Annotated in this window: 51 protein-coding genes (1 of these 51 only partly in view); 35 read left to right on the top strand and 16 right to left on the bottom strand. The window is 46.4% G+C overall.

The annotated features are described in order from the left end of the window. Positions 1-386 precede the first annotated feature (386 nt). The 7 genes from HGT73_RS07215 to HGT73_RS07185 all read left to right on the top strand — a co-directional run bounded on the left by HGT73_RS07215 (position 387) and on the right by HGT73_RS07185 (position 6,005). Positions 387-620, top strand: a complete 234-nt coding sequence (locus HGT73_RS07215) for a hypothetical protein (protein ID WP_214213133.1) — start codon at positions 387-389, stop codon at positions 618-620. Positions 621-622: 2 nt separating this feature from the next. Beyond that, positions 623-937 (top strand): DUF1493 family protein, encoded by a 315-nt coding sequence (locus HGT73_RS07210; RefSeq protein ID WP_214213131.1) that lies wholly within the window; start codon positions 623-625, stop codon positions 935-937. Positions 938-1,194: 257 nt separating this feature from the next. Continuing rightward, positions 1,195-1,632, top strand: coding sequence for a hypothetical protein (locus HGT73_RS07205; RefSeq protein ID WP_214213129.1), 438 nt, complete (start codon positions 1,195-1,197; stop codon positions 1,630-1,632). Between the two features lie 130 nt (positions 1,633-1,762). Next, positions 1,763-2,275, top strand: coding sequence for a hypothetical protein (locus HGT73_RS07200; protein ID WP_244968488.1), 513 nt, complete (start codon positions 1,763-1,765; stop codon positions 2,273-2,275). After that, positions 2,272-2,670 (top strand): putative T6SS immunity periplasmic lipoprotein, encoded by a 399-nt coding sequence (locus tag HGT73_RS07195; RefSeq protein ID WP_214213127.1) that lies wholly within the window; start codon positions 2,272-2,274, stop codon positions 2,668-2,670. Before HGT73_RS07200 ends, HGT73_RS07195 begins: the two co-directional genes overlap by 4 nt. A gap of 816 nt (positions 2,671-3,486) precedes the next feature. Next, positions 3,487-4,839: an MFS transporter gene (locus HGT73_RS07190; protein ID WP_214213125.1), complete on the top strand. Its 1,353-nt coding sequence runs from the start codon at positions 3,487-3,489 to the stop codon at positions 4,837-4,839. A 149-nt stretch (positions 4,840-4,988) separates the two neighbouring features. Further along, positions 4,989-6,005, top strand: coding sequence for a nucleoside hydrolase (locus HGT73_RS07185; RefSeq protein ID WP_214213123.1), 1,017 nt, complete (start codon positions 4,989-4,991; stop codon positions 6,003-6,005). A 192-nt stretch (positions 6,006-6,197) separates the two neighbouring features. Here HGT73_RS07185 and HGT73_RS07180 read toward each other — a convergent pair whose 3' ends face one another. Continuing rightward, positions 6,198-7,706: an L-lactate permease gene (locus tag HGT73_RS07180; protein ID WP_214213273.1), complete on the bottom strand. Its 1,509-nt coding sequence runs from the start codon at positions 7,704-7,706 to the stop codon at positions 6,198-6,200. 276 nt (positions 7,707-7,982) lie between these two features. On the opposite strand from HGT73_RS07180, the gene HGT73_RS07175 reads away from it, so the two are divergent. The 7 genes from HGT73_RS07175 to HGT73_RS07145 all read left to right on the top strand — a co-directional run bounded on the left by HGT73_RS07175 (position 7,983) and on the right by HGT73_RS07145 (position 15,774). Next, on the top strand, positions 7,983-9,302 hold the full coding sequence (locus HGT73_RS07175; protein WP_214213121.1) for an MFS transporter: 1,320 nt from the start codon (positions 7,983-7,985) through the stop codon (positions 9,300-9,302). 48 nt (positions 9,303-9,350) lie between these two features. Next, positions 9,351-9,908: a YtfJ family protein gene (locus tag HGT73_RS07170; protein WP_214213119.1), complete on the top strand. Its 558-nt coding sequence runs from the start codon at positions 9,351-9,353 to the stop codon at positions 9,906-9,908. Positions 9,909-10,022: 114 nt separating this feature from the next. Beyond that, positions 10,023-10,931 (top strand): polyprenyl synthetase family protein, encoded by a 909-nt coding sequence (locus HGT73_RS07165; protein WP_214213117.1) that lies wholly within the window; start codon positions 10,023-10,025, stop codon positions 10,929-10,931. Between the two features lie 9 nt (positions 10,932-10,940). Then, complete coding sequence (locus HGT73_RS07160) at positions 10,941-12,221, top strand: glycosyltransferase (RefSeq protein ID WP_214213115.1); 1,281 nt, start codon at positions 10,941-10,943, stop codon at positions 12,219-12,221. Next, positions 12,214-13,362 carry a lycopene beta-cyclase CrtY gene (gene crtY, locus HGT73_RS07155; protein ID WP_214213113.1) on the top strand — a complete coding sequence of 383 codons (1,149 nt, stop codon included), beginning with the start codon at positions 12,214-12,216 and terminating at the stop codon, positions 13,360-13,362. The genes HGT73_RS07160 and crtY overlap by 8 nt, the downstream gene beginning before the upstream one ends. 8 nt (positions 13,363-13,370) lie before the next feature. Continuing rightward, on the top strand, positions 13,371-14,852 hold the full coding sequence (locus HGT73_RS07150; protein ID WP_214213111.1) for a phytoene desaturase: 1,482 nt from the start codon (positions 13,371-13,373) through the stop codon (positions 14,850-14,852). Then, positions 14,845-15,774 carry a phytoene/squalene synthase family protein gene (locus tag HGT73_RS07145; protein WP_214213108.1) on the top strand — a complete coding sequence of 310 codons (930 nt, stop codon included), beginning with the start codon at positions 14,845-14,847 and terminating at the stop codon, positions 15,772-15,774. The genes HGT73_RS07150 and HGT73_RS07145 overlap by 8 nt, the downstream gene beginning before the upstream one ends. 186 nt (positions 15,775-15,960) lie before the next feature. Here HGT73_RS07145 and HGT73_RS07140 read toward each other — a convergent pair whose 3' ends face one another. After that, positions 15,961-16,461: a sterol desaturase family protein gene (locus tag HGT73_RS07140; protein WP_214213106.1), complete on the bottom strand. Its 501-nt coding sequence runs from the start codon at positions 16,459-16,461 to the stop codon at positions 15,961-15,963. Between the two features lie 211 nt (positions 16,462-16,672). Between HGT73_RS07140 and HGT73_RS07135 the strand changes: the two genes are divergently transcribed. Continuing rightward, positions 16,673-17,050 (top strand): VOC family protein, encoded by a 378-nt coding sequence (locus HGT73_RS07135; RefSeq protein ID WP_244968487.1) that lies wholly within the window; start codon positions 16,673-16,675, stop codon positions 17,048-17,050. A 42-nt stretch (positions 17,051-17,092) separates the two neighbouring features. Here HGT73_RS07135 and HGT73_RS07130 read toward each other — a convergent pair whose 3' ends face one another. Beyond that, complete coding sequence (locus HGT73_RS07130; RefSeq protein WP_214213104.1) at positions 17,093-17,506, bottom strand: DoxX family protein; 414 nt, start codon at positions 17,504-17,506, stop codon at positions 17,093-17,095. A gap of 113 nt (positions 17,507-17,619) precedes the next feature. On the opposite strand from HGT73_RS07130, the gene HGT73_RS07125 reads away from it, so the two are divergent. The 7 genes from HGT73_RS07125 (at position 17,620) to HGT73_RS07095 (ending at position 25,223) form a co-directional block, all read left to right on the top strand. Then, on the top strand, positions 17,620-18,510 hold the full coding sequence (locus HGT73_RS07125; RefSeq protein WP_214213102.1) for a LysR family transcriptional regulator: 891 nt from the start codon (positions 17,620-17,622) through the stop codon (positions 18,508-18,510). Between the two features lie 202 nt (positions 18,511-18,712). Next, positions 18,713-19,384 carry an amino acid ABC transporter permease gene (locus HGT73_RS07120; protein WP_241608783.1) on the top strand — a complete coding sequence of 224 codons (672 nt, stop codon included), beginning with the start codon at positions 18,713-18,715 and terminating at the stop codon, positions 19,382-19,384. Positions 19,385-19,388: 4 nt separating this feature from the next. Further along, entirely contained in the window at positions 19,389-20,153 is a 765-nt protein-coding gene (locus HGT73_RS07115; RefSeq protein ID WP_214213100.1) for an amino acid ABC transporter ATP-binding protein, read from the top strand. 17 nt (positions 20,154-20,170) lie between these two features. Next, positions 20,171-20,941 (top strand): amino acid ABC transporter substrate-binding protein, encoded by a 771-nt coding sequence (locus tag HGT73_RS07110; protein ID WP_214213098.1) that lies wholly within the window; start codon positions 20,171-20,173, stop codon positions 20,939-20,941. A 393-nt stretch (positions 20,942-21,334) separates the two neighbouring features. Next, entirely contained in the window at positions 21,335-22,606 is a 1,272-nt protein-coding gene (locus HGT73_RS07105) for an OprD family outer membrane porin (RefSeq protein ID WP_214213096.1), read from the top strand. A gap of 190 nt (positions 22,607-22,796) precedes the next feature. Further along, positions 22,797-24,047, top strand: a complete 1,251-nt coding sequence (locus HGT73_RS07100; RefSeq protein ID WP_214213093.1) for an amidohydrolase — start codon at positions 22,797-22,799, stop codon at positions 24,045-24,047. A gap of 249 nt (positions 24,048-24,296) precedes the next feature. Beyond that, positions 24,297-25,223: a fimbrial protein gene (locus HGT73_RS07095; RefSeq protein ID WP_214213091.1), complete on the top strand. Its 927-nt coding sequence runs from the start codon at positions 24,297-24,299 to the stop codon at positions 25,221-25,223. 146 nt (positions 25,224-25,369) lie between these two features. Here HGT73_RS07095 and HGT73_RS07090 read toward each other — a convergent pair whose 3' ends face one another. From HGT73_RS07090 to HGT73_RS07075, 4 genes are all read right to left on the bottom strand, one after another. Then, positions 25,370-27,001: a GMC family oxidoreductase gene (locus HGT73_RS07090; RefSeq protein WP_214213089.1), complete on the bottom strand. Its 1,632-nt coding sequence runs from the start codon at positions 26,999-27,001 to the stop codon at positions 25,370-25,372. Between the two features lie 29 nt (positions 27,002-27,030). Then, positions 27,031-28,500, bottom strand: coding sequence for a c-type cytochrome (locus tag HGT73_RS07085; RefSeq protein WP_214213087.1), 1,470 nt, complete (start codon positions 28,498-28,500; stop codon positions 27,031-27,033). Positions 28,501-28,580: 80 nt separating this feature from the next. Next, on the bottom strand, positions 28,581-29,165 hold the full coding sequence (locus tag HGT73_RS07080) for a sorbitol dehydrogenase family protein (RefSeq protein WP_241608795.1): 585 nt from the start codon (positions 29,163-29,165) through the stop codon (positions 28,581-28,583). A 203-nt stretch (positions 29,166-29,368) separates the two neighbouring features. Continuing rightward, complete coding sequence (locus HGT73_RS07075) at positions 29,369-31,648, bottom strand: FdhF/YdeP family oxidoreductase (protein ID WP_214213085.1); 2,280 nt, start codon at positions 31,646-31,648, stop codon at positions 29,369-29,371. Between the two features lie 463 nt (positions 31,649-32,111). On the opposite strand from HGT73_RS07075, the gene HGT73_RS07070 reads away from it, so the two are divergent. Next, entirely contained in the window at positions 32,112-32,876 is a 765-nt protein-coding gene (locus tag HGT73_RS07070; RefSeq protein WP_214213083.1) for a tyrosine-protein phosphatase, read from the top strand. Here the strand turns inward: HGT73_RS07070 and HGT73_RS07065 are convergent. The 4 genes from HGT73_RS07065 to HGT73_RS07050 form a co-directional block, all read right to left on the bottom strand. Then, the gene (locus tag HGT73_RS07065) at positions 32,873-33,517 is read right to left on the bottom strand and encodes a ZinT family metal-binding protein (protein ID WP_214213081.1); all 645 of its coding nucleotides are present in this window, start codon (positions 33,515-33,517) and stop codon (positions 32,873-32,875) included. The two genes, HGT73_RS07070 and HGT73_RS07065, sit on opposite strands and share 4 nt — an antisense overlap. 258 nt (positions 33,518-33,775) lie before the next feature. Beyond that, complete coding sequence (gene proP / locus HGT73_RS07060) at positions 33,776-35,284, bottom strand: glycine betaine/L-proline transporter ProP (protein WP_214213080.1); 1,509 nt, start codon at positions 35,282-35,284, stop codon at positions 33,776-33,778. A 99-nt stretch (positions 35,285-35,383) separates the two neighbouring features. After that, positions 35,384-37,111, bottom strand: coding sequence for a thiamine pyrophosphate-dependent enzyme (locus HGT73_RS07055; RefSeq protein WP_214213077.1), 1,728 nt, complete (start codon positions 37,109-37,111; stop codon positions 35,384-35,386). Positions 37,112-37,184: 73 nt separating this feature from the next. After that, on the bottom strand, positions 37,185-38,429 hold the full coding sequence (locus HGT73_RS07050) for an aromatic amino acid transporter (RefSeq protein WP_214213075.1): 1,245 nt from the start codon (positions 38,427-38,429) through the stop codon (positions 37,185-37,187). 336 nt (positions 38,430-38,765) lie between these two features. Here HGT73_RS07050 and HGT73_RS07045 point away from each other — a divergent pair, with 336 nt between their 5' ends. The 9 genes from HGT73_RS07045 (at position 38,766) to HGT73_RS07005 (ending at position 49,483) form a co-directional block, all read left to right on the top strand. Beyond that, on the top strand, positions 38,766-39,446 hold the full coding sequence (locus tag HGT73_RS07045; protein ID WP_214213073.1) for an OmpA family protein: 681 nt from the start codon (positions 38,766-38,768) through the stop codon (positions 39,444-39,446). A gap of 20 nt (positions 39,447-39,466) precedes the next feature. Next, the gene (locus HGT73_RS07040) at positions 39,467-39,886 is read left to right on the top strand and encodes a DUF2382 domain-containing protein (RefSeq protein WP_214213071.1); all 420 of its coding nucleotides are present in this window, start codon (positions 39,467-39,469) and stop codon (positions 39,884-39,886) included. 8 nt (positions 39,887-39,894) lie between these two features. Then, complete coding sequence (locus HGT73_RS07035) at positions 39,895-40,680, top strand: YsnF/AvaK domain-containing protein (protein ID WP_214213069.1); 786 nt, start codon at positions 39,895-39,897, stop codon at positions 40,678-40,680. Positions 40,681-40,830: 150 nt separating this feature from the next. Next, positions 40,831-41,961, top strand: coding sequence for an efflux RND transporter periplasmic adaptor subunit (locus HGT73_RS07030; protein ID WP_214213067.1), 1,131 nt, complete (start codon positions 40,831-40,833; stop codon positions 41,959-41,961). 15 nt (positions 41,962-41,976) lie between these two features. After that, positions 41,977-45,111 (top strand): efflux RND transporter permease subunit, encoded by a 3,135-nt coding sequence (locus HGT73_RS07025; protein ID WP_214213065.1) that lies wholly within the window; start codon positions 41,977-41,979, stop codon positions 45,109-45,111. Beyond that, positions 45,104-46,501, top strand: coding sequence for an efflux transporter outer membrane subunit (locus HGT73_RS07020; RefSeq protein ID WP_214213063.1), 1,398 nt, complete (start codon positions 45,104-45,106; stop codon positions 46,499-46,501). Before HGT73_RS07025 ends, HGT73_RS07020 begins: the two co-directional genes overlap by 8 nt. 30 nt (positions 46,502-46,531) lie before the next feature. Beyond that, a complete protein-coding gene (locus HGT73_RS07015) occupies positions 46,532-47,128 on the top strand; it encodes a TetR/AcrR family transcriptional regulator (RefSeq protein ID WP_214213061.1) in 597 nt (198 codons plus the stop codon). A 207-nt stretch (positions 47,129-47,335) separates the two neighbouring features. Continuing rightward, complete coding sequence (locus tag HGT73_RS07010) at positions 47,336-48,718, top strand: uracil-xanthine permease family protein (protein ID WP_214213059.1); 1,383 nt, start codon at positions 47,336-47,338, stop codon at positions 48,716-48,718. A 102-nt stretch (positions 48,719-48,820) separates the two neighbouring features. Next, positions 48,821-49,483 (top strand): YecA/YgfB family protein, encoded by a 663-nt coding sequence (locus HGT73_RS07005; RefSeq protein ID WP_214213057.1) that lies wholly within the window; start codon positions 48,821-48,823, stop codon positions 49,481-49,483. Positions 49,484-49,566: 83 nt separating this feature from the next. Here the strand turns inward: HGT73_RS07005 and rpoD are convergent, their stop codons facing one another. The 3 genes from rpoD to rpsU form a co-directional block, all read right to left on the bottom strand. Beyond that, entirely contained in the window at positions 49,567-51,411 is a 1,845-nt protein-coding gene (rpoD, locus tag HGT73_RS07000) for an RNA polymerase sigma factor RpoD (RefSeq protein ID WP_214213054.1), read from the bottom strand. Between the two features lie 228 nt (positions 51,412-51,639). Then, entirely contained in the window at positions 51,640-53,385 is a 1,746-nt protein-coding gene (dnaG, locus tag HGT73_RS06995) for a DNA primase (protein ID WP_214213053.1), read from the bottom strand. Between the two features lie 121 nt (positions 53,386-53,506). Then, positions 53,507-53,722, bottom strand: a complete 216-nt coding sequence (gene rpsU / locus HGT73_RS06990; RefSeq protein WP_001144069.1) for a 30S ribosomal protein S21 — start codon at positions 53,720-53,722, stop codon at positions 53,507-53,509. A gap of 283 nt (positions 53,723-54,005) precedes the next feature. Here rpsU and tsaD point away from each other — a divergent pair, with 283 nt between their 5' ends. Next, entirely contained in the window at positions 54,006-55,019 is a 1,014-nt protein-coding gene (tsaD, locus tag HGT73_RS06985) for a tRNA (adenosine(37)-N6)-threonylcarbamoyltransferase complex transferase subunit TsaD (RefSeq protein WP_214213051.1), read from the top strand. A gap of 23 nt (positions 55,020-55,042) precedes the next feature. Here tsaD and plsY read toward each other — a convergent pair whose 3' ends face one another. After that, positions 55,043-55,654, bottom strand: coding sequence for a glycerol-3-phosphate 1-O-acyltransferase PlsY (gene plsY / locus HGT73_RS06980; RefSeq protein WP_214213049.1), 612 nt, complete (start codon positions 55,652-55,654; stop codon positions 55,043-55,045). Between the two features lie 108 nt (positions 55,655-55,762). Here plsY and folB point away from each other — a divergent pair, with 108 nt between their 5' ends. Further along, entirely contained in the window at positions 55,763-56,128 is a 366-nt protein-coding gene (gene folB / locus HGT73_RS06975; protein WP_214213047.1) for a bifunctional dihydroneopterin aldolase/7,8-dihydroneopterin epimerase, read from the top strand. Between the two features lie 112 nt (positions 56,129-56,240). Continuing rightward, entirely contained in the window at positions 56,241-57,059 is an 819-nt protein-coding gene (gene bacA, locus HGT73_RS06970; protein WP_214213045.1) for an undecaprenyl-diphosphate phosphatase, read from the top strand. Between the two features lie 142 nt (positions 57,060-57,201). On the opposite strand, the gene HGT73_RS06965 is transcribed toward bacA, so the two are convergent. Beyond that, positions 57,202-57,671: the end of a multifunctional CCA addition/repair protein gene (locus HGT73_RS06965; RefSeq protein WP_214213043.1), read on the bottom strand. The gene runs 754 nt beyond the window's last position; the window shows 470 of its 1,224 coding nt (coding positions 755-1,224); its start codon lies beyond the right edge, outside the window; it ends in the stop codon at positions 57,202-57,204.

Genomic DNA, 57,671 nt, shown 5'->3' with positions numbered 1-57,671 from the left:
GGTCCCCAGTTCAAGTCTGGGAGGGGCTACCAGGTTTTTTCTTTTAAATCAGAACATTAAGCCACTCAACTGAGTGGCTTTTTTGTTTTGTATTTTTTATTGGCTGTAGAAATTTTGCGCTATGCTACCGGATGTATAAAAAAGATGGTGAGTAGCTAGCGCGATAACGGTCAGTGTGATCGTACTCAGTGAGTAAAGTTTATCATCCAGATAGGCCTAGGGAACGGCTGTTTGCCGCAATCGGCGGAACTAGATCGTTGACATAGACTTATGCTAAGAGATTCGGGCGATTATCTTATTTATTCGATTAGTCAGTAACTGTCATAGATAAATCAAATTAGTATAGATAACATGGAAATAGACAATTAACACAGGGAGGTGTGATTATGGATACCGTCGAACAACTTATTGGAAAATTTTTCTTTATTATCGATTTGTTGGCCAGTCGTTCATTAATTCGGCACCGGTTTAAAACAAGACAGCGCACGATTACATGGCAACAACTCTTCGAGGGGCAGTGGGTACCGTGGTTAGGGGCAGTATTAACAGCAGGGGATATCAGCGTAATTACAAAAAATATCCTATATCGATATAAACTCATTACAGGTATAGGCGTTTAATAATGAGCAGTCAGGCCCTGTTAGTAAAAGAGTTGGTTAAAAAACATTTTTGGGATATGGCGGAAGGGAAATCTTTGAGCACCGGTAATACACCTGTTTTGCCCGAGGATGCCGCGGATTTTTTTGAAGAGTATTTCAATACGCTTGGTATCGATCCTGTCGGATTCAACTTCCGTAAATACTTTCCTAAAACGGGCATTCGTTTTTTGCCGAATATAATTCTTCCTGATTACCTTAAAATCGACCATCATATTCCACAAGATTTGACTATAGATATGCTAATTGCCTCGGCAGAAGCTGGACGTTGGTTATATTAAGTAGATAGTTTCATACCCGAGAGTATAATTGTCTTTTTTTCCTATTTAATATCTGTTGGGCCTATCGTCTGTATCCTATCTAAAGAGCGAGCATCTTGCTAAAATTCGGATTAGATACTCTAACATTGATAAGTTTAATGTTAATAAAGAACGGACTACTGCTTGGATACCCGAAACAGGGTAGTTGGGGAGAAAGTTAAACCCGCCCTATGGCAATGATTATAATAACCAACGTTATATCAAAGAAGGAATTATTGATGCACGTCAAAAAAACGATTACAAGGACGTATAGTTTTTATGTGTTTTTATTAGTAATAGCGGTTATTAGTGTATTTTTCATTAGTTATGCTCGCCATGCCGATTCTGGTGATGAATTACAACACCGTTATCAAATCAACAATCACTTGTGGCTATATATCACCGAAAACCGAGAAGGTGATGCTACAGTACCCTTTATTAATCGATACTATTTGACGGCGGAAATAATAGGCACGGCTAAAGAGGTTATGAGTCAGTTACGGCAAGAAGTTCCCTTCCTAGTCGGTGGTGGTTCACTGAGTAAGATCGAAGCGGTGGATAGTCATAAAATAAAAGTTTTCTACAGTGGGAAAATCTATTCTCTAAGCAATGCGATCACCTATTCTTTAAATGATCAGCATGTGAATGCTCAGCTCTCATATCAAATAAACGAATAGTTATTACTACTATTATTCGTTGATGGCGATAAGTAAAGATAGATATAGTTTATAATTTAGCCAGTTAAGTAAAAACACTCGGATTAGCAAGGAGGCTATTATCAGTGAATCAACAAGTAATAACCGAAAATTGACTTCAGGTGAAATAATCCTTGCTACTTCTGTCTTTGGAAATGCCATCGATTACACGAGGGTTTCTGTAGACAGAGGTAGTTATTTTCCCTTCTCTCTACAAAACGAAAATACAGCGGTGACGCCTAATGGCAATAGTTACTTTATGCCTCGGCACTATCAGGATGATTTTTTACGTGCGGCACCCGCCTACCAACATTGGTTTATTTATGAAATGGCTCATGTCTGGCAGCATCAATTAGGACTTAATGTAAAATTTCGTGGGGCGCTGAGTTGGGCGGCTTCTTATCGATATCGGCTTGCTGATCATAAACTCCTCTCAGATTATGGTATGGAGGCACAAGCCAGTATGATCGCTGACTATTTCTGGTTGGTCAGGTTTGGATTTTCAGGCTTTGATTTTGTCTCTAATCTTGAAGGAGAGGAGAGGGATACGAGATTAATAAAACGTTACCAGTGGGTGATGCGCGGGTTTATTAGCCATCCCTCCTCAAGGATAAACTTACCATGAGGAGATCTCTTCTACTGCTCGCTTTAACGTTATTATTGGTGAGTTGTCACCTCCCAAGGCAATATTTACTCCCGCTAAAGGTTGTTGTCGAAAATAATAGCCTCTGCTTTAGTCTACCCCCAGAAGTGATGAACCATCATGGGGCGTTATATTACGCAGGAGCATCGATCAGTCTGCGAGAAGAAGAGGGATGGCGAGTGCTTTGGCAATCGTCATTGCAGCCCCCCCTCTCAGTCATCCCACAGAAAAAATGTTTTGATGATGCACCGATCAATTGGCGGGCGGGGACTTACTCTCTGTTAGTCGTAAGCTCAACTGCGGAGGGGAAAGTGCGCCACCGTTTTGAAAAAACATTTACACTCACTCAAGATCGAACGGGGCATCTGGCACTTTAGTTCGCTTAGTTAATAACTGAACCTCGTGTAGGCTGGGAATTCAACCATTGCGTTAGTCGCTGGATGCATCTGATGCGTTAACGCCATCCCATCACCTCGCTTAAATAGCTGCGCGAATAGTCAATCAATTAAAAGGGATTCAGCCCGGATTGTGTGATCTAATCAATCGCTAAACATCCCAAACCACCAACTAGACTAAGCTATACCGATCATGGTGCAAATTTCTCGGCGGTAAACATGGGCTGGCAAAAGTGTATCGGTAATAGGTGTAGTAACTACTAGTCAGATCATGAAAAATACTTTGCTATATTAAAAAATAAACCACCCTATATTTAATTATTTTTCATTTTAACTCTTTATATTTTTTTAAAAAATAAAAATTAATTGAATATTATTAATCATATATTTAATTAATAATTATAGCCTTGTCATATTCATGAAATATACCTGCTTTATTCTAGGTGGTGGATGCTGGTTTTATATGATCAGTGAGTCGTATTTAATCCGTCATTAGGTTGATTAATTAATCTAGGGGAAGTAAGAGGTATTAATAGTCTAGCTAAAAATAAACTTATTTTTACACGAATATATAGGCTGAGTTAACCACTAATAAAATACTGCTATTGCACGAGGTAAGTGGTTAGGTTTCTGCTATCAGTATTTATACCATTTTATTGTCGCATTTGGTCGACATTTTATACACCAATATAAAAAATACAATGGCTGATAAATAGGCATACTGAGGCGATAATTCTGCTGTCGAATCTCTGGCTGGAATAGCGGTACCTAAAACTCTTTATAGAAAGCGATTTTATAATGATTAAACATAAACAGGGTTACCCCCATTCATCGTCTGCCCTTGACCGTACTGATCATAAAAGAAATTTTTGGCGAGCCACCTTCTCATGTTGGCTGGGTACAGCAATGGAATACGCTGATTTTGCGTTATATGGATTGGCGGCTGGGATCATTTTTGGTGATGTTTTTTTTCCAGAAGTTACTCCAGCGCTCGCATTATTATCCAGTTTTGCGGTGTGGTCTGTCGGCTTTATCGCTCGGCCGATTGGGGCACTCTTTTTTGGTTGGCTTGGCGATCGGCGGGGTCGTAAGTATGTGATGGTAATAACCATTATTATAATGGGGTTATCAACGACATTAATTGGAATGATCCCTGACTACCATACTATCGGTATTTGGGCCCCAATTTGTTTGGTTGTACTGCGTTTTACTCAAGGTTTTGGCGCTGGAGCTGAGTTATCCGGCGGTACCGTGATGTTGGGAGAATATGCTTCACCAAAACATCGAGGGTTAGTCTCTTCAGTCATTGCATTGGGTTCTAATAGTGGCACCTTACTGGCCTCGTTGGTGTGGTTACTTGTGGTGCAATTGGATCATCAAAATTTACTGAGTTGGGGCTGGCGGCTACCTTTTCTCTCTAGTGTATTAATAGCCTTCGCTGCACTTTGGATACGTCGTTCGATACGTGAGACACCGGTGTTTGAACAAAGGATGAAACAATTGCGTGTAGCCACTACCCGTGGAGAAACGAGTGAGGGCTCTTTGGGGCGTCCGGGGAAAGCATTTTGGATCATGGTCGGGTTAAGAATTGGCGAAAATGGTCCCTCTTATCTGGCCCAGGGTTTTATGGTCGGCTATGTCGCAAAAGTCTTAATGATGGATAAGTCGGTACCGACAACAGCCGTATTAATCGCATCAATATTAGGTTTTCTCATTATCCCCCTCGCGGGCTGGTTATCCGACCGCTATGGTCGACGTAAGGTCTATCGCCTATTTTGCCTGTTATTAATGGTTTATGCATGGCCAGCCTTTACACTTTTAGATAGCCATGAGCCTTGGATAGTGATTGCCACGATCGTTACCGGTATGGGGTTGGCCTCGCTCGGTATTTTCGGTGTACAGGCTGCTTGGGGAGTCGAATTATTCGGCGTCCGGCATCGCTACACAAATATGGCCGTTGCCAAAGAGCTAGGGGCTATTCTTTCTGGCGGAACAGCACCGTTAATCGCGGCAGCATTACTCTCTTATTACGGTAATTGGTGGGCTATCGCACTGTATTTTACCGTGATGGCTTCGATTGGCTTTTTAACCACCTTTCTTGCTCCAGAAACACGTGGTAGAGATCTCAATTCGGTCGATGATGCAATCTAATGTTTCTCCAGTGACTGCCGCTCTTTGTAAACACTGTCGATAGCGGTTAAAAAATCAAGGAGATGCTACAGCAGGCATAGGCTGAACACGTAGGGATGGTTTATCTGTTAATCGTTATCCAGTAAATGAAGGGAATGGTCAGTCATAACATGTTAACGAAACGTATTATTATCGATTGCGATCCTGGCAATGGCATTCCAGGGGCGAATACTGATGACGGGCTAGCCCTCGCGCTCGCGCTTGGCTCTCCATCGCTCTCAATTGAGATGATCACTACGGTCAGTGGCAACACCCCGTGCGAAACGGGTGCGCAAGTTGTTAATGATTTATTAGCTCGATGTCGTCTCGATATCCCTGTTTTTCAGGGCGCTAAAGCGGCTTTATATGAACCGATGGCGGCGTGGCGAGAACAGCTTGATCATCGTGTCCATGAGTTATCACTTGAATACTTATGGAAGGATACCCAGACACCGACGTTAATGGCTAGCTGTGAAGGAAATGCCGCACAAAAAATTGCTGAGCGGGTTTGTGCTAATCCCGGCAGTATTACGCTTCTCTGTCTTGGACCTCTTACCAATATTGCTGAGGCGTTACTGCGTTATCCGCAAATGGCTGACGCAGTGGCCGAGATAGTCGTCATGGGGGGGGCATTTTGTCTTGATGATTATATAAAAGATACAAACTTTGGTTTTGATCCCGAGGCGGCGGCTGTAGTCCTCCACAGCAAGGCAAAGGTGACATTAGTACCGATGGATGTCACAGTGAATACCTTATTAACGCCCACAGACCTGAATAAAATGACGGCAAGTGGTACATCTTTGGCTCTTTTTATCCGTGAAACGATGACTCCTTGGATAACGTACTCGATGTTATCGCGCGGACTGACGGGATGTTGGATCCATGATGCGTTAGTCGTGGCTTGGTTACTCGATCCAAACGTCGCTACCGTTGACGATTTCCGGGTAGGTATTGAATTGCGTCCAGGCATTACCCGCGGTATGAGCTGGCGCTATCGACCTCCTTTACGTGTTTCGGTGGGTATTGTAGAAAATGCCGGCACATCAGTATCGATACTGACATCGGTTAATAATCAACGTTTACTGGAGCTTTTGGCACAGGCATTGAACCGCGGTGTAATAGGGGAGGTCATCAGTAAAAACTCATAATAGAACTAAGGTCTTTGTGACTGCACCTGCGACATAACAGTCGCCTGTTTTGTCCAAGGCGAAAACAGGTATTGTTAAGTCAGCGATGTCATATTCTATTTCTATTGCAGAGAATAGTCGTAAGATTATCGACTACTCTCTTTTTTGATCACAGCATGCTAATCAGCATGGCGTAGTCCGTTGTTACTCAGATTACAACGTATAAAACAGTCCAATCCCTAACCCCAGCATTGTAATATATAACAAGCAGTACTTCAGCGTTGTGGACATAATATCGCCACTCAGGTGGTCAAGTTTACTGGCGGATACCGCGATAGCAATGCTTTGTGGAGAGATCATTTTACCCCCGGTGGCGCCAGCTGTATTGGCAGCAGACAGCGCATAGGGATCTATTCCTAGTTGATGCGCAGCGGTTGCTTGAAGTTTACCGAATAGCACATTGGCATTGGTATCGCTGCCGGTCACAAAGGTCCCGAGTGCGCCAATTACCGGCGAGATAAAGACATAACCAATACCGGTCACTGACACTAACGTCGTGGCAATAATGGTAATCATCCCGCTTTTATCCATCACTGTCGCCATCGCGACTATCGCTAAAATAGCGACAATAGATTTTCTTAGCTGGAACAACGTGGAAAAAAATAATTCTACCATCTGTTTCGGTTGGCTACCTTGAATGCGAGCACCGATTAACGCAGCGAGAAGAATCAATACCCCTGGAGTGGTTAGCCATTCAATATGAAGTTGTAGTGTGTCTGTGGCGCTGAAAGGAAAATCGATCACACTCATTACCGATCCTAAGCGCTGTTTAATGGCTGGAAAAAGCGGCGAGCAGAGGATGATAAAGACAAAAGTGAAGAGATAAACAATACTGGCTTTGAGCAACTGAGGTAACGCAACCCCATCGCTTATCGCACCTTTTTTCTGACGTCGAGCAAGGAATATGGTGGTAATCAGTCCTCCAAGACTGCCGGCAAACGCGGGTAACTCCGCGCCAAGATAATGGGCGACTAAGTATTGTGGCACCAATGAAGCCACACCACACAGCAATGTAATCATAAATACACCGCGGATAGCGCCAATACCGCCTCCAATAATTGCGACCAACACAAACGGCAACAGAATATTAAACGCGGCCAGTTGTAGAATAATATGGGTGCTTAATTGCTGTACCTCTAAACCGGTTTGTTCTGCCAACATAATGACAGGAATACCCACGGCCCCGAAGGCTGTGGGCACCGAATTGGCAATTAGCGACACAACAGCAGCCTTAAGTGGTGCAATACCGAGTGCAATCAGAATACCTACCGGAATTGCGACAGCAGTACCATAACCCGCGACCGCTTCGAGAAAACCACCGAAGCCCCATGCAATAATCAACACTTGAATACGCTTATCATCGCTAATTGCGGCTAAGGCCTGCTTGATAACTGCCATACTGCCGTTTTGTAGCATAAGGTTGTAGCCATAAATGGCTGCAAAAATCACGATCACAATCGGCCATAAACCTTTGGTTGCCCCATAAAGTGACGCTGCGGTTAAGGCTGTTAGCGATAAACCAAAGTAATAACTGGCAATAAACCCTGTCATCACTAAGGTGATCAGCACTGAATAGTGAACGGCTAATTTCAGGCCGAGGATAAAGAAAATTAAAAGTGCGAGTGGCGTTATCGCAAGTAAAAAGAGGTGTAAATCCGTCATCATTTCAATTCCTTAAGGAAAACGAGTAACGATCGATAGCGCAAAAACTATACGGTAGTTTTGGCTCAACGATATTGATTTATGGCATGATTCCGGTGCGTAGTAATCGAATTAATTAATAAAATTTAAGTCATTAACGCTGTGCTACAAAACATAACAGCTATCATTTTCCGGTCACGAGAGGGCAATCGTCTTCTCTGAGAGTAATGAAGCGATTTTTTTATTGGCATACCCTTTGCTTAATATAATTCCTTACTACCTCAGGGGGAATTTACTATGTCGACTGTTCGTTACCGTATTTTTGCTTTAATGCTACTGGTGGCGCTGGTTAATTATATTGACCGCGGTGCACTCTCTTTTGCCGCGACAGCGATCGGCGAGCATTACCACTTTAACCGTATGCAGCTGGGTACACTACTTGGCTACTTTGGGATAGGTTATCTTTTGGGATCACTCTGTGGAGGATTCCTTGCCGACCGTTACGGTACGCGAAAAGTATGGTTAATTGCAGGGGTTGCGTGGTCTTGCTTGGAAGTGATGACCGCTTGGGCCGGCGATCTAGGGATGTCGTTATTCGGCGGCTCCGCCTTATTAGGGTTTGCGGTACTTCGTATACTGTTTGGATTTACTGAAGGCCCTGCTTATGCCTTGATGAACAAAACTATCGCCTATTGGGCGCCGGATCATGAACGGGGTACGGCACTATCTGTGGGATTACTCAGTACCCAAATAGGCGCTATGTTTACCGCACCCATTGCGGTCGGCTTACTTTTGTTGACTGGACATTGGCAGACCATGTTTATCGTATTGGGCGGCGGCTCGCTACTGGTAATGGTTATTTTTGCGCGTTACTTTCATAATACGCCAGCAGTTCACCCTCAAGTTAATCAGCAAGAAAGGCGCTATATTGCTGACAATCAGCATAATATCGACGAAGATGAACAGCCATTACCCTGGTGGACTTTTTTTACCTCGCGAACGCTGGTCTGTAATGCTATCGGCTATTTTAGCTTTTTATACATTACCTTCACGTTAGTGACATGGATGCCCAAGTATTTACAAGACACCTTCCATTACGATCTCCACGCCTTATGGTATGTGGCGATGATCCCCTGGAGTGGGGCAGCCATCACGGTGCTATGTGGTGGGCGGATCACGGATTTTTTATTAAAACGTTTTCAACGTTTACGTGTTGCGCGTAATGCCTTTGCCGCGGTCAGTTTAGCGGGGGCAGCGGCATGTTTTATCGCTATTCCATTTGCGGGCTCAGCGGCGGCGGTTATCGCGCTAATGACCTTGGGTAATGCCTGCAATGCACTGATAAATAATATTTATTGGTCAGTGGTGATTGATGTGACGCCAAAATCATCCGTTGGAGCATTTAGCGGTATGACGTTAGCCATCGCAAACAGTTCGGCCATCATCTCTCCAATACTGTGTGGTTGGTTAGCTCAATATTATGGCTATAACGCAATGTTCCTGATCACGGGCAGCTTTGCGCTAGTGAGCATGGGGGCGATGACTCTTTTACAGCCAGAAAAACGGCTACAAAGACAAAGCAAAGATAACGCCTCATCGCTTATTTCAACCCTTTAGGAATAACCCGCTATGATTAAGGCAACCGGGAATGAGAGATAGTCTTACATGGCACGGATAAAAAAGGGTAAGGGCTTACTACTCAGTCTGTTATTTCTTGCATCAAATATATACGCACAATCGATACAGCTCGGTTCACCGTTACCAGAGGTAGCGATTGAAAATGGTGGAGAGGTGCATAGTGATGGAGCGGTAACGACATTACAGCCTTGGCACAGCGCCCTGCGGCAAGCCGGTACGAGACAATTAATCATTCATGTGGCCGGGCGATTATCGGCCAAACAACAATTGAGTGGGCTTATTGCTTTATTGCCGCAGGCACAGCTCTCTCTTTATCACGTACATACGACAACTATCGTAAACCTTGATGACAGTATTTGGGGCAGTGGCCCTTTTGTTGAGCAAAGTATTATGAGCAGCAAAAAACACCAACCTGAAAACAGCTTCGTGATCGATAAAAGTGGTATTGCAGCCCATCGATGGCAGTTACTGGCACAGAGTGCTGCGATTATTGCCACTGACCCACAAGGAAAGGTCATTTTCTTCCATCAGGGCGAATGCTTAGCGTGGTGTAGGCAGCAGCTTTTCGGTATGCTTGAACAATAAGTAAATGATTAATTAATTTCACTTTTTTTCTAACATTTTACGATAGGTCGGCTACGCTTAATCTAATGATAAAAAATCTAGTTTTCCAAGCGATGTTTGGATGTGGGGTAGGCTATGTCGGTAGGTATTGATGAAAGCAAAAGGGTCGCGCCGGAATCGATCACCTTGACCCTTAAAGCCATCGAGCAGCGTTTAGACTACTGGTTGCCCCTTTCCTCAGAGCGAGAAAAAGTGAGCATGGCTATGCGTCAAGGGACTCTGGCTCCCGGTAAACGCATCCGACCGCTACTGCTATTATTGATGGCTCAAGATCTCGGCGGTGGCTCATCGACGACCGGTATGCTCGACTTTGCTTGTGCAGTTGAAATTATTCATGCCGCATCGCTAATCTTGGATGATATGCCTTGTATGGACAACGCACTGTTGCGTCGTAATCAGCCGACTATTCACTGTCAGTTTGGCGAGCCGGTGGCGTTATTAGCGGTTATTGCGTTGGTCAGCAAAGCCTTTCAAATCATTAGCCAAGCAGAAGGCATTGACGAAAAAGCGAAAAATAGCGCAGTCAGTGAGCTTGCCCAAGCCATCGGGCTACAAGGGTTAGTACAAGGGCAATATCAAGATATTAACGAGGGTCACCAACCGCGCAGCCAAGAAGCTATCGCATTAACTAATCACTATAAAACCAGTACGTTATTCTGCGCGGCATTGCAGATGGCCGCGATTGCCACGGGAGCGACGATGACCGTTCGTGAACACCTGCGACACTGTTCATTTAATCTCGGCCAAGCGTTTCAACTATTGGATGATCTTTCTGATGGATCGAATGAGACAGGTAAAGATCCTCATCAGGATGCCGGAAAGTCGACATGGGTTAATGTCTTTGGCACGCGTAAAAGTGAAAAGCAGCTACGTGAGCACTTAGACGTTGCCTATCATTATTTTGCTCAAGCATGCCGACACCGCCAGTCCACTCAGTATTTTGTTCAACAGTGGTTTGAGCAAAAATTAGCGATGATCATCTAGGCCTAATCGATGAGTCACTATGCAGTTATAGCCCCGCCTTTCTATAGTCATATTTATGCGCTTGAACAGCTCGCTTTAGCATTAATAGAGGCAGGGCACCGAGTTACCTTTTTTCATCAAATTGATGTAAAGCCCTTATTACGTTCAGAGCGTATTGGCTTTTATGCCCTTGGTTACAAAACGCATCCGCTGGGCAGTTTAAAGAAAACCTTAGCGTTAGCGGCCAATCCCCTCGGTCCTGCAATGTTTAGGTTGATCGGCGAAATGGCAAAAAGCACGTTACTCTTTTGTCGAGAATTACCGGCCGCTTGCCGACAATTAGCGATAGATGGACTTATTGTCGATCAGATGGAACCAGGAGGCGCCTTAGTTGCCCAGAAATTAGGTCTTCCTTATGTTTCAATTGCCTGTGCACTTCCGCTTAATCGTGAACCGGGGCTTCCCCTTGCAGTCATGCCGTTTCGTTATCAGCAGAACGAGCAGGCGCGTCAATACTATGCAAGCAGTGAGCGTGTCTATGATTGGATGATGCGTAAACATGACAATGTTATTTCAGAACAGGCGCAACGTTTTGGTTTAACCGGTATCACGCAGCTTCATCACTGCTTCTCACCCTTGGCACAGATTAGCCAGTTGATCCCAGAGTTAGACTTCCCGCGCCGGAACTTGCCTGCCCACTTTCATGCGACCGGGCCATTGCGCTCGTCCTCAGCCGTCTTGAATACCTCGCCGAGTCGAAAAAGGCATGGGCTCAAGGTGTATGCTTCACTGGGCACTTTACAGGGCCATCGCTACGCTTTATTTAAGAAATTGGCCACAGCGTGCCACGCTGTGGGTGCCGAATTATTACTGACCCATTGTGGTGGCCTAAATGCCTCGCAAGCACAACAATTAGCGAAAACACCCGGCATTGAGGTTGTGGATTTTGTTAACCAATCCGATGCCATTGCCGCCGCCGATATCACGGTCACCCACGGCGGTATGAACACAGTATTAGACAGTATCCAGCAGGGTAAACCGATGTTAGTCATTCCTCTGGCTTTCGACCAACCCGGTATCGCGGCACGGGTTGTTCACCACGGTGTTGGCCAGCGTCTTTCGCGTTTTGCCAGCCGTAAAGCCTGTTCAACACAGCTTATGCAGTTAACCCGTCAGCCGCAGACCGATCATAATCTCTCTCGCTTACAGCACGCATTACAACGCGCGGGGGGAACGCAACAGGCGGCAAATATAGTGATTGCGGCGCTCAGTCAAGGGCAGCCAGTATTAGCACGGGGTTATCATGGCTGAATACGATTTAATATTGGTGGGAGCCGGACTCGCAAACGCACTGATTGCCTTACGGTTAAAACAAAAGCAGCCACAGCTTAGGTTGTTAATTATCGAAGGATCAGAACAGGTTCTGGGTAATCATACCTGGTCTTTTCATGGTAGCGATTTGACCTCTGAACAACGGGAGTGGGTGTTACCTTGGGTCGACTATTGCTGGCCGGGTTATGATGTGCGTTTTCCTGAGTTAAAACGCCATCTGGTTGGAGAGTATTTTTCGATCACCTCCGAACAATTGGCAAAACAGCTGACTACGCAGTTTGCGGGACAGATCCTTACCGGTTGTCGGGTGAAGCATCTTTCCGCTAATCAGGTAAAGCTGGACGATGGAAGGCTGTTATATGCCCAAGCGGTGATTGATGGGCGGGGGTTTTCGCACAGCCCATCGATGGCGATAGGCATACAGGCTTTCGTTGGGCAAGTTTGGCAATTGGCCAAGCCACATGGACTGCGGCAACCTATTTTGATGGATGCGACCGTTGACCAACAGCAAGGGTATCGTTTTGTCTACACGTTACCGCTATCCGCTACCCAATTGTTAATTGAAGACACACACTATATTGACCAAGCCCAGCTTGATGTTGAACAAGGCCGACGCAATATTCGCGACTACGCCGCCGGACAAGGCTGGGAATTAGCGCAGCAGCTTCGTGAAGAACAAGGTCATTTACCCATCACCTTAGCGGGAAAATTTTCACGTTTTTCCTCCGAGCATCCTCACCCTTGCAGCGGCTTAAGGGCGGGATTATACCATGCGACAACAGGCTACTCGCTTCCTCATGCGGTAGCGTTGGCCGATCAGATAGCGGAACTCAGTTGTATTGCGAGCCCTTGTCTACAAGCGATCACCGATCAATTCGCGCGACAATCTTGGGTGAAACAGCGTTTTTTTCGTATGTTGAACCGTATGCTTTTTCTTGCCGGTCCCCCAACAGCGCGCAGAGGTGTGATGCAGCGTTTTTACCGTCTAAATGAAGCATTGATTGCACGTTTCTACGCTGGCCAACTTACATTTTGGGATAAATTACGCATCGTGAGTGGAAAACCGCCTGTACCGATCATCGCTGCACTGCGAGCGATAATGAAACCGCTTATTAAATGAGTCTAAAAATGAAAAAAACAATCGTCATCGGTGCTGGATTTGGTGGCTTAGCCTTAGCCATTCGTTTACAAGCCGCAGGGATACCAACACTGCTTTTAGAACAACGTGATAAGCCAGGAGGCCGCGCTTATGTTTATCAAGATCAAGGTTTTACCTTCGATGCCGGCCCAACGGTAATTACCGATCCTACCGCACTATTGGAATTGTTTAGCTTAGCCGGTAAGCGAATGGAAGACTACGTTGAACTGCTACCCGTCAAACCTTTCTACCGCTTATGTTGGGAAGATGGCAAAACATTTGATTATGACAACGATCAAGCGGGATTAAATCGACAAATTTTAGCGTTTAATCCGGCAGATGTGCAGGGCTATCAGCGCTTCCTCGCCTATTCACAGGCGGTATTTAAAGAGGGATATTTGAAACTTGGGAGCATCCCTTTTTTATCCTTTAACGATATGCTGAAAGTTGCGCCACAACTTGGCCGTCTTCAGGCTTGGCGAAGCGTTTATAGCAAAGTGGCAAGCTATATCGAAGATGAGCATTTACGACAAGCCTTCTCTTTTCACTCGCTATTAGTCGGGGGAAATCCATTTGCCACCTCATCCATCTACACCTTGATTCATGCTTTAGAGCGGGAGTGGGGGGTCTGGTTCCCGCGGGGAGGAACCGGGGCATTAGTGCAAGCACTGGTAAAACTTTTTGAAGAGTTAGGTGGCGAGTTATTACTGAATGCACAGGTTGATCACATCCACTGCGAATCACAGCATATCAATGGATTAACCTTAACCGATGGCCGTTATTTCAGTGTTAAAGCGGTGGCCTCTAACGCAGACGTGGTGCATACCTACCGCCACTTTTTGCGGGATAATCCGGCTTCGGTGGATTATGCACAGCGCTTAGTGAAAAAACGCATGAGTAACTCGTTGTTTGTGCTGTATTTCGGTCTTAATCATCATCACGATCAGTTGGCGCATCATACCGTTTGTTTTGGGCCACGTTATCGCGAATTAATTGACGAAATCTTTAACCAGAATGGTTTGGCGGAAGATTTCTCGCTCTACTTACACGCGCCCTGTGTCACCGATCCCTCCCTCGCACCTGCAGGATGTGGCAGCTACTATGTTCTAGCTCCCGTTCCGCATTTGGGAACGGCGGATCTTGACTGGGATATTGAAGGGCCTCGTTTACGAGATAGGATCTTCGCTTACTTAGAAGAACACTATATGCCAGGGTTACGCAGTCAACTGGTGACAGAGCGTATGTTCACGCCATTTGATTTTCGCGATCAACTGAATGCGTGGCAGGGATCGGCATTCTCCCTCGAACCGATTTTAACGCAGAGTGCGTGGTTTCGTCCGCATAACCGCGATAGTCACGTCAAAAACCTCTATTTGGTCGGTGCTGGTACTCATCCCGGTGCCGGAGTGCCGGGTGTGATTGGTTCAGCGAAGGCGACGGCAAGTTTAATGATCGAGGATCTGTATGAATAATCCTTCCCTTGATGATCATGTTAAGCAGACGATACAAGTCGGCTCAAAAAGTTTCGCTGCGGCCTCGGCACTCTTCGACCCGCCCACGCGGCGTAGCGTGCTGATGCTCTATGCTTGGTGCCGCCATTGTGACGATACGATTGATGATCAAGTGTTGGGTTTTCAGGCCAAACAGCCACAGAGCACGATGATTGAGCAGCGTTTAGCTGATTTACGAAAGCAAACCACGGCGGCTTTTATAGGCGAAACGCCGCTGACGCCTGCTTTTTCCGCACTGCGGCAGGTGATTGTCACACATCAACTCAGTCAGCAATTTGCTTTTGAGCATCTCGACGGTTATGCGATGGATGTGGCACAGGCACGCTATCAGACTATTGAGCAAACCCTTTGCTACTGCTATCACGTTGCGGGAGTGGTCGGCCTTATGATGGCGCAAATCATGGGCGCTAAAAGTCACGACGTGTTAGATCGCGCCTGCGATCTGGGGATCGCGTTTCAGCTTACGAACATTGCGCGAGATATTATTGATGATGCCGACATGGACCGCTGCTATCTTCCTGAACAGTGGCTTGCCGAGGAGGGATTAACCCGTGAGAACTATGCTCAGCCACAGCATCGATCAGCGTTAAGTCGAGTCGCGGCAAAATTGGTTGATCATGCGGAGCCTTACTACCACTCCTCCTACCAAGGGCTGCGTGCTCTACCTTTCCGTTCTGCGTGGGCTGTGGCAACGGCACGGCGTGTTTACCGTAAAATTGGTCAACGGGTTAAACAGGCAGGGGCCGGGGCTTGGCAGCAACGGCTTTCAACCTCGCGTGGTGAAAAGCTAGTATTGCTGGTTGCGGCAGTCGGTGACGTCCTTCTCTCTCGGATCATGCCGATAACTCGGCGTGACGCGTCGTTATGGCAGCGCCCGCAATAGTTAGGGCGGCTATTGCCGCTTACCGCTCGTGCTCGGGGCAGAATGGAGGATTATCGGGATGAAGGATCACGACGCCGTCGAGTAATGTCTCGCACGATAGAGGCATTCACCAGAAAAAATCAAAGGTTTTCAATAACCGAAAACGGGGAGCTTTGCGATCTCAACTAGCAGAGGCCCCGCCATCCCTTAACGCTTCTGTTTACTGGCAACGACTCTTTGACGTTTTTTTATCGCTTTAAGCTGTGTTTGAATTTTCGCGACCGGCGGGGCGTAGATAAAACCAAACGATACACAATCTTCTTTACCCCTTACGGCGTGGTGGAAATGGTGGGCGAGATAAAGCCGACGTAAATAGCCGTGACGCGGCACGAAACGAAACGGCCAGCGTTGGTGAACTAATCCATCATGCAGAATAAAATAGATCAGGCCATAAAGTGTCATACCCGCGCCAATCCATTGCAGCGGCCATATACCGCGTGTTCCGGCAAAAATAAGCCCTATGGCTAAACCGGCAAAGACCAACGCATATAAATCATTGACTTCAAATAGGCCGTGCCGTGTCTCGTGATGCGAGCGGTGCCATCCCCACCCCCAACGATGCATGACATACTTATGTAAGCAGGTAGCGACAATCTCCATAACAAGAACGACGACTAATGTAATGAGTAAATTAACAAACCAAGGCATGCAATAAGTCCTCGATGAAGCCACCGGCTTCATATCGCTATCAATAGTGAGTTAACACCTTTCGCTCTTTAGTGTAAGAGTGAAGGTGGGTCGCTGCAGGTAGAAACTAGCATAGTTGAGGAATGACGCCGTGGCGAGCGGTGCGATGAATACTTGCCAGCCTATTAATCGTTCAGTTAATGTGAAGTAAGAAAATCTTAATGAGGAGTCGATGATGTTTAGTCATGTGGTTGTAGGTGCTCTAGATGTAGACGTTGCAAAGCAATTTTATGATGCGATTTTTCAACAGATGCCAGTCGATGAACAGGGATACGATGTGCAAAATCGTCCATTTTATCGTCAGGGAAAGCAACGTTTTATCGTGACCTTACCGATAAACGGTCAGCCTGCGACGCATGCGAACGGTGGAACAATTGGCTTTGAACTCACCAGTTGTGAGGCAGTTTATGCGTGGCATAAAGCCGGTGTGGAAAATGGCGGTCAGTCCGCTGAGTCACCGCCACATATTCGTCCTGACGGGAAGTGTGTGGCGTACTTGCGTGATCCTTCGGGTAACAAGTTATGTGCGTTTTATCAAAGCAACTCTTAGTGGGAAAGCACGCTCCTTCTAGGCAGGAGCGTGCTTGAATGCTTAGTGTTTATCAAGTGAATAGCGACCTGCACCGGTCACCGATAGCAGCAGTAGCCCACCGATAATACTGATATTTTTATAGAAGTTAATCTCAGCCGCCATTTGATCAGCCCCGGATAGTGACCAGAAAGGGTGGCCGATAATGGCTGTTCCTAAAGTATAAATGGCCACAATAAGCGCGATAGGACGGGTAAAATAGCCGACCACGATCGCCAGTCCGGCAAAAAACTCAAGGACAACGGCAATCAGTGCGGCAACTGTCGGTAGCGGTGTACCGAGCGACGCCATATAGCCAATGGTTCCACTGAAATGAATCAGTTTTTGATAACCAAACAACACGAACAATAGCATCAATAACACGCGTGCAATCAGCAGCATTGATGACTGCGGTTTTGAAAAAGTAAAATCTTGCATAAAAGTTCCTAATTAATTCTTCGTTAATCAATCGATGGTGCAGACTTTAACGCTCGATACTGATGAAATAAATGTCTAAAATGAATTAAATAATTTCATATATGGGATAATCAATGCGTCTCGATGCTAATGATTTACTGCTTTTCAACCGGGTCGCCGAGGAAGCCAGTTTCACTAAGGCGGCGGATCGTCTTGATCTCCCCACCTCTACGCTGTCACGGCGTATTGCTGCGCTTGAAGAGCAGCTGGGTGAGCGTCTCTTTATTCGTACCACCCGCAAAATGACCATCACTCCTTTTGGGCAAGCCATACTGCGTCACACTCAGCAGATGGCCTCCGAGTTGACGGCCATCGATGCACTGATCGAGCACCGCAACGTCTTACCCAGTGGCAAATTACGTGTATCGTTACCCAGTGATTTTACGCAAGAACTTATCAGCCAGTTTCTCGCTGAATTTATTGCTACCTACCCACAGATCCATTTAGACATTGATGTGTCACAACGACGGGTCGATTTAATTACGGAGGGATTTGACTTGGCATTGCGTATCGGTGTGTTAGCCGACGATGCCACCCTCGCGGCACGTTTGCTCGGCTATTTTGAGCTTGGGTTATATGCAGCGCCGGGATATTTACGGGAAACAGCAGTGATTAGTACCCCAGACGATCTCTTATCACACCACTTGTTACGCTTACACAGCGATCGCGGACCGGTCGAATTATTCCACGGTCAGCACTCATGGCAAGGGGAATTAGCGACCAAGACAGTGGCGAATTCGCCGAACATTTTAGTGAATCTTGCGCTACGTGGTGCGGGTATTACTCGGATTGCCGCACACTCAGCTCGCAGCTACGTGGAAAGCGGGCAACTGATACGAATATTACCGGAATGGCAGAGTAAAAAGCGTCCGGTATGGATCGTATTTCCGGGAACACGGTTAATGCCTTCACGCACACGATTATTTATCGACAGTTTGGTGCGTAGCTTTGAGTCGTTGACTTAATGAGGGCGATCCGTAGCGGGATAGTTATCCTGTATTGAGTAATTTTTCACCCAATTATCGAAAAAAAGCATAGACGGTTAACTTCGGTTCTAAATCAATATCTAAATGATATTTCGCTCTTTCTATTTCCTGCCTAAAATAGAGGGAGTGATCATCGCTGATGTCATCAATTTTACTTAACGTATTCTATGGAAGGTGGACTGTGCCAGATTGGCTGAATCTCGTCGTGGAATCATTTTGGCCGATGCTGCATGCCGGACTGACTTTCACCATACCCTTGACCTTGGTCTCTTTTGTACTGGGTTTAACGCTCGGTTTCTTAATCGCGCTTGCCCGTCTTTATGGGCCAAAGCCATTACAATATATTGTGCGTTTCTACGTGTGGCTATTCCGTGGTACCCCTCTATTAGTTCAACTGTTTTTGATTTTTTACGCACTGCCGAGTGTTGGGGTGACCATTTCTGCATTTCCTGCCGCAGTCATTGGTTTTACGCTAAATATTGGGGCTTACTCTTCAGAAATCATTCGCGCCACCATCAAATCGGTGCCGGTCAGTCAGTGGGAAGCCGCACATTCCATCGGAATGAGTTCGCGTCAAGCACTGATACGTATCATTCTGCCGCAAGCGGCAAGAATTGCCGTTCCTCCATTATCGAATACCTTTATTTCTTTAGTAAAGGATACTTCTTTAGCCTCGGTGATCACCGTTCCTGAGATGTTTTTGCAAGCGCAGCGGATTGCAGCGGTCACTTATCAACCGATGATCCTTTATATTGAAGCCGCGCTAATTTATCTGTTTTTCAACACTATTTTGTCGGCCTTACAAAATAAGCTAGAAAAGCATTTCTCACGTGAAACCGTGACAGGAGTATAGCGAGATGATTTCTCTACAAGGGATCAACAAATACTTTCACGACCATCATGTCCTGAAAGAGATTAGCCTAACGCTACCTCGAGGCTCAGTCACCGCATTGATTGGCCCTTCGGGGAGTGGAAAAAGCACCCTATTGCGTTGCGTAAATTTACTGGAAATTCCGCAATCGGGGCAGATGCAATTAGATCAAGAACAATTGGTATTTGGTCAAAAGCCGCCACGTACTCGGGACATAATGAAGATTAGCCGTCAAACCGGAATGGTCTTCCAAAATTTCTCCTTATTTCCACATAAGACCGTACTGGAAAATATCACCGAAGGATTGCTAATTGTCCACCGTATGCCGAAGGCTGAGGCCATCGCGCGCGCGGAGCAATTACTGGAAAAGGTCGGACTTGCCCATAAGCGGAATGTTTTACCGGCAACGTTATCAGGGGGGCAGCAGCAGCGTGTTGCCATCGCACGGGCATTGGCACCTTCGCCAAAAGTCCTGTTGTGTGATGAACCGACATCGGCGCTTGACCCTGAGCTTGCCGCAGAAGTGGTTGCGGTATTACGCCAGCTTGCTGATGAAGGCACAACTATGTTGATGGCGACACACGATCTTCGTTTAGCCGCTTCGGTTGCGAACCAAACGATTTTTCTCGAAGCTGGAGAAATTGTGGAAACCGGTGATTCGGCGACCCTCTTTCACTCGCCACAAAAAGCACGTACGGCGAAGTATATCGCCACCTTAACGGCTGGGCTACCTACCGTGAACCCCCTTTAACTTGACCAGGAAATCCCATGAAAAAAAATTATTTGGCGTTACTCGCAATGTTACTCCCTCTCGGTTTTGCGGGTTCCGCAATGGCCGATACTCTGGCTAACGTGAAGGCTTCTGGCCAACTGAAAATTGGTACTGAAGGGACCTATGCACCATTCACCTACCATACTATTTCGGGCGATTTAACCGGCTTTGATGTCGAGATAGGCGAAGCAATTGCTAAGCAGCTCAAGGTGAAACCGGTGTTTGTTGAAGGGAAGTGGGATGGTCTGATTGCCGGATTAGATGCAAAACGTTATGACGTGGTGATGAACGAAGTTGGGATCAGCCCTGAGCGTCAGAAAAAATATATATTCTCTTCACCCTATATTGTTTCTAAGGCCGTATTAATCGTGAAGAGTGATAACAACACCATTCATCAATTTGACGATTTGAAAGGCAAAACCACCGCACAATCACTGACCAGTAATTATGCACAAATCGCTCGTCATTATGGTGGACAGCTCGTCAATACTGACGGCTTCAGTCAATCTGTAGACTTAGTTGTGCAGGGACGCGCAGATGCAACCGTTAATGATAGCCTCTCTTACCTTGATTTTAAAAAGCATCGCCCTGATGCTCCGGTGAAAGTTGTCGCGTCAGACAGTGATGCGAACAGCTCTGCGGTATTGATTAGAAAAGAAGATACTTCATTACAAAGTGCTATCAATACAGCGTTGGCACAGTTGAAGAAAGATGGCACCTATCAGAAAATTTCTGAAAAATACTTCGGTGCTGATGTTTCACACTAAAAGCGTAATCAGCCCCCGTTGGGGGCTGATTTATCTGACTAACGCTTATTAGTGGCTCCCCGCCAAGCTATCACAGAACGCCACGTCACTTACCGAGTCAGTAGCCCTCTGTTAGCCATTCAACATCGACGATCTGTTTCGCCTGCTCTCTAAGCTCTTTCAATGCTGTTATTCCTATGTCATTCCCTAGACTCACTTAACCGGTTCACTGTTGACGGCGGATATGCTCATCGTCCCTCTGTCTTTGGGTTAGCTCACACCGGGCATATCCACGTAGCGTAAAAATAATTGAACGTAATAATTTTAAAAAAACAACTAACAATGGTAGATTGTCAAGGTAAGTAACAAGTTATGTATAAAAATTCATATAAATTTACATTATAGGCAGACACAGTGAATAAGGTTTTTTCTTTCTCATTTTTAGCGTTGTTGGTTGCCCAGCCCGCTTTTGCAGCATCTCAACAGGAAAGTAACGGTTTTATCGAAGATAGCCACCTGGATCTTCTTATCAAGAATGCGATGTTTAACCGTAACTATAAAGATGACGGCGTTCGCACGCGTCGCGAGTGGGGCCAGGCTTTTATCGGTACCTATAGTTCAGGTTTTACACAAGGTGTTGTCGGCTTTGGCGTTGATGCGATAGGGCAATATGCCGTGCGCCTAGATGGTGGCCGCGGACGCAGTGGCGCGGGCGGGATCGACTTCTTCGCGCAAGATAGCGACGGTCGTGCTAAATCAGATTTAGTGAAATTCGGTGCGACGGCAAAAATGCGCGTCTCGAATACCGTATTGAGCTATGGCACACAACGGCCCACACTCCCTATTTTAACCTCTGATAGCTCACGTCTGCTCGCCGAAACCTATACCGGTGTGATGCTAGACTCACAAGAGATTGATGGTCTGGATATTAGCGGTGGTTATTTCACTGCAGAGCAGCGCAAAAGTGCTGAAAGCCACAATACCGGGCTAGATTCCATTACTTTTGGTGGCGCGAAATACGTCTTCAATGACCAGTTTACAGCTTCAGCCTATGCGTCGCATAACCAAGATGTCGACAATAAGCAATATTTAGGCTTTACCTACACCCAGCCTTTTACTGAAAAGCAAAAGATGATTTGGGATTTCAACGGCTATAATACGCGTTTAGACAAAACCTATGCAGAAAAACTGAATAGTGGACGCAGTAATACTATTTGGAGTTTAGCGGCCAGTTACGTCTACGATATTCATACCTTTAAAATTGCTTATCAGCAGAACAGTGGCAGCACTGGCTATATGTATGGCGGTTATCGTAATCGCGGTGGACTGGGTGACGGTGGTAACACGATTTGGGTCGCTAACTCCTATTGGTCAGACTTCAACGGTCAAGATGAGCGTTCATGGCAAGCGGCGTACTCCTTGGATCTGTCTGGTTTAGGTGTTGAAGGTCTGCGTTATGACGTGGCTTATGTCCGCGGTGATAATATTAAAACCTCAGCATCGAGCAACGGTCACGAGCATGAATTCTTTAACCAAGTTCAGTATAAAGTGCCTGCTGGTTTCGCCAAAAACCTTCGTATAGGGTTACGTTATTCCGTCTTACGTGTCTCTTCAGATGCCTCTGGTTATAACTTAGGGGGTAATGAGTTCCGGATCATCGCGCAATACCCACTGTCTATTTTCTAATTGGATCGGGTCATCGTTTTTACGGTGGCCCAGCTTGCAGCCCACCCCTTCGCTTTATTCTCCCCATTGCTTAAGTATTACGTGCTAAAACACGGATAAATTATCCCACAGCAATATACTTGCGCAAAAATTGTCACACTCTAGTGCCTCGATCGCAGTAAAACGGATTATCTATTATCGAGAGGCCATTATGACAACGACACTTAAGCAGTTAGGTCCGGAAATTGACGCCCTGTTACCTAAACTCGCCGCAATTTATAAGGATCTGCATCAGCATCCTGAACTTTCCATGCAAGAATTTCGTACGGCCAGCATCGCGGCTGATCATCTTAAGACCCTCGGTTATGAAGTGAGTGAAGGCTTAGGCACCACGGGGGTCGTTGGGATATTGAAGAATGGTTCAGGGCCAGTGGTTATGCTGCGCGCAGATATGGATGCGTTACCTATGGCGGAAAAAACGGGCTTACCCTATGCCAGCCAAGCCATCGGTGAAATGCCAGATGGGTCGAAAACACCGGTTTCTCATATGTGTGGCCATGACTTGCATGTCGCGTGGTTAATGGGGGCGGCCGAATTATTGGCTGATCACCGTTCGTTATGGCATGGAACGCTGATGGTCGTTTTTCAGCCGGGCGAGGAGATTGGTCAGGGGGCTTTGGCGATGATTGCGGATATGAAAGACGATTTTCCTAAACCGGATATTATCCTCGGTCAGCACGTTATGGTGGGGAAGGCCGGTACGGTGGGGTATCGGGCTGGCGCTATTCTTTCCGCTGGAGACAGTGTGCATATTAAGTTTCACGGGAAGGGGGCTCATGGTTCGATGCCGCAAAATGCGATCGATCCCGTTATGATTGCAGCCTATTCGGCCGTACGATTACAAACCATTGTGTCGCGTGAAACGGCTCCGTTGGATAGCGCAGTACTCACTATTGGTTCTATCCAAGCCGGAACGAAAGAAAATATCATTCCTGACGATGCGATTTTGAAACTGAATATGCGTAGTTATAAAGATACGGTGCGTGACAAGATGATCCGTTCAGTGAAACGGATCTGTTGTTGCGAAAGCCATGCTTCGGGAGCGGGCGATCCGGAGATTGAATTTATTGATAGCTATCCGGTGACCGTTAACGATCAGCAAGCCACTGAACGTTTGAGTGAACAATTTATCGCCCATTTTGGTGAGCGCTGTTTTGAGACACAACCGGCCACTGCCAGTGAGGATTTTAGCCAGTTTGGTCGCCATTGGCAGGTACCTTATGTATTTTGGTTTATCGGTGGAACCGACCCGCAAGTCTGGCTAAAAGCGGAAAAAGCCGGGGCCATTGAAACGATCCCTGCTAACCACTCTTCACAATTTACGCTTCATTTGGAAGAGACGATACAAGCGGGGTTAGAGGCGATGGTTGTCGCAGCATTAACCTGGTCAGCTGTCCGCTAATCAGCTAATCAGCTATACGGCATAAATATTGCTCAATTTTCCCCTCGATAATAAAATAAATGGTTTCAAATAATTAATTTGAAAACCATTTATTTTTATAAGGAAAATAATTTTTACTCAATAACCGTGGTGCAAGATATATTGGTAATAAAATAAATAGTAATTTTATAAATGATTGGCTAAAATCCTTGATAATAGTGCTAATTTTTTATCGTAAAATACTTAGCCTGTCATAAATCGAGGTGCGACATGAACGGCCGAATAAAAATTTTTCTTCTTCCATTGCTCTTCTTATGGACACCCTTCAGTTTTGCTTTTACCTGTGTAACAACAAGTGGGCAAACCCTTTCGTGGAGCGGAGGTACTGCCTCTGTCTATATAACGTTACCCTCATCTATTTATAGTAATACTATTTTAAGTATTGATTTATCACAGTATGTGACTTGTAAAAATGATTCAGGAGATTCCAATTGGACCGATCAATTAAGATTAGTACAAGGAACTACATTCAATGGTGCATTAAATGGATTTACAGGAACAATAAATTTTAATGGTAATAGTTACCCTATTCCGTTCAGTTCTACATCATCAAATAAAATTGATTTACCCTCGTTAAAGAATATAGCTATACCGATTCAACTATCACTCACACCGATACAAAGTTCTTCAACTAACACGGTGATAACTTACCGTTCAAAAATAGCCTCAATTGTGATGAATCAGCAAAATAATAGAAATAGTGATTCTGTTAATTTCACATGGAATATTTACTCTTTATCTCTCATCAATTTTATTGTGCCATCATGTTCGGTAGACAACACGACGATTTCAGCACAACTCCCTAATTATCCAGGAACGCAATCGATTCCTTTAAAAGTGACGTGTTCCTCAAATCAACGATTGGGTTTTTATATATATGGGACTACGGGAACGGATGGATCAACATTTGTTAATACATTGGAGAGTAATAACGATTCTGGCGCCGCTCATGGTGTCGGGGTTCAATTGCTCAGAAATGGAAGCGTTTTGCCGGTCAATACCCAACAAACTATAGGTACTGTGGGTACATCAGGTACTGATTTAGGTTTGAGCGCAAGGTATAATCAACTGGGAACGACGAGAATAACAGCCGGAAATGTACGTTCTATCGTTAATCTTAATTTCGTTTATTTATGAAAAATATAAATATACTTAGCAGTGGGTTTTTATTGAACGATTTAAATAAGGCATCATCGACTCCCATATTGGCAATCAAATAAATATTCTCTAACCTAAGATTATACTTCAGATAAAAACCGGCCGTTATTGGCCGGTTTATCGTTTTAGCTATGCAGCATCTCTTGTTTAATGCTATCGCATGCCCGTAAAGAAAGGGCAACCATACTCAATGTTGAGTTAACGGTACCGGCTGCGGCCATAGCCCCACCCGATGCGATATAAAGATTTTTATGATCGTGAGTACGCATCCACTTATCCACGACTGAGTCCTTTGGATCATGGCCCATAATGGTGCCTCCCATAATATGGTTATTAGGGTTAAACCAAGGTGTCATTTCAATTTCGGTCGCACCAAATAATTTTGCGATATTCATTAAATGCTGGCGTGAGAAAACCGCGGACCGACGCACATAATCACCAACATCATAAGTGACATGCGGATAAGGAATGCCGAGTTTATCTTTTCGTTCGGTACTGAGAGTAAGGCGATTATCTGGATTAGCCAGTACGTCGTGGTTAACGTAAATATCCATACCACAAGCGGCACGACGACGGATCTCTGCATCCAATTTTTTGCCCACTAAGCCCATTTGTAAGGCTTTCACCCCTGCTTTATGGTTTTGTGAAGTGTTGTTCATACCAATTTGAATAGCGGAATGGTCGCGGCGGAAATCACCATCTCGGAAGTTAGTGATCGAACTCATTTGCACGGATCCTCCCCCTGTCCAGATCGGCTCGGCCGATTGGAAGCTCATTAAGATCCCCGGGTGATCCATCATATTACGACCTACTTGACCGGAACTATTCGCGATCCCATTAGGATTATTGTCGTTGGCAGCTAGCAGTAATAGTTTGGGAGTTTCAATTCCATTACCGGCTAAAACAAAGGTTTTTGCCGTTACGGTATGGGAAATTTTATCCGGGTCGTAATAGTGCATGGCGGTGATCGTGTTATCTTTATCAGTATCAATACGATAAACCACAGCATTGGCAATAAATTTTGCACCGGCATTCTCAGCTTTAATAACGCTGTGTATCCCATTATACATTGCACCGATTGGACAAATCGGCATACAGTTATTGTTACCACAGCACTGTGGGCGACCGTCGTAAGGGCGGCTGTTCCGTCCTTGTGGCACAGGCGTATTACAATAACCTGCTTGGGCCACAACTTCGGTAAAGCGGCGATCGGCGGGGCCATAAGGCATCGGCTCCATCGGAAAGGGTTTTTTACGAGGAGCGACATATTTTAGAGAGGTATCGTTGGGACCATTAACGCCAATCAGGACTTCCGCACGATAATAGTAATCTTCCAGCTCATCGTAAGTTACGGCCCAATCACGGCCAACACCGTAGGTACTTTTTAATTGCATATCTGCGGGAAGAAAACGCCAGCAGGACGCTGCCCAGTGCCAGGTTGTCCCGCCGATTCCTTTAATCATTCCTTGACGAAAAGCACTGGCATCCGGGCCGGAGACTTCGGGATAATTATTATAAGGATTAAGCTGTGGATGCACCGACCAAGGTTGGTCCGGATAGGGCGTTGCATAGTCTGATTCTGACTTATTGACAGGCGGCATATTGCGCCAGTTTTCCACCACTTCGCCGCGTTCCCAACGCGGGCCTGCATCAAGCACTAATACCGATAACCCGGCTTCAGCTAACTCTTTGGCAACGGTGCCTCCGCAGATCCCTGCGCCAACAACGACAACATCTGCACTATATTGTTCTGACATATTATCCTCACCCTACAAATACGGTTGGTTTATCCACGTGACTTTTGACGAGCGCGGCGGATCACCACAATTAAGACGATCAATACCACGAGTACGATACCGCCAATACTAGCCGGACCGGCGATCCGTGCGAGCAGAGGTTGTTTTCCTCCTTGGCGCAATACAGTCACTTGTTCTGGCGTGACATGCAGATCGGGATTGCCATATTGTTGGAAAATATAATTACTGAGGCTCGCAATTTGCTGATCACTCAGGGCTTGTACTTGTGAATCGGGCCCGAAATTGGGCATAAAGATGGCTTTACCTTTTACTTCACGTTGCACACCAAACAGAATGGCGGAAATCAGGTTATTCGGCGTATTGCCGCCAGTTGCCGTGTTATGGCTCAGTGAAGGATAAAAGTGATCGGCTGTACCTTGTCCATCCGGTTGGTGGCAGCTGGCACATGCACTGTCATAGAGTGCTTTACCGCTCATCTCTTGCGATAAACCGATTCCCATCGGAGCCGTTCCTCGCACATCAGTATCGACATTAGAGGCTTGTCCAAAATCACCAGTGGGTTTTGACTGTTGTGGGTGAGCCACTGCCGGGAGGCTTTGTAGATAAGTAATAATCGCTTCAATATCGTCATCATGCAGATGCTGCAAACTATTGGTCACGGCTTCTGCCATTGGACCAGCGGCTTGAGCTTTACCCGGCACATCGCCGGTTTGCAAATATTGTGCTAACTGTTCGCGTGACCAGCTCCCCAGACCGCTGAGTTTATCGGAGGTCAGATTCGGAGCATACCAACTTCCCAATGCGGCACCACTTAACGCATCATTCCCCTGTTTTTGCGCCATCATCATGTTACGCGGTGAGTGGCATTCGCCACAGTGCTCAAGGTTATCGACCAGATACTTACCGCGATTCCATTCTGCACTTTGTGAAGGATCATTCTGGTAACTCCCCGATTTTAAGAAGAGTAAATTCCATCCCCACATCATCTGACGGATATTAAAGGGAAAACTTAGTGCAGTGGTTTTGTTATGGGTATCCACCGGAGTCACGTTTTGCATAAAGTAGCTATACAGTGCGTGAACATCATCATCAGTTAAACCGGCATAAGAAGCATAAGGCATTGCCGGATAGAGATGGCTGCCATCTGCACGGATACCATGACGCACCGCTTGTTCAAATTGCTGTTCACTATAGGTACCGATACCAAATTGTTTTGATGGTGTAATGTTTGTGGAGTAAATGACCCCCATCGGTGAGTGAATGGCATAGCCCCCGGCAAAAGGTTGCTGAGTACCTGGGTCGGTATGACAGGCGGCACAGTCTGCAGCTATCGCGAGGTATTGCCCGCGAGCGATCAGGTTTTGTTGGGTATCTTGTACGGAGGGGGCTTGCACAGGCACTTGTTTTGCTGCGTAGGAAAGGGGAAGAAGACCACCTAGACCTAAGCAAATGGCAGAGATTTGCAGGGTGAGCTTGCGCACGACGCGGCGATTTGACATAAAATTCCTCACAATAACTCCAAAAAAGTGGAATCAGTCGTTAGTAACGTTCAATAGGGAGATAACAACGCAGCCCGCTATTAAAATGTTAATAAACGATCAACCGGCGGGGGCTCAGCCGTCCAATAGTCAGGCCCATTATGGGCATAGGTGGGGATGACCATACCGTCGCGAGGAACCTGATACATCAAGGCATTTTGATAAGAGAGCACCTGTGTATGAGGGCTATTATCCACCACACCAAGATACCAACCACGGATGATAGACATCATGACATCATGCAGGGGTTGGCCTTGAAGCTGCTGGTCTAGCGCCTCAACGTCTGTCGGCTGGTGTTCGCTGATCCATTGGCTCAACGCTGTGTACTGAGCAGAAAACGACGCTGAATGCTGATTGAGTGCTTGCCATAGACGCTGGCCTAATGTGGTATCCAGATTTTGATGGCCGGTGAGTAGACGAGAAATTTTTAGAAATTGATTAAGGGTTTGTGAATCGGCTTGTGGAGCTTGGGATGTCGTGGGGGTGGCGGCGATAGCTTGTCCGGTGAGCACGCTGCCAATAGCAAAACTGGCGACTAGCCCCCCCGATTGACCAAAAAGCCGACGACGGGCGGCCCCCTCTTTACTCAGACTTTGCTCAGAAAAGTGTTTTTCGTTTTTCATCATATTTATTCTTAGAATTAGCCATTGATAAACGCTGTACGTAACAAAATAGTAACGTAATTTTTTGTAAAAAAACGGCAAATAAAAATTTAGATCACAAAAAAAACATTTTTAAACAATTTTTATAAACTTTCTTTATGGATGAAAGAATGTTGCGATAGGAAAAGGGGCTAGGTAAGTATTTCTCTGTACCTAGCCACAATGGATTATGCGGGCTCTTGAACCTTTGATAATAGTTTTACGGGAACTGATTTATACGCAGGGGTGCCACTTTGTTGGTCGCGATAGCTTAATGGAATTAAAATATTCGCTTCAGGATAATAAGCCCCGACCGATCCTCGCGCGATGGCGTATTCAATAACAGTGATATTTTTCATCGTCGAATCGCTATCTGGGAGGGCCGTTACAATATCCACCACGTCTCCGTGCTCCAGTCCTTGTGCGCGCATATCATCGGGATTCATAAACAGAACATCTCGTCGTCCAAAGACACCACGGTAGCGATCATCTAAACCATACAGGGTGGTATTGTACTGGTCATGGCTACGTAGAGTAATCAGTCGTAATGCCCCTTGTGCGGTCAGCGCATCATCTTCATTCAATCCTTGGTAGACAAGAAAGTGAGCTCGGCCTGAAGGTGTTGGCCATTGTCGTTGAGTCGGAGGTAACGGCATACGGAATCCACCAGGATGCTGGATTCGTTCGTTGTAGTCGTTGAAGCCTGGAAGGGTTGCTTCGATCGCATCACGAATGCGTCCATAATCCTCAACATAATGCAGGTAGTCGATGGGGGAATTCGGTAATGTTGCCTGTGCAATCCCGGCGACAATCGCAATTTCTGAGCGCAGTGAAGGGGACGCGGGTTTGAGTTTCCCCGCAGAGGCATGCACCATCGACATACTGTCTTCTACCGTGATGGACTGTTTCCCTGTGGATTGCTGGTCGATTTCAGTACGTCCCAAGCAAGGTAGAATCAGCGTCTCTTTAGCGATGAGTAAATGACTTCGATTCAGTTTTGTTGCAATGTGAACACTTAATTCCAGTTCCTTAAGCGCAGGGAAGCAGCGCTCAGGATCTGGGAGCGCGACGGCAAAGTTACCGCCTAAACAAATTAGCGCTTTTGATTCCCCCCGGATGATCGCCTCCATAGCGGCTCCCGCATCATGTCCGTGTTCACGAGGCGAATTGATACCAAAATGTTGATCGAGTGCTTGCAGAAAACGCTCGGCGGGCTTTTCGCTGATCCCGACGGTTCGGTTTCCTTGGACATTGGAATGACCACGCAGTGGGCAGATGCCTGCACCCGCCTTACCGAAATTACCCCGCATCAACAACAAGCTCGCGATCAGTTGAACATTCTCAGTACCATGCTGATGCTGCGTTATGCCCATTCCATAAGTGATGATTGTCGCTTGTGAATTTGCATAGTGTTCAGCCACGCGAGTGAGTGACTCTCGTGGTAATCCGCTCGCCTGTTCGATGGCTTCCCATGAGGTAGCACGCAAATCATCGGCAAATTCAGCAAACCCGAGGGTATGATCCTCGATAAATTGATGATCGAGGACATCTTGGCTTTTCTCATCGGCCTCTAGAACGGCCTTCGCAATCCCCTTCAAGGCGGCAGCATCGCCACCCGCTTTTACTTGATAGTAAGACGATGCAATATCGGTCGACTGATAGGTAGCCATTTCGATAGGGTTCTGTGGATCGGCAAATCGTTCAAGCGCGCGCTCTTTCATCGGATTTAGCACGATAATTGGCACATTACGGCGGGCCGCTTCATGGAGTGTACCCATCATTCGCGGATGGTTGGTACCCGGATTATGGCCAATAGAGATGATAAGCTCGGTTTTATCGAAATCATCTAAAGAAACCGTCCCTTTACCGATCCCAATCGATTGAGGTAAGCCAACGCTGGTGGCTTCATGGCACATATTTGAGCAGTCAGGGAAATTATTACATCCATACTCTCTGACCATAAGTTGATAGAGATAGGCCGCTTCATTAGACGTCCGGCCTGAAGTATAAAACTCAACGGCTTTTGGGGGCAGGCGCTGTAATGTCTGTCCAATGATGCCGAATGCCTCTTCCCAACTCAGTGGTTGGAGAGTATCGGTCGCAGCATGATAACGAAGAGGTTGTGTCAGTCGGCCATAGCCCTCTAACTCATAATCACTGCGAGTGAGTAAGGTACTGACCGGCGTTTTGCTCAAAAAATCTGCGGTTACACGTCGTGAGGTCGCTTCCCAAGTAACGGCTTTTGCTCCGTTCTCACAAAACTGAAAGGTGGAGTGATGGTCTTTATCAGGCCAAGCACATCCCGGACAGTCAAAGCCATCGGGCTGGTTGGTATTCAGTAGGGCTTTTGGCGCGACCAAAGTATCCATTTGGTTTTTCACGGCAATTGCCGTGGCCTTCAATGCCCCCCAACCGCCAGCAGGGCCATTGTAAGGATGGATACCAGGAACATGACGCTTATTCGACATAACTCACTCCGTTAGGATAGGCGGGATTCATTTAATTATAGGCGCCTAATGGTGGCAATCAAGCGTTAGACTTAGATGCCCATGAGGCTAATAACGCTCGTATATTTAGGAATTTTTCATGTAAATTTCTCGTTATTATCGCTTTTTTAAGGAGTTTTTAACGAGATCGGAACATAAAAATAAGAAACTGTTCTCTGCTTGCACACAATTATTTACCGAAGAGTGGAAAGCGACGATGACTGAACACCTCGATCAGCCACGCTGAGAGGCTATGTAAGCCCGTCATTTATCGCTGTTAAGCCCCGATCGACCCACCGCTTTTTGCAGCGGAAATATAGCGACTGCACGCCCCGTGATGGTGATCATTCTTTGATAGTAAATTGGCAGTATGATGAAGGACTATATCGATCCAAACAGCACGTTATGGATGATCCTGTAATCACTTTACGAGGAGAGCAGTAGTATGGAGCACAATACCGCATTAGAAAGTGTCGCGAATTGCCGTCAATTTGGCGGGCTAATCGGAGCTGAAGGGCGCAAAATCATCGCCGATCGGCTATTTCGTTGTAGTGCGCTGAATACTATCAGTCATCAGGATATACACTATCTCGCACAATACTCGGGCATAACGATTCTCGACTATCGGGATCAATATGAAGCGAGCCTACACCCGGATCAGCGGATCCCGGGCGCGTCGTATGTGAGTACCCCTGCTAACCCCGCTGATATTGACGTCGATGCCAAAGTAGTTGAGTTTTCTCCCGAAGGGTTAGCGGCATTAGAGGTTGATACTTTTATGGTGACTCTCTATCAAAAGTTGCCCTTCAATAATCCTGCTTGGCAACAACTGATTCGCACACTTTGCAGTGATGACTGCACTATCTTGATCCAGCATTGCGCCGTAGGTAAAGATCGTACCGGGATCGGCAGCGCCATTACGCTACTGTTACTCGGGTGTGACGAAGCGACTATTTTTGAAGACTATCTGGCGACTAGCGGTCAATTGGACGCCATTGTTGAGGAGACGTTACAGCGCTGGCCCGCCGATGCTAACCAAATGGCGAGAGATAATTTTCGACGCTTACTCGCCGTTGATGAGAGCTGGCTTGCGGCGGCGTTTACGGCTATTCGGCAACGTTATGGGTCGACCCAACGTTGGCTTGAGCAGGAATATGGCGTTACAGAGTCGCAACGCCTCGCAATTCAAGCCAAATGGCTGGAAAATTAGTGATGTAACATATCGTCGATCACCTCTTTCTCCATCATTTGATAGGGAAAGTAGGTTGGCCAGTGATGGAGCTCTGTCAGCAGCGCCTGTTCAGATTCATTACCCACAAAGATATGAAAGTGATCAGAGTGATGAGGGGCGATTCGATGGTCGCTAAATTGTAGGAAACGTGGTGCTTTTGAAGCAGGATCACGACATTCAAACAAGTATCTTACGCCACGCTTGCCAGAAGGATAGGTCAGAATTTTATAGCCAGCATTTTCATAATGACAGGATGTTTTATTCTGACCTTGGAAAAACTCCACCAGTCCGTTTTCTATTTCAATACGGTCGATATCTGTCTGATATCCGGTACGGTAGTACTCGGTTATCTCGGCTTCCGATTTATGTTGTGCCGCAGCCTTAGCCTTAAATACCGGTGCTAATGCCCCTTTTTCTAACAAGGGGTAGACGGATTGCCATACGCCATCCCAATCAGATAACGGGCGTGGTGCGACTTGTTTATCGTCGAATTCACCTTGCGAAATCTTTTTCTCTTCAGCACTTAGCGTATGACTATGGCTGCCATGTGCCAGTACGGAACCACTGGTGGTAAAAAGTAAGCCGATAGCGACCCATTTTTTTATAGGATTGAATAACATGATAAGCCTCTATTTACGTTTTGTTATAACATAACACAAATAGACACAGTTGTACGAGGTCCAAGTTGAGAAAATTTCCTCATCTAGCTAGAGGAGACGTAATCCCACATTACAGGTTGAAAAGAGAGGCCGTGATCGCTCAGAGTCAGTAGCGAATGTCTTAACAGGATGTTGATGGGGTTACGGACAGAAATCGGTGTTAGGCGAGGGGTCTACTAGCGAAAAACGGCTACTGAAATCAGTAGCCGTTGACCGATATTAGTGATCGATATTGGGATGTTGATCGACTAAGTTGCTGCGTTTTTGTTTCAGTTCTTCTAATTGCTGATCGATATCTTCAATACGTTGTTCGATACCATCATGGTGCTCTTGCAGGAGCTCCTTCGCTTCTTCTAATGATGAAGCGGCAGGTGTACCGCCGTATAACGGTTTATTGGCAGTTTCACGCATGGTAACCCCGGTAACCACACCAATAACCCCTACCACGACTAAATACCAGCCAGGCATATATAGATTACCCGTCATTTCGACTAACCATGCAGTCAGCGTTGGCGTAATACCTGCGACTAAAATCGAAATATTATAGGTGCTGGCTAGGGCACTATAACGGACTTCCGTTGGGAACATCGCCGGAAGCGTTGAAGCCATCACGCCAATTAAGCAGTTAAGAATGATCGCTTGGATAAGTAAGCCGAAGAATAGGGCAACTAAGCTGTGATGCGTGATAAGCATAAACGAAGGAATAGAGAATAAGACCATCGCTAAACTACCGATAATAATAAATGGGCGACGACCGAATTTATCGCTTAATAGTCCCATCATCGGTTGGACAAACAACATGGCAATCATAATAACCACGATGATCATCACACCACGATTTTCAGAATAGTGCAGGTCATGGCTAAGGTAGCTAGGTACGTAGGTCAGCAACATGTAATATGCGACGTTGGTCGTGATGACAATACCAATACACGAAATCAGGTTACGCCAGTGTTTACGCGCCACTTCTTTAAAGGGTACGGAAGGACCTTCGCTTAATCCTTGCTTAGAACCTTCTTCTAACGATTCAACATGTTTTTGGAAAGCAGGCGTTTCTTCTAAAGCATGACGTAAGTAAAGTCCAATCAGGCCGAGAGGTAACGCGAGGAAAAATGGAATGCGCCAGCCCCATTCGTTAAAGGTTTCTTGGCCTAAAACGGCATTAAGTATAACGACAATCCCCGCACCACAAATAAAACCAACCAGCGAACCGAAATCTAACCAGCTTCCCATAAACCCACGCTTACGGTCAGGCGAGTATTCGGCGACAAAAATGGATGCACCGGTATATTCTCCCCCTACGGAGAAACCTTGTACCATTTTAGCAATTAAAAGCAGGATAGGCGCCCAGATACCGATGGTGGCATAGGAAGGAATTAACCCGATACAGAAGGTACTGAGTGTCATTAAAATAATGGTCATGGCAAGAATCTGTTGACGACCATATTTGTCCCCGAGTTTACCGAAAAACATCCCACCAATAGGACGAACAATAAAAGGGACTGAGAAAGTGGCTAACGCTGCAATAATTTGTATGCCGGGAGAGGCATTAGGGAAGAAAACTTTTCCAAGTACGGTGGCGACATAACCATAGACACCAAAATCGAACCACTCCATGGCGTTGCCTAATGCGGCAGCAGTAATTGCTTTCTTTAGACGGCTGTCATCAATGATGGTGACATCATTGAGACCCATAGGTTTTACTTTTTTACGTTTAATTTTTAGCATAGGCTTTCCTTACAAATACGACCCAAAACGGTTCAAAGTGTTAAGCATAGCCTAAACTCCCCGGCACGTCTTGTTCGGGGCGGAGAATATTGTCGGCGGTTACTTACCCAGTTTCTGGCTAATTTCACTCCCTACTAACTGAGCCACATCGGAAAGTCGACCATGAAAAACCGCTTTTGCCGCATAAAGTGCGGTATCCGTGAGTTGTTTTAAGGAGACTTCCGGCGGCATCACCAACTCGTTAGGATGAGTATGAACATCTAGTAGTGCAGGGCCCGGATGAGCCAGAAAGCGGATAACTGCCTGTTCTAATGTTTCCGCTTCAATCACTTTTTGGCTGTATAAGCCGATGGCTCCCGCGACCTTGGCAAAGTTATCATTTTTTAATTTGGTATAGTGATCAAGCAAACCTTCAATTTTCTGCTCCAGCTCAACAAAGTTTAATGACCCATTATTAATCACCACGAGTTTTATCGGTAACGCTTCTTGCATCAGGGTAAATAAGTCGCCCAGTAACATACTTAATCCACCGTCCCCGCAGAGTGCGATCACTTGGCGTTGCGGAAAAGTCACTTGTAGCCCGATAGCCTGAGGCATGGCATTGGCCATCGTACCGTGTAGCAGGCTCGTCAGTGTACGTCGAGTCCCTAGGCTATCGATATGGCGCAGCAACCAGACCATGGCTGATCCGCCATCAGCGGTGAATAGCGCATCTTGTTCGGCATATCGGTTCAGTAAACTGACTAAGTATTGCGGATGAATAGGCTGACCGGTTGCACGTTGTTCTTCTTTTAGCCGCCGATGGACGGATTTTTCACGTAGATGAAGTATTGTGTGTAGAAAACGGTCATCGGAATGCTGATGAATACGCGGTAGGAGGGCTGCCAAGGTATCGGTAATTCGACCGACCGCGCCAAAAGCAATAGGATGACGACGGCCTAAGTGGGTAGCCTCTTGATCAATTTGGATAATAGTCGCGTTATCCGGATAAAACTGAGACCACGCAAAGTCAGCGCCTAAGAGTAACAGCACGTCGCACTGCTTAATGGCTTCAAAACCCGCTTCACAGCCAAAGATCCCCGTCATGCCTACCGAGAAAGGATTATTGTATTCAACAAAATCTTTTCCCCGTGAGGTGTTGACGATGGGGGCATTAAGTTTTTCAGCGAGGGTAACCAGAGCGTCATGGGCTCCTTCACAGCCAGCGCCGGCATAAAGGGTGATACGCTTTCCTTGGTTAAGTAATGCAGCAATAATGTCTAGTTCATCGGGGTTAGGTAACAGCTGGGGGTGAGGGTGCCAAATAGTTTGCGTCACAGCCTCTGTTTTAGCTTTGCTAATATCCACAGGAATGACGACTACGGCCACACCGCGTTGCGTTAACGCTGCTTGGCAAGCGCGCCGAATCACTGCTGGAGCTTGGTCAGCCGTTAAAATCTGTTCACAAAAGACGGAACAATTTCGGTAAATGGAGAGAAAGTCGACCTCTTGGGGAAAGTCGTTACCCAGTAGTTCACGGCTAATTTGGCTCGCGAGTAGAATAACAGGGGCGCGGTTGCGGTGACTCTCAAACAAACCATTAATAAAATGTAATCCCCCCGGACCACAAGAGCCGGCACAAGCGGTCAGTCTATCGGTCATTAAAGCTTCTGCCCCAGCGGCAAACCCAGCGACTTCCTCATGGCGAACATGCACCCAGTCGACCGTACTGCGGCTCATGGCATCGGTAATATCATTGAGTGTGTCACCAACAATACCGTAACAATGGTGTACACCGGCTTTTTCGAGTTGTTCGACAATGAGTGCAGCGACTGAACGTTCAGACATGATAGACCCCCGATAGACTTTTTAATTAAGTATAGTGTGGGTCTGTGCATTATTCTGAGCGCCGCACTAATCCTCAAAATTCCGGGATCATATGCCACTGACTGCCTAACCAGGCAATAATATTTATCCCGCCAAACAGGACCACCACGATAATCGCCGCCCACTGTTTTTTCCCACGTGGAAGGTCACCTGAAAAGTGCTGATGGGCCCGCCATGCAAGGAATGCGGGGGTAAATAGCGCCCAGATGGTGGCAAATAAACCGGCATAACCAATGGCCAGTAAAAATCCTTGCGGGAAAAGTATTGAGGCCAGCAGGGGAGGGCAGAAGGTGAGCAGTGCTGTTTTTGCTCGGCCACGTTTGCTGTTATCCGTGCCCAGTTTATCGGCAAGAAAATCAAATAGCCCAACGGTGACTCCCAGAAAGGAGCAGATCACAGCAAAGTGAGAAAAAATATCCAATAACAGCCCCAATGATTGTTGGGGAAGCCGATCGTGCATCGCTTGGATCAGCGCATGAATATCGCCACCTTGGCGGGCGATTGTCGGAAAATCTTGGCGTTGAATATTCCCCATCGTACAGGTCAGCCAAAAGAGATAAATCACTAAGGCCAGTAATATCCCGAACACGAGAGCATGCCTAACACGGCGTTCATCGCCTTGATAATAATGGATAAGACCTGTGATATTACCGTGAAAACCAAAGGAAGCGAGACAAAATGGGAGAGTGGCTAACAGATAGGGGAAATAGCGGTTTTGCGCGGCCGTACTGTTAGGCCTAAGCAGTAATGAAACGTCGACATGGTGAATTAATCCACCGAATAATAAAAAAAAAAGTAGTAGCTTGGCGGCCAGACAGAGGGTGATCAGTCGGCTTACGCCTTGAGTACCTAGCCATACTACGCTGGCGACAAGTAGGGTTAGCAGGCCTTTGGCTTCAGCATCATTGATATTAATGCCCAATGCATTGATCGAGTGTTGATAAACTGGGCCACTGGCGGAGATATAAGCATAGGTCAAAATACCCAGTACAAAACTGATACTCAGACCATTAATTTTACGCCACCAACTGGGAGTCAGTGTCTGGGTCAACGTGTCATAGCCGGCTCCAGGGGGAAAGCGCAGACTGACTTTCATAAACAGTAGTCCCGATAACAGCATGCAGAACCCGCTTAGCATGAGCATCATGACAGACCAACGGTACCATGCGCCGGCCATGACAATCGGAAGGGTAAACATTCCTGCGCCGGCGACGGTTCCACAAATGATCATCGCTCCCCAGATACTAGAGGGCAGTGTCGGTTTATTGGGAAAGGGCATCTGTACTCCTCAATGAGAACGCCAAAAGGCGCAGACTATAGCAGCTCTTCACCAGTAGCACTAACGGAGAATAACGGATTAATAACGCTCTCTTTTTTTTAAAGAAAGCGTTATCAGTCTTATACAGATAATTCTTAACTTTAATATTCTAATAATATTTTTTATGCCAAACCTATTATTAATTTCATAAGGTTATCAGGTTTTTCTACTAAAAATCGAAATAACGAATCTTGATCTAATTCGAGCTTGTTCTACGATTATTGTTAATACGTTTAATCGTGAAAAGTTGCTATTTTAAAACGTTATAATGATGAGATGAAATAACCGAGGTGATTTATGGAAAAAAGAACTGACAAAAAATTTGTGGACCCTGTTGTTGATCAAAAAATTGTTAAGCAGAAAAAGGGTAAAGGAATATGGTGGTTATTATTGGCACTCATCATTATTATTCTTGCGATTCGTTTCGGTACACATCGCCACGATGACAATGATGCCAACAACGCACCGGCACCCTCTGCGACAATAGCCCCGCAGCAACCGGCGTCAACCACTGATACTAATACTGCCGCCCAAGCCCCAGCTCCCGCTGAACAGGCTCCGGCTGCACCAGACAATGACCCAGCACTGACCGCACTGCAGCACTATTATTCAGGTCAGGGTAACACGGACAGCCCGTGGATTGATCTTAACCAAGTGAGTTTCGCGACGGGCAGTGCTTCGCCCTCTGTCAACGATGTACAGTCGCTAACTCAGGTTGCGAACTTAATTAGTCAGCATCCTGATCATAGCGTAGTGATCCGGGGTTATACCGACAGCACGGGTACTCAAGCGATTAACCAACCTCTGTCAGGCCAACGTGCGAATGCCATTAAAGACTGGTTAACTCAACATGGTGTTGATGCCGCTAAGGTTTCTATTCAAGGTCAAGGCGCAGACCATGCGATTGCGAATAACGACACTCCACAGGGTCGTGATATAAATCGCCGCGTAGCGTTACAAATTAAAGCCGCTCAATAAATCAGTAGGGAATAAGTGTGATGAATTCTGAACATCCTCCAGAAATAACAAACACTCCCGATGAAAATTCAGAGGAACAGATTGTTCCTCTGGCTAAGGAAAGTATCGAAGTTACTAAGCAACAATACGTAAAAAGTCAATTTCATGTTGAAAGAAAAACGGAATCTAAACAAGTTCCGATTAATGAAAGTTTGATGAGTCAATATGCGGAAATTAAACGCGTACCTATCGGGGAATATATTAATTCTCCCCCTGAAGTTCGTGAAGAAAATGGTGTAAAAATTATTCCTATTTTTGAAGAGCATATTGAAATTATCAAGAAAATATATCTTAAGGAGGAGATTAGAATAGAAAGTCATCATGTTATTAATGAATTTACATCCGAAGAAACAGTGAGATATCAAACTATCTCTGAAAAAAGAATATTCACCGATGAATGAGGTAAAGTATGTCTAGCGAAAAAATTGTTACATTATTTGATACTCTTGAACATGCACAAGCGGCTGAACGTAATCTCATCAAAGCTGACTTTAATGAAAGCGACATCAGTGTGATTCATGGTCGCGATTTAGACAGCGACAGCACCGTTTTCAAAGACACGAGTATTTGGAAACGCCTGTTTGGAAACGATGTTGAAGAAGAGCATGCAGAGCTTTATAGCGAAGCACTGCATAAAAACGGCGCAGTATTAACCGTTGTTGCTAAAGGTGAAGATGAGCATGCAAAAGCGCTCGCTATTCTTAACCGTCACCAATTAGTCGATGTACCGGCGAAGGCTCGTGGCACTGAAACCGCCGCAGCGCCAGTGGCAGCAAAGCCTCGCGATACTCGCCCACCGCTGACCGGCAATGAAACTAAAGATGAAATCCTGCAATTAGCGAAGGAAGAGTTAGAAGTCGGTAAACGCTTAGTGAAAGAGGGTACGACACGTATTCGTCGTTACGTCACGACTGAAAATGTTTCGCAAACCGTTAACTTGCGAGAGCAGCATGCCGAAGTGGTTCGTAACACAGTAAATCGCCCAGTCACCGACAAAGAGATTGATTGGAGTGATAAGAGCGTTGTGGTCGATGAACTGGCTGAAAAACCGGTCGTCAATAAGACCGCCCATGTTGTAGAAGAGGTCGTGGTGAAAAAAGTGAATACTCACCATGATGAAGAAATTAAAGACACGGTACGCCAACAACATGCAGAAGTTGAACGACTACGTAGTGGTGAAGAAGGGAAAAAATAGTCCCTGTCTTGACTATCAAGCCCGGCTATCGCCGGGTTTTTTTGTTTTTTATTAGCAAAGCGTAATTTTATCGAAAATATCGGTTAGGTGTCTTGAGTCAATAGTCATCGGGAATGAGAATGATCATTCTCATTTTTAGGGTAGACTATTATGACACTCAGGCATTCACTTCTTTGCGTCACCTTCTTTTTATCCGCCTGCGATAATGCTTCGCAGACGCCTTCTGCGACTACGCCGCTTAATGTCTCAGTAGAAACGGTCGTTGCACAGCCCGTAACGATTGCCGCTGATTTACCAGGTCGTGTCTCGTCTGCCCAAGAGGCGGAAGTCCGCCCTCAAGTCGGGGGGATTGTGATTAAACGCTTATTTAAAGAAGGAACAAATGTTGAAGCCGGGCAGCCTCTTTATTTGATTGATCCATCGACTTATCAGGCTGCACTGGAAAAGGCTAATGCCAAGTATAGTGATAGTCAGCGTATCTATCAGCGTTATCAGCGCTTAGCGGCGGACCAAGCGATTAGTCAGCAAGATCTGCAAACCGCTCAATCGACCTATTTACAAGCGAAGGCTGACCGGGATACGGCGAAAATAAATCTCGCCTATACCCAAGTTCGAGCCAGCCTCTCCGGCCGGATAGGACGTTCTTCACTGACACCGGGGGCATTAGTGACGGCTAATCAGAGCACGGCATTAGCGACCATTACCCAGCTTAATCCGATGTACGTTGATATTACTGAGTCAGCGAGCGATTTACTCAGACTGCGCCGAGCCTTGCGTGATGGGCAACTGGAAAAAGTGGGCGATAATATGGCAGGGGTTAAGCTCAGTTTAGAAGACGGTAGCGAATACCCCCTTGCCGGTCAGTTGGCCTTTTCAGAAGTTAATGTGAATGAAGGTACCGGCAGTGTGACTTTGCGAGCGATTTTCCCAAATCCAGAAGCGGTATTGCTACCTGGTATGTTTGTGCGAGCCACCTTGAAACAAGGTGTGGCACAAAAGGGAATCGTCATTCCCCAGCGAGCCATTTTACGTGATAGCCGTGATCTGCCTTATGTCTATCTGATCAATAAAGCGAACAAAGTGGTTCAACAGTCGCTGACGCTCGGCCAAATGCAACAAGGGCAATGGCAAGTCACTCAAGGTTTACAAGAAGGGGATAGGATCGCGCTGGATCATTTGCAAGATCTCTCCCCTGGCGCCACCGTGAGCCCGCAGCCTGCCTCTGCGTCTCCCCCTACATCGCCTATCTCTCTTTCCATGACTGATAAATCTGCCCAGTGAAGGAAAATATAGCTCATGTCTCGTTTCTTTATTAATCGTCCGGTCTTTGCGTGGGTACTCGCTATTTTGATGGTCGTGGCTGGTGTACTCTCTATTCGTAATCTTTCCGTCAATCAATACCCCTCGATTGCTCCACCGGCCATCTCAGTCACTATTACTTATCCGGGTGCCAGTGCCGAAACGGTACAAAACACGGCAGTGCAAGTTATTGAGCAACAACTTACCGGTATCGATAATTTGCGTTATCTGGAGTCGAACAGTAATAGCGATGGCAGCGCCACCATCATTGCAACGTTTGAACAGGGAACTGACCCGGATATCGCCCAAGTCCAGGTGCAAAATAAGGTCTCGGTCGCTGAAACCTCTTTACCGCAAGAGGTTACAGAACAAGGCGTTACCGTAGCTAAGTATCAATCTAACTTTATGATGGTTATCGGCTTAGTCTCGAAAAACGGTAAGCTCTCTGATGCCGATTTAGGCGATTTATTAGTCTCTAAACTTGAAGACCCTATCGCGCGAACTAAAGGGGTGGGGGATTTTATGGTAATGGGATCGGAGTACGCGATGCGCATTTGGATGGATCCCAGCAAACTGTTTCAATATGGGCTGATGCCCAGCGATCTCTCTACCGCGATAGAGAATCAGAATACCCAAGTATCTTCGGGCAAAGTTGGCGGCTTACCCACCGTTCCCGGCACACAATACAGTGCGACGGTTGTAGGAAAAACCCGTTTACATTCGGCCGAACAGTTTAGAAACATTTTGCTGAAAGTGAATCAAGATGGGTCGCAAATACGGCTTAAAGATGTGGCGAATGTCGATTTGGGCCCTGAAGATTACAGTATTTCATCGACCTATAATGGACAACCTTCTGTTGGGATCGCCCTACGTCTCGCAACAGGGGCTAACTTACTGGATACCGTGAATCGAGTCAGGGATACCGTTAATCAATTAAAGGAAACTCTCCCATCAGGGGTTGAGTTAGTGGTTCCCTACGATACCTCTCCGGTAGTCAGCGCATCGATCCATGAAGTGGTAAAAACCTTGATTGAGGCGATTGTGCTGGTCTTCTTCGTCATGCTTATTTTCTTGCAAAATTTGCGTGCCACGCTGATCACGACACTCGTGGTTCCTATTGTCTTAATGGGGACGTTCTGTGTTCTTTACCTTTTTGGCTACTCCATTAATACCTTATCGATGTTTGGTATGGTGTTGGCAATTGGTCTGTTAGTCGATGATGCTATTGTCGTGGTAGAGAACGTCGAAAGGGTGATGGAACAAGAGGGACTCTCACCCAAAGCCGCTACGCTAAAATCGATGCAAGAAGTTCAGGGCGCGTTGTTTGGTATCGCATTGGTGCTCAGTGCCGTGCTATTACCGATGGCTTTTTTCTGTGGCTCGACAGGGATTATTTATCGGCAGTTTTCGGTCACCATTGTTTCGGCGATGGCGCTTTCTGTTCTCGCTGCTTTGATTTTCACCCCTGCGTTGTGTGCGACGTTATTAAAGCCGGTTAATCATCAGAAAAAACAGCAAGGGCTATCAGGGTGGTTTAACCGCGCTTTTGAACGCGGCACTGACACCTACTCCCGAAGCGTTGAGGGTGTACTAAAGCGCCGGGCGCTATTTTTACTGCTCTATGCGGGAGTCGTTGCCGGTACGGTCTATTTATTTATCTCTTTACCGTCCACGTTTCTTCCAGAAGAAGACCAAGCGATATTAATGGTGCAAGCGACACTGCCACAAAATGCGTCGGCACAGCGGACACAAGCGGTGATTAAGCAGATAGATGATTATTTCTTAACGGAAGAAAAAGCGAATGTCGACTCTGTGTTTGCCGCGAATGGCTTTAGCTTTGCGGGCCGTGGGCAAAATGGGGCTATCGCCTTTGTGAAGCTAAAATTGTGGAAGGATCGCCCGGCAGCTAGTCAGAATGTTTCAGCGATAGCGGCCCGTGCTATGGCACATTTTTCACATGATAGCCAAGCAAAAATCATCGTGATGGTCCCACCTGCGGTAATGGAGCTTGGCAATAGTAGCGGGTTTGATCTGTATCTGGAGGATCAGGGTAACAAAGGACATGCGGCATTGATGCAAACTATGCAGCAGTTTCTGACGATGGCGAATAAAGATCCCCGTTTATCGATGGTTCGGCATAACGGCATGGATGATGAGTCACAATACCAGCTGACTATCGATGACGAAAAAGCCAAAGCAGAGGGACTGTCTGAAAGTGATATTAATAGTACGTTGTCGGCGGCATGGGGCAGTAGTTATGTGAATCAATTCTTGTACAACGGCCGTGTTAAAAATGTTTATCTGCAAGGGCGAGCAACATCACGCGTTACCCCGGAAGATCTCAATAAGTGGTATGTACGTAACAGCCACGATCAGATGGTGCCTTACTCTGCTTTTGGGGGCGGTTACTGGTCAATGGGATCGCCGCGCTATGAGCGTTTTAACGGCATATCGGCAGTGAATATTCAAGGTTCTCCCGCCACTGACTATAGCAGCAGCGATGCGGTTAAAGCAGTTGAAGAGATTGCCGCTAAACTTCCACAGGGTTATACCATTGCCTGGCACGGTCTCTCTTATGAAGAGCAGGCATCGGGGAGCCAAACGTCACTGCTGTATGGTCTATCTGTACTGATTGTTTTCCTCTGCCTTGCGGCGCTTTATGAAAGTTGGTCTATTCCTTTCGCTGTGCTGTTAGTGGTACCTCTGGGAGTGATCGGCACGGTGACTGCCGTGATGCTTAGGGGGATTGCCAATGACGTCTTCTTCCAAGTGGGTTTATTAACCACGGTTGGTTTGGCGGCCAAAAATGCGATTTTAATTATCGAGTTTGCCAAAGAACTCCATGAGCAGGGCAAAGGGGTTGTTGTTGCCGCAGTAGAGGCAGCACGTTTACGTATTCGGCCGATTATTATGACATCAATGGCCTTTATTTTGGGAGTGTTACCCTTGAGCCTCTCAAGTGGTGCGGGGGCGGGGAGTCAGCACTCGATTGGCACAGCGGTCATCGGCGGTATGCTCTCTGCCACTTTTCTTGCCATTTTTATGGTGCCGCTTTTTTATGTCGGCGTGATGGCTATAACGAAAAAAATCACTCAAGTATTAGGTACTGCTCAGGATAATCCTCATGAATAGATCGTTATCGCTTACCCTTAGCCTTGCGGGAGTTCTGCTAGTCAGTGGGTGTAACCTTGCCCCACACTATCAGCGCCCTCAAGCACCGATTACGCCACAATGGCAAGAGAAGTCAGTGCAAGGGGCGCAAGCCTCTTCACTGGGATGGTCACAGTTTTTCACCGATCCTCAGTTACAGCAGCTTATTCGTCTGGCTTTGGAAAATAATCGTGACTTACGTATTGCGGCATTGAATGTTGAAGCCTCACGTGCACAGCTAGGAATGACGCAAGCTGATCTTCTCCCCTCAATTTCTGGCACAGTGACGAAGACGGCGGAACATTTACCCGGTAATCTGTATTCGACACAGAGCACTGGCCCTGTGACTTATCAACAGTACGAGGCAACAGGTTCGGCCAGCTGGGAGCTCGACTTTTTCGGTAAGTTACGAAATTTACGAGAAGCCGCTCTCGAACAGTATCTCAGTGACCAAGCCACCCAGCAAGCCACGCAACTGTCATTGGTGGCCCAGGTGGTGAGCGCCTATATCACCTTGGCGACCGATAGTGACCTTCATCAATTGGCAATCAATACGGCGGCCAGTCAGCAAGCATCGTTTAATGTAGTCCAAAAACGATTAGCAGCCGGTCTGGTGACAGAACAAGACGAATTACAAGCACGTACTGCATTAGTGCAAGCACAAGCCGATATCGTTGCTTACGATCGTGCACGTCGACAGGCCGCTTACGCATTGCAACGTTTGTTGGGAACCACATTGCCGACGAATATTGCCTCTACCTCAAGCCTCAGTAACCTGCACGTTTTCCCGGCATTAAGCAGTGAGTTACCGTCACAGGTCTTAACACGGCGTCCCGATATTTTAGCCGCTGAACATACGCTTAAAGCGGCCAATGCAAATATTGGTGCGGCTCGCGCTGCTTTTTTCCCCTCGATTTCTCTGACGGCGACGGGAGGAAGCCTCTCTGGTGGACTTTCTCAGCTACTTGGTGCGGGAACCGGAGGGTGGACCTTTATGCCTACGCTCTCAGTCCCTATTTTCGAGGGCGGGAAAAATAGAGCCGCCCTCGATTTAGCGACAGTAACGGCACGCAGCGATGTGGCGGCGTATGAAAAAGCGATCCAGGTTGCCTTTCAAGAGGTTTCGGATGCGCTGGTGGGCAGAGAAACCTATCAGCAAGAAGTGGGGCTTCGTGCCGTGGATGTCGCCACTAACCAACATAATTACGCTTTAGCGCAGCGTCGTTATCAAGACGGCATCGATAGTTATCTTGATGTACTGATAGCGCAACGTTCTTTATACTCAACACAGCAAACTTACATTACCGTACTCTCTTCATCCCTGGCACAGCAAGTAACGCTATACAAGGTACTCGGCGGTGGATGGCACTGAGCAGACTGACCGGCGAGGACAGATTGAACTATGATGGAAAATAAGGCGTTATCCTCTCGACAACAACAGCGCAAGGAAGCGCTAATCGCGATTGCACGACAAAGTTTTCAACAAAATGGGTTACACGGCACAACGTTAGCGGTTATCGCAAAAGCCTCTGCACTCAGTGTTGGCCAAATCTATCGTCTCTTCACAAATAAAGAAGAAATTATTGAAGCGGTTGTTAACCAAATTATTTGCGAAAGAGTCGCCGCATTCCTCGAAGAAAATCATAATTTAGATGATAAAGCAGAGCGTTTGGCGGCAGAGATCCCGCCTCACGCAGCACAACGATTGGACGATGCTTTACTGATGGAAATTAATGCGGAGTCGTTACGTAACCCGAGATTACTTGCCATTTTACAGCAGGCAGATCAACAGATGAAAACGGAAGCTGCTGCCATGATCCGTCGGCAAATCCCCGAGGTTAATGATGAATATCTAGCGGATAGCTCTGAGTTGATTGCGATTATGGTTGAAGGCATTGCGTTTCGACGCATCTATCCACAAACCCCGGCACAGCGAAAGCGTCTTATGCAGTGGTATCAATATTTATTCAGGGAGATTAAGGCATCGGCGACCTGTTAAGTTGCCACCCTTTGGTGCAGCGCCATGTTTTGATGCATAAAAATAGCGCAAACATTCACCTTATACTGGTAAGGTGATTTTTTTTGATATTTTTGTTTCAAAATTAAGGGTTAATTTTCATCGTGTTATGGTTTTTATAACCTATTATTTCTGGCTTGGCCTAAAAATTGCAAAAATCGTTTCATTGCAACTTTTGGAGCTTAGATCATGCAACAGCCCGCTCGCCAACATCAATTACTCTATGGCTTGAACGATAAAATGCCTTTGGCTGCCGGTTTCTTTACCGCTATCCAACATATATTGGCGAGTATTGTTGGGGTGATTACTCCCCCCATCATCATCAGCTCGACATTAGGCTTGAATAGCTATCTCCCTTACCTTATTAGTATGTCTTTGTTTGCATCGGGCTTAGGCACGCTATTGCAGGCAGGACGTTTTCTGAAAGTGGGTGCTGGCATGATCTGTTTACAAGGTACGAGCTTCGCGTTCTTAGGCGTCATTATTTCAGGAGGCCTAGCCATGAAGCAACAAGGGGCACTGCCTGAAGATATTTTAGCTATGATCTTCGGCTCAAGCCTCGTTGCCGCGTTAATCCCAATTATTGTCAGCAGATTTATTCATCTTTTTGCGAAAATCTTAACCCCGTTAGTGACGGGTATCGTGATTGTGCTTATTGGTATTAGCTTGGTCAAAGTCAGCATCACTGATTGGGGGGGTGGGGTTGCGGCGAAAGATTTTGGTGCGCCTTCTCATTTACTGCTTGGGGCAATTACCTTAGCCGTTATTATTGCGTTCAATTGCTGCAAATCTCCTTGGTTACGACTCTCCTCCATTGTCAGTGGTATTGTTATCGGTTCAATTATTGCTGTGTTTCAAGGGAGTTTCCACCCGCAGCTTACCACGCTGGGTCCTGCGGTAACGTTACCGATTCCTTTCCGTTTTGGCTTTGCTTTTAGCTGGAGTATGTTCTTTCCCATTGCGTTAGTGGCATTGATTGCGATTATCGAAGCGGTAGGGGATCTAACGGCAAACTGTATGATCTCCCAGCAACCTCTTGAAGGCCCGGAATTTGCCCAACGGATCAAAGGGGGGATTATTGGCGATGGCGTGAGTTGTCTGATTGCCGCGACCTTCAACGCTTTTCCAAATACGACTTTTGCTCAAAACAATGGTGTTATTCAAATGACGCAAGTGGCCAGCCGCTATGCCGGATACTGGATCGGCGGCCTATTGTTACTGCTCAGTTTCTTCCCAATGTTTAGCCATCTACTCCAACAATTACCGAAACCGGTATTGGGGGGAGCGACACTGGTGATGTTCGGTAATGTGATTGCCGCGGGTATTCGGATTATGACGCGTGAAGCACTTGATAATCGTAGTATGCTGATTATCGCCATTGCCTTTGGTGTGGGATTAGGGATAGAAGCAGAACCGCAAATTATTCATGGGCTACCGATTTTTTTACAGACTCTTTTACATGGTGCGGTGACGAGTGGAGGAATTGTCGCGATATTTTTAAACATCGTACTGCCTAAAGCCGCTGAAAAACAGTTTAAGGCTGAAGGTATTCCCGCCGCGAGTGTCGAATAATCGCCATTGTTAATGGGCTAATTTTAGGTTGTTATTCACTTCACTGTTATGATGAGCCTTTCAGGCGCTGTTTGCGCCTGGTGTATTGGCGGAGAAGAGAAAATGAAACAAGGCCCACTCACAGAAAACGAATTGCAATGGCTTGATGATACGTTAGAGCACTATGCTAGCGATAATTCAGTGATTGATGTTTCCGAACTTGATGGATACCTGACTGCTATCCTCTCTGCACCTGTTGCGCTTGAACCCGAATTTTGGATGGTCGCGCTTTGGGGAGGAGAGAAACATATTCCGCAGTGGCGAAACAGCCGTGAACGTGATCGCTTTATGGATCTTACTTTTCAGCATATGGCTGATATTGAAGAGCGCTTAGTCGATTTTCCTGAACAGTTTGAACCTCTGTTCGGCGAGCAAGAGCTCGAAGGGCAAGTGTTCACCGTCATTGACGATTGGTGTTATGGATATATGCGTGGTATTGGTTTGGTAAACTTACCACCGGTCTCTGAGCAGCTACAACCGGCGTATCAACTTATTGCCTTACATGGTACTGAAGATCATGCAGAAGAGGTCAATGCACTGAGCGCCGAGCAGTTCGAGAGCAATATTGCGGCACTTCCGTCGGCAGTGTTAGATCTCTATCAGTATTGGCTGTTTTATGCCCAGCAAAATACACCTCAACCTAAAATTGCTGAAACTAAGGTTGGTCGTAATGATCCTTGTCCTTGTGGCAGCGGCAAAAAATTTAAGCAGTGTTGCCTGCACTAAATTGATCTTGGTGTGACAAATCGCAGCGTTGTCATAAAAAAAAGCCCTTCACAAGGAAGGGCTTCATCAGCAGTTAGCGTGAGTTATTCATCAAGGAAACTGCGTAGAACTTCAGAACGGCTTGGATGGCGCAATTTACGAAGCGCTTTCGCTTCAATCTGACGGATACGTTCACGCGTCACATCAAATTGTTTACCCACTTCTTCTAACGTATGGTCAGTGTTCATATCGATACCGAAACGCATACGTAATACTTTCGCTTCACGCGCGGTTAAACCGGCGAGAACATCATGGGTTGCCGAGCGTAGGCTCTCTGAGGTTGCCGAGTCTAATGGCAGCTCAAGAGTCGTATCTTCGATAAAATCGCCTAAGTGAGAATCTTCATCATCACCAATAGGTGTTTCCATCGAAATAGGCTCTTTGGCGATTTTTAATACCTTACGGATTTTATCTTCCGGCATTAACATGCGCTCAGCCAACTCTTCCGGCGATGGTTCTCTACCCATTTCTTGCAGCATTTGCCGTGAAATACGATTAAGTTTATTAATCGTTTCAATCATATGCACAGGGATACGGATAGTTCTTGCTTGGTCAGCAATCGAACGCGTAATGGCTTGTCGAATCCACCACGTTGCATAAGTTGAGAACTTATAACCGCGACGATATTCAAATTTATCTACTGCTTTCATCAAACCGATATTACCTTCTTGGATAAGATCCAAGAACTGCAGGCCACGGTTGGTGTATTTTTTGGCAATAGAGATTACCAGACGCAAGTTAGCTTCAACCATCTCTTTTTTCGCGCGGCGAGCTTTCGCTTCACCAATCGACATACGGCGGTTGATGTCCTTCACTTGTTCAATCGTTAGCCCAGTTTCCGCTTCGATTTGAACCAGTTTTTGAACAAAACGTTGGATCTCTTCTTCGTTTTCTTTTAAGGCTTCGCCCCAAGGTTTTTTCATCGCTAATGCGGCTTCAAACCAAGTAGAGCTGGTTTCATTACCGGTGAATAGCGTAATGAAATTCTTTTTCGGCATTTTGCTGAGTTCAACACAGATCTTCATAATGGTACGTTCTTGCAGGCGAACGCGATCCATCATTTGACGCATATTGTTGACTAAATAATCAAACTGTTTAGGCACTAGGCGGAACTGTTTGAATACTTCAGAAAGATTATTGATTTCTTGAATCGCATCTTTGTGGCTGCGGCCTTTCGATTTGATGACATCACGCGTCGTTTCGTACTGAGTCCGTAGCTCCGCGAACTTCTCACGTGCTAACTCAGGGTCAATCGAGTTATCATCTTCACTGCTATCGTCATCACCGTCTTCGTCTTCATCTTCGTCATCTTCACGGTCTTCTTCAGACAGCTCTGATCCGACATGAGTCGCGGTCGGTGCAATGTCTTCTTCAGCATTTGGATCGACGAATCCAGTAATAATATCGGAGAGTCTTGCTTCTTCAGCTTCCACTCGGTCGTACTGTTCCAGTAAGTAGGTAATAGCTTCTGGATATTCAGCAACCGAACATTGGACTTGGTTAATCCCATCTTCGATACGCTTCGCGATATCGATTTCACCTTCACGGGTTAATAGTTCAACGGTACCCATTTCGCGCATATACATACGGACTGGGTCAGTGGTACGGCCAATTTCCGATTCAACGCTCGAGAGCACCTGAGCTGCGGCTTCTGCGGCATCTTCGTCAGTGTCCGTGCTATTTTCATTCAACATCAAGTCATCGGCATCAGGGGCTTCTTCAACCACCTGAATACCCATGTCGTTGATCATCTGAATGATGTCTTCAATCTGATCGGAGTCGACAATATCTTCCGGCAGATGGTCATTGACCTCAGCATAGGTCAGATAGCCTTGCTCCTTACCACGGGTGACAAGTAGCTTAAGCTGTGACTGCGGGTTTTGCTCCATAAGACGGTATCCACACTTCTGTTAGTATAAAGAGGTAATTGGCAGAACCAATTAATCTGTAAAGGCGTTTCAGGGGCTGCAGCCTTTGCGCAGCGACGGGCATCAGCCCTCAATAATCGGCACTTAAGCCGCAGGATAATGGTGCTTTTAGCAATTGTGTATCTGTCATTATAGTTGCACTCTACACATTATGTCAGAGTGATGACTGAATCTTTGCTGCAATCGAAACTATTTTTTCGCGAGTGCAGTCAAGAGGGCATGTAGCTCTTGCCGCTCTTCTTTACTTAAACCGACCGTACGTTCGCGGGCGATTAACGACTCTAAACGTTGTTCTAGCGCGATGTTATAAACACTGGCTAATGAATCAATAAAAACGGTTTCAACTTCTTCATCTACAATCATATGGTGCCATGTCGCCAGGGTTTCAAGGGTCTGGCGCATTTCGTTATCACGATAATGCTCCAAGAGCTGTCCGGTGGTCACTCCTGGGTGTGCATGACAAAAACTCACTAATTCGTGAAAGAGAGGTAAGCCGGGTAACTTAACCTCTTTTAATGCATCTAATACTGGCACTGTACTCACTAGGCTTGGACGTTGCAGCAGTAAGGCAATCAACACACGCATTGTTGTCGGTTTCAATGCTGGCGCTGGCGTTAGAGAAGAGCTAGTACCTTGTTGCGGTAATAGTTTTTCTAACTGCTGGTCATCGAGAATACCGAGCTTCTGTCCAAGGACTTGGCGCAAATAGATGCGTAACGTCCCCCCGGGAACTTGATTAATAAGCGGTATGGCTAAGTGACTTAACCGCGCTTTTCCTTCTCGGCTACTAAGATCCACTTGTGATAACAGGCTATCAAATAAAAAATCGGATAAGCTGGTGGCTTCACTGACTCGTTGCTCAAACGCCGCTTTACCTTCTTGGCGTATCAGAGTATCGGGATCTTCACCTTCCGGTAAAAACATAAACTTAAGTTGTCGGCCATCGCTTAAATAAGGGAGAGCCGTTTCTAAGGCTCGCCAAGCAGCTTCCCGGCCTGCGCGATCACCATCGTAGCAACATATAATACTCTCAGTATTGCGGTAGAGTAATTGAATATGCTCACTGGTGGTTGAGGTACCTAGCGAAGCGACAGCATAGTCGACACCGTATTGCGCTAAAGCAACAACGTCCATGTAGCCTTCGACCACCAAAATCCGCGCGGGCGAACTGTGGGCTTGGCTGACTTCATACAAACCGTAAAGTTGACGGCTTTTATGAAAAATTGAAGTTTCTGGCGAGTTTAAATATTTTGGAATTTCGTTATTTAATACTCGTCCGCCAAAACCAAGAACGCGGCCACGTTTGTCTCGTATCGGAAACATGATCCGATCGCGAAAGCGGTCATAATGTTGGCCATTATCTTTCGTGACCAACATGCCGGCTTCAACCAGCGATTGTCGATCATCGCTGTTTTTACCGAACCGTTTTAATGCGTTATCCCATCCCGCTGGCGCGTAGCCAATGGCAAACTGTGCGGTAACCGCTTCACTTAATCCACGTTCAGCCAAATAGGTTGAGGCTGAGGTCGATTGAGGCTCTGCCAACGATTGTTGATAGAATTGACGTAATCCATCTAGCAGTTGGTAGAGACTTTGCCGCTTATGACGCTCCATAGGGGTTGCGGATTGCCCGGTTTCGTGAGGAACCTCTAAGCCATGTAATGTGGCTAATTCTTCGATCGTTTCGACAAAATCAAGGCGATCAAAGTTCATCAAGAAATCGATAGCATTGCCGTGTGCACCGCAGCCAAAGCAATGGTAGAACTGCTTTTCGCTGTTAACAGTAAAAGAGGGGGTTTTTTCATTATGGAAAGGGCAGCAAGCGTGAAAGTTTTTACCTTGTTTCTTAAGACGTACCCGTGCATCGACGATGTCGACAATATCGGTTCGCGCTAATAAGTCATTGATAAAACTACTCGGTATTCTACCAGCCATGACACCTGTTTTTTCTGCTTACAAACGACAATAAGCCGCGCTTCCTTTCGGAAAGCACGGCCTGATACTTGACTCTGTCTGCGTTAATAACGCAATGGAGAAGAGAACTTCTCCGTACTATTTAGTACAGACGAGTGCGGCGTGCGTTTTCGCGAGCCAATTTTTTGGCGTGACGCTTAACAGCAGACGCTTTAGCGCGCTTACGCTCAGTCGTAGGTTTTTCATAAAACTCACGACGACGAACTTCAGCCAGAACGCCTGCTTTTTCACAGGAACGCTTGAAGCGACGTAATGCTACGTCAAATGGCTCGTTTTCACGTACTTTAATTACCGGCATGTAACTCTTACCTCGATAAATTCGATTTTTGACTGGCTGTCTCGCCAGCATATTTCAAAATGGTGCAGCATTTTACTTCAACATGAGCTGTAAAGTAAAGCACCATGAACAATTTCAAACCAACGGAACAATGCCTGTGCAGTGGATGCCGGTTTTAGGAAGGCGAAAATTATAGCCTAACAACCCTGCCAAGGTCGATAAATATTTAATTGCGGGGCCTAAGCATTATTCGCTTAATGAATGGCTGTGTTACACTGCGCGGCAATGAGTGAGGGGAATGATCATGCGTATATTAGGTATAGAAACATCGTGCGATGAGACTGGTGTAGCCATTTATGATGATGCTACAGGGTTACTTGCCAATCAACTTTATAGTCAGGTAGCGCTGCATGCCGATTACGGTGGTGTCGTCCCTGAACTGGCTTCTCGCGATCATGTGCGTAAAACACTACCGTTGATCGATGCTGCGTTACAAGAAGCGAATTTAACCAGTGATGATATTGACGCGGTTGCCTATACCGCTGGCCCAGGATTAGTGGGGGCATTGATGGTCGGTGCGACCGTCGGCCGCTCGCTTGCCTTTGCTTGGGATGTCCCGGCTATTGCCGTTCATCATATGGAAGGTCACCTACTTGCACCGATGCTTGAAGAAACGCCTCCTTCATTTCCCTTTGTGGCGCTCTTAGTTTCGGGGGGGCATACGCAACTGATCAGCGTTACAGGGATTGGTGAATATACGTTGCTCGGTGAGTCGATTGATGATGCGGCGGGTGAAGCCTTCGATAAGACGGCAAAATTATTGGGGCTAGATTATCCCGGCGGGCCACGATTAGCGAAAATGGCCGCGACGGGGACTGTCGGGCGTTTTACATTTCCGCGGCCAATGACTGACCGCCCTGGGCTCGATTTTAGTTTCTCAGGGCTCAAAACCTTTGCCGCGAATACAATTCGCGCCAATGCCAGTGATACCCAGACTCATGCGGATATCGCCCGAGCCTTTGAAGATGCAGTGGTCGATACCTTATTAATTAAGTGCAAGCGGGCGTTGCAACAGACTGGCTTTAAAAATCTTGTGATTGCGGGCGGCGTCAGTGCTAACCAGAATTTACGTGAGAAGTTATCAATAATGATGAGTAAACGAGGGGGTGAGGTATTCTATGCACGCCCAGCGTTTTGTACTGATAATGGTGCAATGATTGCTTACGCGGGAATGGTTAGGCTGAAAGCCGGATGTCTTGCAGATACTCGTATTACGGTTCGGCCACGATGGCCCCTGTCAGAACTCTCCCCGATTTAATTGTAATAGCCCGGCTTGCCGGGTTATTTTTTTAACGCACGATCCCGTCGACGCCTGAATACTTTTTTTTCATCCCCTCGCCATAAACGCTGAATGTTTTCGTGGTGCCTCCACAATATTAGGCAAGAGAGCATGGCGACCGGAAACGTAAATTGTGGCGTAAACCACCAAACGTAAAAGGGAGCGACTAGCGCACTAATAATCGCGGCCAACGAGGCATAACCACTGAGAAAGGCGGTTAAAAGCCAAGTTCCAATGAGCAGAACGCTAAGATCGAGGCCGATAGGTGCAATGGCGCCTAATGCGGTGGCGACACCTTTACCCCCCTGAAAATTGAAATACAGCGGATAGATATGACCAAGGCAGGCTGCGATAGCGACCAGCCCAAGACTGAATGAAGGGAGTTGTAAGCGGTACGCTAACCATACGGGAAGCATACCTTTTATGACATCGAACAGCAGTACACAGAGGGCGGCAACGCGTCCTCCTAGCCGCAGAACATTGGTTGCGCCAGGGTTTCCCGAGCCGTGACAACGGGGGTCAGGAAGTGCCGCAAGTTTACATATTACGATGGCACTTGATATCGACCCACAAAGGTAGGCAAAAATAATCATTCCTACGGCGATAGCTGTCATAATATCCCAACCTAATAAGCGTACTGTCGTGAGCAATGACAATGATAATACGCATAAACGCTGCCGAGTGGTATCACCTAGGCATGATTAAACAAAGAGAGTTGAGATATGGGTATTGTTTTTATTGAACAATTAACGGCCTTTACAACGATTGGCGCTTTTGAGTGGGAACAACACATTACCCAAAAACTCGTATTGGATATTGAACTTGCATGGGATAACCGTATCGCTGCGCGTAGCGATGATGTTGAGGATTGTCTGAGCTATGCCGAAGTGTCTACCGCTGTTCTCAAGCATATCGAGCATCAGCGCTTCGCGCTGGTGGAGCGCGTAGCGGAAGAGGTTGCTGAATTATTAATGCGTGAATTTAACACTCCAGGTGTTCGTATTACCGTGAGTAAACCCGGGGCGGTCGCACAGGCACGTAGCGTCGGTGTCAAAATCACCCGAGGCGTTTTTCCTCAATATTCATAAATACAGATCGCAACTTTTACGGGAGCTGACGGTCATATTTTTTTAGATTAATTATAAGTTACTAATATTTTTTGAAATTTTATTTTTTAGGTTATGAGAAGAGGAACGATTAATGATTGATATCCACCCATTGGGTGTCGCGGCGCTGCTTGGAATTGTTGAAGGGTTAACGGAATTTTTACCTGTCTCTTCTACTGGGCACTTGATTATTGTGGGGCACTTACTGGGATTCCAAGGAGAGAAAGCAGAAACATTTGAGATTGTTATTCAGTTAGGATCGATTCTTGCTGTCGTCGTGATGTTTTGGCGTCGTCTATTTGGATTAATTGGTATTCATTTCGGTAAAGTTCCTCATGAAGGGGTGGGGCAAGGTCGACTTTCACTGGTGCATATTCTTTGTGGAATGTTGCCTGCAGTCGTATTGGGCTTACTGCTTCATGACAAAATCAAAACGTTATTTACCCCTGAAAATGTTTTTTATTCTTTAATCGCAGGCGGTATTTTACTGATTGTGGCTGAGTGGTTAAAACCTGCAAAACCAAAAGCTGTAGGCATTGATGATATTTCATATCGGCAAGCCTTTTTGATCGGCTGTTTTCAGTGCTTAGCGCTTTGGCCAGGTTTTTCGCGCTCAGGTTCGACAATCAGTGGTGGGCTACTGCTGGGGGTTAGTCGCTATGCGGCCTCGGAATTCTCATTTTTATTAGCTGTGCCGATAATGATAGGGGCAACCGGATTGGATTTGGTAAAGAGTCTTGGTTTTTTGACCTTACACGATCTTCCAATGTTCGCTACAGGCTTTATCACCGCTTTCTTGGTAGCACTGTTAGCTATTAAAGTGTTCTTAACGGTGATCAAACGTATTTCATTTGTGGCCTTTGCTTTATATCGATTTGTTGTAGCGTTACTGGTGTGGGTTGTCTTTATGTAAAGTATTTTAAGCGCAACAATGCCTATCTTCATCAAGACTTGTTGCGCTTTACCTCCATGAAGGCGCTCATCTCGCCAGCCTCTTTCTGAACACCGCTAGGCGAAAATAAGCCTTCATTTTACCGAAAACGTCGTGTTATCTGCTACTCAGAATGGGAATAAGCCGCAACGGCTTGGACACGTAACCTCGTTAGCTCTTCACGCACTGCCTTACCTGTAAAGCCTGCAGCAATAATGGGAGCCACACTCACTGCTTGTGCGGCGGCGAAGCGTGCAACAAATTGTGCGGCTTGTGGGTAGGGATTATCTTGCCATCCTAAACGCCCGCGGACATCCGCTTCGCTGACTAAGGCGAGTTGGGTGACCCGCTCGGGTTTTCGCCATGCATCAAGTTTATCAAACACCATAATCACCTGTTCTGCAGGATATTTATCAATGCTGTGTACCATATCGTGAAATTCTGTGGCTAATCGTGCAATATCGCGATAGTGGTTAGGGACTTTTAGTCGCAGACAAAGCGCATCAATCAGCGGCACGCCACCGATACCGTGGTTTGGATGCGAAGGCCAGAGTTCAGGTGGGGTTAAGCCTTTACCGATGTCATGCAGCAAGG

This window comes from Rosenbergiella australiborealis, from assembly GCF_018494035.1.
Lineage (GTDB): Bacteria > Pseudomonadota > Gammaproteobacteria > Enterobacterales > Enterobacteriaceae > Rosenbergiella > Rosenbergiella australiborealis.
The sequence above is the reverse complement of the archived record's forward strand: the minus strand, read 5'-3'. Positions and strand labels throughout refer to the sequence as shown.

Excerpts from the sequence above, each read along its gene's own strand:
- HGT73_RS07215 (WP_214213133.1), top strand. The coding sequence starts at position 387 with ATGGATACCGTCGAACAACTTATTGGAAAATTTTTCTTTATTATCGAT.
- HGT73_RS07210 (WP_214213131.1), top strand. The coding sequence starts at position 623 with ATGAGCAGTCAGGCCCTGTTAGTAAAAGAGTTGGTTAAAAAACATTTT.
- HGT73_RS07205 (WP_214213129.1), top strand. The coding sequence starts at position 1,195 with ATGCACGTCAAAAAAACGATTACAAGGACGTATAGTTTTTATGTGTTT.
- HGT73_RS07195 (WP_214213127.1), top strand. The coding sequence starts at position 2,272 with ATGAGGAGATCTCTTCTACTGCTCGCTTTAACGTTATTATTGGTGAGT.
- HGT73_RS07190 (WP_214213125.1), top strand. The coding sequence starts at position 3,487 with ATGATTAAACATAAACAGGGTTACCCCCATTCATCGTCTGCCCTTGAC.
- HGT73_RS07185 (WP_214213123.1), top strand. The coding sequence starts at position 4,989 with ATGTTAACGAAACGTATTATTATCGATTGCGATCCTGGCAATGGCATT.
- HGT73_RS07180 (WP_214213273.1), bottom strand. The coding sequence starts at position 7,706 with ATGACGGATTTACACCTCTTTTTACTTGCGATAACGCCACTCGCACTT.
- HGT73_RS07175 (WP_214213121.1), top strand. The coding sequence starts at position 7,983 with ATGTCGACTGTTCGTTACCGTATTTTTGCTTTAATGCTACTGGTGGCG.
- HGT73_RS07170 (WP_214213119.1), top strand. The coding sequence starts at position 9,351 with ATGGCACGGATAAAAAAGGGTAAGGGCTTACTACTCAGTCTGTTATTT.
- HGT73_RS07165 (WP_214213117.1), top strand. The coding sequence starts at position 10,023 with ATGTCGGTAGGTATTGATGAAAGCAAAAGGGTCGCGCCGGAATCGATC.
- HGT73_RS07160 (WP_214213115.1), top strand. The coding sequence starts at position 10,941 with ATGAGTCACTATGCAGTTATAGCCCCGCCTTTCTATAGTCATATTTAT.
- crtY (WP_214213113.1), top strand. The coding sequence starts at position 12,214 with ATGGCTGAATACGATTTAATATTGGTGGGAGCCGGACTCGCAAACGCA.
- HGT73_RS07150 (WP_214213111.1), top strand. The coding sequence starts at position 13,371 with ATGAAAAAAACAATCGTCATCGGTGCTGGATTTGGTGGCTTAGCCTTA.
- HGT73_RS07145 (WP_214213108.1), top strand. The coding sequence starts at position 14,845 with ATGAATAATCCTTCCCTTGATGATCATGTTAAGCAGACGATACAAGTC.
- HGT73_RS07140 (WP_214213106.1), bottom strand. The coding sequence starts at position 16,461 with ATGCCTTGGTTTGTTAATTTACTCATTACATTAGTCGTCGTTCTTGTT.
- HGT73_RS07135 (WP_244968487.1), top strand. The coding sequence starts at position 16,673 with ATGATGTTTAGTCATGTGGTTGTAGGTGCTCTAGATGTAGACGTTGCA.
- HGT73_RS07130 (WP_214213104.1), bottom strand. The coding sequence starts at position 17,506 with ATGCAAGATTTTACTTTTTCAAAACCGCAGTCATCAATGCTGCTGATT.
- HGT73_RS07125 (WP_214213102.1), top strand. The coding sequence starts at position 17,620 with ATGCGTCTCGATGCTAATGATTTACTGCTTTTCAACCGGGTCGCCGAG.
- HGT73_RS07115 (WP_214213100.1), top strand. The coding sequence starts at position 19,389 with ATGATTTCTCTACAAGGGATCAACAAATACTTTCACGACCATCATGTC.
- HGT73_RS07110 (WP_214213098.1), top strand. The coding sequence starts at position 20,171 with ATGAAAAAAAATTATTTGGCGTTACTCGCAATGTTACTCCCTCTCGGT.
- HGT73_RS07100 (WP_214213093.1), top strand. The coding sequence starts at position 22,797 with ATGACAACGACACTTAAGCAGTTAGGTCCGGAAATTGACGCCCTGTTA.
- HGT73_RS07095 (WP_214213091.1), top strand. The coding sequence starts at position 24,297 with ATGAACGGCCGAATAAAAATTTTTCTTCTTCCATTGCTCTTCTTATGG.
- HGT73_RS07090 (WP_214213089.1), bottom strand. The coding sequence starts at position 27,001 with ATGTCAGAACAATATAGTGCAGATGTTGTCGTTGTTGGCGCAGGGATC.
- HGT73_RS07085 (WP_214213087.1), bottom strand. The coding sequence starts at position 28,500 with ATGTCAAATCGCCGCGTCGTGCGCAAGCTCACCCTGCAAATCTCTGCC.
- HGT73_RS07080 (WP_241608795.1), bottom strand. The coding sequence starts at position 29,165 with ATGATGAAAAACGAAAAACACTTTTCTGAGCAAAGTCTGAGTAAAGAG.
- HGT73_RS07075 (WP_214213085.1), bottom strand. The coding sequence starts at position 31,648 with ATGTCGAATAAGCGTCATGTTCCTGGTATCCATCCTTACAATGGCCCT.
- HGT73_RS07070 (WP_214213083.1), top strand. The coding sequence starts at position 32,112 with ATGGAGCACAATACCGCATTAGAAAGTGTCGCGAATTGCCGTCAATTT.
- HGT73_RS07065 (WP_214213081.1), bottom strand. The coding sequence starts at position 33,517 with ATGTTATTCAATCCTATAAAAAAATGGGTCGCTATCGGCTTACTTTTT.
- proP (WP_214213080.1), bottom strand. The coding sequence starts at position 35,284 with ATGCTAAAAATTAAACGTAAAAAAGTAAAACCTATGGGTCTCAATGAT.
- HGT73_RS07055 (WP_214213077.1), bottom strand. The coding sequence starts at position 37,111 with ATGTCTGAACGTTCAGTCGCTGCACTCATTGTCGAACAACTCGAAAAA.
- HGT73_RS07050 (WP_214213075.1), bottom strand. The coding sequence starts at position 38,429 with ATGCCCTTTCCCAATAAACCGACACTGCCCTCTAGTATCTGGGGAGCG.
- HGT73_RS07045 (WP_214213073.1), top strand. The coding sequence starts at position 38,766 with ATGGAAAAAAGAACTGACAAAAAATTTGTGGACCCTGTTGTTGATCAA.
- HGT73_RS07040 (WP_214213071.1), top strand. The coding sequence starts at position 39,467 with ATGAATTCTGAACATCCTCCAGAAATAACAAACACTCCCGATGAAAAT.
- HGT73_RS07035 (WP_214213069.1), top strand. The coding sequence starts at position 39,895 with ATGTCTAGCGAAAAAATTGTTACATTATTTGATACTCTTGAACATGCA.
- HGT73_RS07030 (WP_214213067.1), top strand. The coding sequence starts at position 40,831 with ATGACACTCAGGCATTCACTTCTTTGCGTCACCTTCTTTTTATCCGCC.
- HGT73_RS07025 (WP_214213065.1), top strand. The coding sequence starts at position 41,977 with ATGTCTCGTTTCTTTATTAATCGTCCGGTCTTTGCGTGGGTACTCGCT.
- HGT73_RS07020 (WP_214213063.1), top strand. The coding sequence starts at position 45,104 with ATGAATAGATCGTTATCGCTTACCCTTAGCCTTGCGGGAGTTCTGCTA.
- HGT73_RS07015 (WP_214213061.1), top strand. The coding sequence starts at position 46,532 with ATGATGGAAAATAAGGCGTTATCCTCTCGACAACAACAGCGCAAGGAA.
- HGT73_RS07010 (WP_214213059.1), top strand. The coding sequence starts at position 47,336 with ATGCAACAGCCCGCTCGCCAACATCAATTACTCTATGGCTTGAACGAT.
- HGT73_RS07005 (WP_214213057.1), top strand. The coding sequence starts at position 48,821 with ATGAAACAAGGCCCACTCACAGAAAACGAATTGCAATGGCTTGATGAT.
- rpoD (WP_214213054.1), bottom strand. The coding sequence starts at position 51,411 with ATGGAGCAAAACCCGCAGTCACAGCTTAAGCTACTTGTCACCCGTGGT.
- dnaG (WP_214213053.1), bottom strand. The coding sequence starts at position 53,385 with ATGGCTGGTAGAATACCGAGTAGTTTTATCAATGACTTATTAGCGCGA.
- rpsU (WP_001144069.1), bottom strand. The coding sequence starts at position 53,722 with ATGCCGGTAATTAAAGTACGTGAAAACGAGCCATTTGACGTAGCATTA.
- tsaD (WP_214213051.1), top strand. The coding sequence starts at position 54,006 with ATGCGTATATTAGGTATAGAAACATCGTGCGATGAGACTGGTGTAGCC.
- plsY (WP_214213049.1), bottom strand. The coding sequence starts at position 55,654 with ATGACAGCTATCGCCGTAGGAATGATTATTTTTGCCTACCTTTGTGGG.
- folB (WP_214213047.1), top strand. The coding sequence starts at position 55,763 with ATGGGTATTGTTTTTATTGAACAATTAACGGCCTTTACAACGATTGGC.
- bacA (WP_214213045.1), top strand. The coding sequence starts at position 56,241 with ATGATTGATATCCACCCATTGGGTGTCGCGGCGCTGCTTGGAATTGTT.